This is a genomic window from Allorhizobium paknamense (genome assembly GCF_030815125.1).
In the GTDB taxonomy this organism is placed as follows: Bacteria; Pseudomonadota; Alphaproteobacteria; order Rhizobiales; family Rhizobiaceae; genus Allorhizobium; species Allorhizobium paknamense.
On sequence record NZ_JAUSWH010000008.1, the window covers coordinates 173,015 to 220,651 of the forward strand.

Consider the following 47,637-nt stretch of genomic DNA (forward strand, 5'->3'; position numbering starts at 1 on the left):
CCCGTTATTGAGGTCTCTCCATGGCTTTGCGCATTGCTGTTGGCGGTATTCATACCGAGTGTTCCACATCGTCGCCGGTGCTGATGCATGCGGAGGATTTTCGGGTATTGCGCGGACCTTATCTTCTGGCGGCGGACTATTTCAGCTTTCTGCCGGAAGGGCAGGGGATCGATCTGTTTGCGCTTCTACATGCTCGTGCCGTGCCCGGTGGGCCGGTGGCACGGGAAACCTATGAGACATTCAAGCAGGAGTTCCTGCAGCGGCTCTCCGAGGCCTTGCCGCTCGACGGCCTATATCTTGCCATGCATGGCGCCATGAAGGTGGACGGCATGGACGATGCCGAAGGGGACTGGATTGCCGCCGCCCGCACCCTGGTGGGGCCAGATTGTGTTGTGGCAGCAAGCTACGACCTGCATGGCAATGTCACCCAGAGGATTATTGACCAGCTCGATATCTTCGCGGCCTATCGCACGGCACCGCATATCGATGTGCGGGAAACCATGCAGCGTGCCTGGTCGATGCTGTTGAAATCGCTTGAGAGTGGCGTGCGCCCGGGAGTGGTTTGGGCCCCCATCCCGGTGCTGATGCCGGGGGAGCGGAGCTCCACCGAGGATGAGCCCGCCCGCTCGCTCTATGCCGCCCTGCCGCGCCATGACCAGCGCGCCGGCATCTGGGATGCGAATATCATGGTGGGCTATGTCTGGGCGGATGAGCCGCGTGCCACGGCCTGCGCAGTGGTCACGGCCACCAACCGTGATGAGGCAGCAAAAATTGCGGCGGAACTTGCCGAGGCCTATTGGCAGGCACGCGCTGATTTTCGCTTCGGCCCGGTCACTGGCCCTCTGGAGGATATGCTGGACCTGGCTGAGAAGGCCGAGACACGACCCGTCATTCTCGCAGATTCCGGCGACAACCCAACTGGCGGCGGGGTAGGTGACAGGGCGGACGTGCTGAAGGCCCTGCTTGCTCGTGGCTTCGAAGGGGCGGTGCTGGGCGGGATCACCGACAGACCTGCGATAGAGGCCTGCTTTGCCGCAGGTGAAGGCGCGGAACTCAAGGTGAAGATCGGCGGCTCCCTTGATCCGAAAAGCCCGTCTATCGAAGCCACCGCGAAGGTCGTGCGTTTGGATGATCCGGGTGCGGCGTCGGACCGGCAGGCAGTGATCGCAATCGGTGGTGTGACGGTCATTCTGGCGGCCAAACGCAGGCCTTATCATAATATTGCCGATTTCACCCGCCACGGCATTGATCCGAAAACTGTGCGCCTGCTTGTCGTAAAGTCCGGCTATCTGTCTCCTGAATTGCAGCCCATTGCCAATCCCAATCTGATGGCCTTGACCGATGGGGTGATCAATCAGGATATCGAAGCTCTGCCGAACACAAGGCGGCGCCAGCCGATCTATCCTTTCACCCGGGATTTTTCCTTTGAACCGCGTCCGTTTGCCTCTGCCCGCTGGGCGGAGAAGTAGGCAGGCCGAGACTGACGATCCCTCTTCTTCAGACAACTCCCTTCCGCGGTCTTCGGCGGCGGAAGGATGCAAAGCCCCAGATCATGCTGTCCACCCTTTCGCTCATCGTGCGCAATCCCGGCATTCGGGTGAGCGCCATTGCCATTTTTTTCTTCGGGCTTTCGGGCGCGACGACATCACCTTACATGTCGATTATTGGTATCCATGAGCTTGGGCTGACGGATGCGCATTATTCGCTGCTGATTTTTGCTGCGTCCTGCGTCAATGTTGCCGCCAGTATTTTCGTCGGTATCGCTGCCGATCGCATGGGGCATTTTCGCCGTCCGATGATTTTGCTCAGCCTTTTCGGCGTCATCGGTTACGGCATTATTTTCCTCTTGCCGCGCGCCGGTATTTTTGTCGCGGCGGCACTGGTGCTGCTGCCGGTTTACAATGCGCTCAACTCACTGATCTTTGCCAATGTCCGGGCGGCCTCGCAGGGCATGGCGGTGCGGGACCTGATTGCCGTGAACTCCGGAGTGCGGGCTGTGATTTCCGCATCCTGGGTGCTTGTGCCGGGCATGGTGGGATTTCTGCTGGCGGGCAGCCCCAGCATGTTGCCTGCCTTTTTACTGGCAAGCTTCGGGGGGCTGATCTGCTGCCTGTTGTTCACCTTTGCCTTGCCAAAGGCCACAACGCAACGGACGAATGAAGCGCATTATGCGCTGTGGGCCTCACTGAGCAAGATCCTGTCGGCTACGCTGCTTCTGCGGGTTTTCGCGGTGGCGCTGATCTCCGCCACCATGCAGATGAGCGGTATTGTGCTGCCGCTGGTCATGACCGGGCCTGCCCATGGTACGACCGGGGATGTGGGCATTGTTGTTGGCATGATCGCCTTTCTTGAAATTCCCTTCATCGTCTTCTGGGGCGTGGTCGAGCGGCGAAGCTCCAGCATTTTCACGCTCGGCATGGGCGCACTGTTTTACTGCCTGTACCTGCTGCTGCTTGGTTTTGCGCATGCACCAGAGCATGTCTATCTGTTGACATTGCTGGCCGGGCTCGGTGCTGCTGCGATCATCTCCGTGCCGATCACCTATCTGCAAAACCTGATTGCCGATCGCGCCGGACTTGGCAGCTCGCTGATTGCCGTGAATGTTTTTCTGAGCGGCGGGTTAAGCTCGCTGCTGTTTGCCTTGGGAACGGCGATCAGCGATTATTCCGGAACGGCGAGGCTTGGGGCGCTCTCGGGCCTATGCGGTATTGCGCTGTTGCTGTGGCTTGATGGGCGGCAGGCAGCCCTCCCATGGGTAAAGAGGATATAGGGCATGGGGACAAGGGCAGGAAACTCGATACTGGAAGTGTGCGTCGATAGCGCCGAGGGACTGCTCGCGGCCGTTCAAGGCGGGGCGGATCGCATTGAGCTTTGCGCCGCGCTCGATTGCGGTGGATTGACACCAACGGTGGGGCTGATGCGGCTTGCCGCAAGGCAGCCCGTACCCTGTTTTGCAATGATTAGACCAAGAGCGGGAGACTTCGTGTTTTCGGCTGCAGATAAGGACGTCATGCTCGCCGACATCGAAGCCGTGCGTCAGCTAGGCCTTGCAGGCGTGGTGCTTGGTGCCTTGCAGCCAGACCGACGGCTGGATGAGCCCTTGCTGCGCGATATGATGATCGCAGCGCAGGGCCTGGGTACGACACTGCATCGCGCGTTCGATCTTGTACCGGATCTGTCGGAAGCGTTGGAAACCGCAATGTTTTTAGGGTTCGGGCGGATTTTGACCTCCGGCGGCAGGCAAGCGGCACCGGAGGCATTAGACGTCTTTGCCACATTGCAGGATAGGGCTAAAAACAAGATCGCGTTGATGCCGGGCGGAGGGATGAGGCCAGAGCATGTGCCCGCTTTTCATGCTTTGGGCATCCGGCAGTTTCACGCCTCTTGCCGGAAAAAGCTTGCGATTGTTGACGAGCTTGTTCGGTCGGGATTTGCCGCGCAATCGGCGGGCGAAACCAGCGTTGAGACCGTCACTGCTTTCCGCCAGGCGCTTTCGGTCGCGGATAATATCTCAAATTCGCAGAGCGGGAACGTGACGCTTTAACTTATGGATGATGAAGATTCACCAGTGAGGATGTTGCTTTTGCTTTCCTGTTGGAAGGCTTTGTCAGCCTCATGATTTTCCGGTGTTTTCCTTGGGATTTGCAGCCTTTATTTGTCCTTCGGATAATCTTCAATCCTTGGGGGGTTATAGTTTTCACGTTTCTAATTTTTTAAGGCTCTGTCGTTTATAGTGGGTATAGCGGTGAAGTGAATCCAGCGTGCCGCAGGATTGACCGGCTAAGGTTCGTTTCAGGACGCAGGTTTCCGTCTCGCGGCCCCGGCTGTACCGAAGCACCGAGACCGGACAGGAACTTTGAGATCGGCTTAACCGAGCCGCATATGGGAGATAGCAGATGACGTCTTTTGTTGGTCAGGCAGATGCGCTGGAAATCATCGCCTTCCGTCTTCATAATCAGGAATTCTGCGTCAAGACGACTTCGATCCGCGAAATTCGCGGCTGGGCGCCGGTGACGCCCATTCCGCATGCCCCTTATGAAGTCATCGGCGTGATGAACCTGCGCGGCACCGTGATCCCGATCGTGGATCTGGCCGTGAAGCTTGGCATGGCCAGCACTGAAGCCAGCGAGCGCAGCGCCATCGTCGTCACCGATGTCAATGGCATGACCATTGGCCTCCTGGTAGATGGCGTTTCGGATATTCTCACCGTTCCGGGCGACCGTCTTCAGCCGCTGCCGCAGGCCACCGGTCCGAGCGCTGCATTTTCCGATGGCATCATTGCCCAGGGGCAAAGCATGATCTGCTTCCTTAATCTGGAGCGCATGTTCGGTGCCGATGACCCATCCGAATGGGGCATGGTTGCCTGATCCATTTCAGATAACGTGACTTGAAAACCTTCAGCGAACTTAGGTTTGCTGAGGGTTTACCTGTTATTTGATGCCCATCAGGATGGATCGACGGCCCGTGGTTTCCCCTGTTCATCAAGGGCAACCATGATGAAATGCGCATCCGTCACCTTCTGGCGTTCCTGCGAATATTGCCGCCGAACCCAGCATTCTACGTAGAGGGTGAGTGAGGTGCGGCCGACCTGCGTGACGCTGGTATAGACGCAAAGCGTATCTCCCACCTTGACCGGTCGCTTGAAGCTCACTTCCTTGACTGCGGCGGTGACGGTGCGGCCTTTCGCGCGCTCCGCCGAGCGTATGCCTGCGGCGGCATCCATTTGTGCGAGAACCCAGCCGCCGAAAATATCGCCTGCCGGGTTTGTATCTGCGGGCATGGCCAATGTGCGCAGTGTCAGTTCGCCCTGCGGCTCTTCCAGGTTCATTCCTCTTACCTCGTGCACGGTACAGCAGCACCTTATACCAAGGCTCGAAGATGCTAACGCATCCTCGCCTTGAAGAAATTTCGAATATCTCAACTGCATCAGAGGCTTGAGATATTCGAAAAGGGAATATGAAGAGTCATTTTCAATGACTCTTCATATTATATCTGCGGCATAATGCCTTCAATTGTTTCCGATTTAAGGAATTATGCCGCGAACGGCGATGTTCGGCGGTTTAAACAGTTTGGGCCTGGATTGAAAAGAAAAACGTGGAAAGGAGCCTTTCGGGATGGGGGGGTCAGTCTCGCTTCAAAAACGCATTCAGCCGGTCAAGATAGGCGTCGAAAATCACCACCATATCCGTGCTCTGCGGAAAGCGGAGCCACAGCATTTGCAACCCGTCCATCATCGCGATGATTTCGCTGGCGAGAGATTGCGGATCGGTATCGTCACGAATTTCCTTTTCATCGATAGCTTGATGAATGGAGTGAGCGAGGCGATCCCGCAAATCCAGCGTTCGTTTGTGGAACCAGGCCTTGGCGGGGTGGTTTTCCAGCAGGCTCTCGGCATTCATCAGCGAAAATGCCCTGATGGTCTCCGGGATTTCGACATTGCGCCGGTTGATTTCCTTGAGAGCGGCCAGAAAATCATCCCAATGGGGTATCGGGTCCGGGACCAAATGAACGGTCGCCTGATCGCGCTTGTCCAGAACGGCCAGCAACAGCTCCACCTTTGTCGGAAAATAATGTGTCAATCCGGCAACCGAGAGGCCGACCTCCTCGGCGATCATGGTGAAGGATGTTGCGTGAAAGCCGTTCTTGAGAAACAGCCTGACGGAGGCTTCAAGGATGGCTTCCCGCCGCTCACACCCGGCCAGTTTCTTTTTGCTGCGCGGGCGGGTATTCGGGGAGGGAGATTTTTCTAAAGGCATGCGGAATCCTGAAACAGCTTACGTCATCAAAAGTGATGGCGTAACGCTGAATGATTCCCGTAACAGGAACAATGCGCGTTTCCGCTATGAGCCGAAGAAAGTCTGCCTTACCTCATCGGATTACCGGGTTTTTCCTCTGCAACTGGTGAAAATCAGGAAGGGTTATGGTTACGGCGTGACCCAGCATCGATCCTGGAAGGACCGTGCCATAGCGTGAATGCTGCGCTCGATCCGCAACCCATCCTCAAAACCGATGATATGCGCCGACTGCCCCTGAACTGCAGACAGAAGTTCCCTGCATTCGATGACTTTGAGGTCGTTGAAGCCAAGGCCGTGACCCGGGGCCGGGATGAAACGGCCATAGGGCGCATGCTGCGGACCGGCAAGAATGGTGCGGAAGCCTGCAGTTTCAGCAGGACCTTCAGCTTGATAAAGCTGAAACTCGTTCATCCGCTCCTGATCATAGAGAATAGACCCCTTCGAGCCGTAGATCTGCAGGGCAATGCGACCCTTTCTGCCCCAGGCGCTGCGGTTTGCGGCGAGAAGTGCCGAAATATTGCCTTCCAGTCGCATCAGGACGTTGGCAATGTCATGATTTTCCACTGCCCGCTGCCCACCCTCCTTCAAGGGCCGATGCTCGTAAGGCTTCGCCATGTCGCACGTCACGGCGGTGACGTGGCCGAAGAGCGTGAAGAGCAGCGACAGCGGATGCACCGCAAAATCGTCCAGCGCCCCATAGCCGGAACTCGCCTCGCTTTTCCAATAGAAAGGCTGGGCGGGATTGGCCATGAAATCCTCATCCATCTCCACGCGAACATGGTTGACGGCGCCGATTGCCCCTTGATCCAGAAGCGCCTTGATCTGCCGGATCAGCGGGTTCTGGATATAGTTATAGCCCATCGCGGCAACCCGGCCGGAGGCCTGAGCGGCGGCCAGCATGGCTTCCGCTTGCTCAAGCCGCGGTGCCATCGGCTTTTCACACCAGACATGCTTGCCAGCTTGAAGGGCGGCAATGGCCATTTCAGGATGAAAGGCGTTCGGCGTGGTGATGGAGATGACGTTGATATCGGGATTGGACAGAAGGTCCCGCCAGTTGGCTGTATGACTGGCGAAGCCGAATTCCCGCGCCTTCTGCTTTGCCAGATCGTCATTGATCTCGGCCAGCGCCACCAGCGACGGCTTTTCGATATCGCCAAACACGCTTGCCACGTTGTTCCAGGCCAGGGCGTGGCATTTTCCCATATAGCCGGTGCCGATCAGGCCAACACCCAGCGGCTTGCCATCATGAGCGGATGTCATCAGTCATTCCTTGAATTAGAGGGCGATGTCCAGGTGGCACAAGCGTTAGAGCGCTTTTCGATCTGATTGAATCAGATCGGCGCTCTAACGTTTTATTTTTGAAGCACAATCTTATCGATCCTCGTTTCACTCCGGCCGGATTGTGCCCTAACGGGTCTTGCGCTTCTTCTGCCGATGAACGTCGACCACCACAGCCGCAACGATGATCACGCCTTTGACGATCTCCTGGTAATAGGCGTCCACCCTGAGGAAGGTGAAGCCGGAGGTCATCACGCCAAGGATAATAGTGCCGATGACCGTGCCGGTAATGCGTCCGGCGCCACCTGTCAGCGACGTGCCGCCGATAACGGCTGCGGCAATCGCGTCCAGTTCATAGCCGACCCCCATGCCGGACTGAGCCGTCTGGGCGCGGGCTGCCGTCACGATACCGGCGAGACCTGCCAGCAGGCCTGCAATGGCATAGACCTTGACGAGATGCGCCTCGATATTGATGCCGGAGACCCTCGCGGCCTGCATATTGGCGCCGATGGCATAGGTGAACTTGCCATAGCGGGTGTAACGCAAGGCAATGTGGAAGATGATGGCAACGGTCAGGAAAACCACGACAGGCCAGGCGCCCGAGCCGATAAAATTGAAGCTGTCCGTCAAGCCGGAGATCGGTTGACCCTTGGTGTACCATTTTGCCAGACCGCGCGCGGAGACATACATGCCGAGCGTTGCAATGAAGGGCGGAATTTTGGTGCGCGCGATCAACTGGCCGTTGATAAAGCCCGCCAGCAGACCGACGGCAAGCCCCACCAGCATCGGCACGATGAAAGGCAGGTCGGTCAGCGAGGGGTAAAGCGCCCGTGTCCAGGTGGAGCTTTGGGCGAAACTGGCGGCGATCATGGCCGTCATACCCACCACGGAGCCCGATGAGAGGTCGATGCCGCCGGTGATGATGACTTGCGTAACGCCCACCGAGATGATGCCGATGACCGAGACTTGCAGGATCATGATGGTCAGGCGCTGCTGGTTCATCAGGAAGCTCTGGCCCACGAAGATCCAGCCCAATGCCTCGTAAAGCAGCGCAATGCCGATCAGCACCAGCAGAATGCTGGCTTCAGGCGGCATGCGGCGCTTGCGGTTTCTTTCCGTCCGCAGCGGGGTTGCTGATGTTGCAACATCGTTATTCATCGAATCCTCCCTGTCATTCCTGCCCTGATCCGCTTGGTGTTTCATCACCGCGAGGCGAGGTCCATGACCTTGATTTGTGTGGCTTCCGCCCGATCGAGAAAGCCGGTGACGCGGCCCTCATGCATGACCATCACCCGGTCGCTCATGCCCAGTACCTCCGGCATTTCGGAGGAGATCATCAGCACGGCGACGCCGTTTCGCGCCATCTCGCAGACCAGCCGGTGAATTTCTGCCTTTGCACCGACATCGATACCGCGCGTCGGCTCGTCGAGAATGAGAATGCGGGGATTGGTCAGCATCCAGCGACCGATCAGTACCTTCTGCTGATTGCCGCCGGAAAGGTTTTCGATCCGCTCGGACAGGTTGGGCGTCTTCACCCGCAGTTTACGCGCCATTTCCTCGCAATCGGCAGCAACCTGCGCTTCCTGCACAAAGCCGGATTTGACATATTTGTCATGCAAGACAGCGATCTGCATGTTTTCCAGAATGTCGAGAATGAGCAGGCAGCCCGTATCCTTGCGGTCCTCTGTCAGGAAAGCCATGCGGTTGCGGATGGCTTTGCCGGGTGTGTCGATGACCACCGGTTTGCCATCGATCTCGATGGAGCCGGAGGTTGCGGGCGTGACGCCGAACAGGGTTTCCGCAACATTGGAGCGGCCAGACCCCACGAGACCGGCCAGTCCAAGAATTTCACCGGCGCGAAGGTCGAAGGATACATCGCGGAAAACGCCGTCCAGCGTGAGGTTTTTCACGGAGAGAACGACATCGCCGATGGGGACTTCTTCCTTCGGAAACATCTGGGTGATTTCGCGTCCGACCATCATGCGGATGATGTCGTCGCGGGTGACATCGGAGGAAGCATGGGTGCCGATATATTTGCCGTCGCGGAAGACGGAAAATTCATCGGCAATCTCGAACAACTCGTTCATCTTGTGGGTAATGTAGACGATGCCGATGCCCTGGGCGCGGAGATCGCGAATAATGCGGAAGAGATGCTCGACTTCCCGCTCCGTCAGTGCGGAGGTGGGCTCGTCCATGATCAGGACATCGGATTCGTAAGAGACGGCCTTGGCGATTTCCACCATCTGGCGGTTCGCGACGGACAGTTCCCCAACGGTCATATCGGGGTCGAGGGAAATATTCAGCCGGTCGAACAGGGCGCTGGTGCGCCGATACATCTCCGCATGGTCCACGAAGCCGAAACGGGTCAGCGGTTCGCGGCGAATCCAGATGTTTTCGGCAATGGTCATGTAGGACATCAGGTTCAGTTCCTGATGGATCATGGCAATGCCGTTTTCCAGCGCATCGAGGGGGGATTTCAGCTGTATATCCATGCCCTTGAGCTGCACGGTGCCGCTATCGGGCTGATAGATGCCGGCGAGGATTTTCATCAGGGTGGACTTGCCAGCACCGTTTTCACCCATCAGGGCATGAACGGTGCCGCGCTTCAGGCGGAAGGTAACGTCATCAAGAGCAACAACACCCGGAAATTCCTTGCGGACCCCTTCCGCCGTCAGCAAAAATTCGCTGTTGGGAACAGCGCCGCTCTTGCGGACAGCCGCCATCGTTGTCGGACTGACCATGTGTTCCTCCCGTTAGATAAGATCATCAGCCGGGACTCCACCTGTCCGGCTGTGTCATGGAGGGACGTTTCAGCCCCTCCATCTGCTCTCTTAGTTCTTGTTCTGGTACTTGCTCAGATTGGCAGGCGTGACCAGTTCGAACGGAATGTTGACATTGCGCTCGACCTTTTCGCCCTTGGCCAGCTTGACCGCTGCGTCCACTGCACCCTTGCCCTGGCCAACGGCGTTCTGGAAGACGGTGACATCGAGGTCGCCGGCCGACATGGAGGCCAGTGCATCCTGCGTGGCATCGACCCCGGCGACAACGACGGAATTCATCGGCTTGCCAGCGGCCTTGAGGGCCTGAATAGCGCCAATGGCCATTTCGTCATTATTGGAAATCACGGCATCGAACTGAAGACCGGCGGAAAGCCAGTTGGTCACAAGGTCGGCGCCCTGGGTGCGCGACCAGTTCGCCGTCTGCTCTTCAACGATTTTCAGGCCCGCGCAATCACCCTTGCCAGCCAGATCCTTCACAGCCTGGGTACGAACGCGAGCAGCCTGGTTCGACAGTTCGCCCATCATGATCACGGCATTGCCCTTGCCCTTCAGCAGGCGGCAAACTTCCTGGGTTTCAAGCGTTCCTGCCTGATGCTCGTCGGAGCCGACAAAAGCCTGCTTTTCTGGCAGCTGGTTGAGATTGGCAGGCTGACGGTTTACGAAAATCAGCGGCACACCTGCATCGGCGGCAATCTTCGACATGGCGGCCGTCGCATCGGTATCCACCGGGTTGACGATGATGGCATCCACACCAGCGGCCACGAAATTCTGGATCTGGCTCTGCTGCTTGGCAACGTCGTTCTGCGCGTCTTCGATCTGCAGGGAAACGCCCTTCAGGGTCTTCGAATAATCCTGCATGCCGTTGCGCAGGACCGTCAGGAAATTATCGTCGAACAGCGCCATGGAGACGCCAATCGTTTCCGCATGCGCTACGCCCGACAGCATGAGAGAAACGGCTGCGCCCAAAATAAGCTTTCTCATTGAATCCTCCTCGGCGGGTGTCCGGCGCACCCCCAGAAATGCTGGAACCGGCCGCTCCCCAGCCGGTGGCCACCCCCGCAACCCCGTGGACCTGAGTCGCGCGGAATAAAAGAACCGTATTGCTTCGGTGGCGGATAATTTATTCCATTTTCTGCTGCGGTCGTCAATGGGGATTCCCGAAATGCCAGAGGAAATGACCGCAAATTGATAGTTCTCAAGCAATGAAATGGAATGTTCATTCCATTTCTGGCTTTCAGCTTTGAGAATGGGGGAATGAGGCTGAAAAAAAAAGAGCACCGCGCGGGGGTGCGCGGTGCTTAAAAAAATCCCGATCTGCTAGGGGAACAGCGTCGGGTTGGCCACAGGAACGTGACAGGAGAGCGTTAGCGCCTGAGGGGAGGCGGAAGGCTTTCCAATCCCTGTATAAAGGACACTAGCGGGATTCCATTACTGCAATATTAAAATTACCTAATAAAGATTATTCTTTGCCGTATTTTTCCGCGGTTGCCCGTCTTTCAAGCAGATCGATTTGAATTTGCTGGAGTTCTGCCAGCCTTTCCCATTGCCGTGCCATCTGGTGATCGATCTTCTCGTGCAATTGGCGGATCTCCAGTTCGGCGCGCAGATTGACCATGTAATCGTTTTCCGCCCGCTGCCGGTCTTTTTCCTCCTGCCGCTTCTGGCTCATCATGATGATGGGAGCCTGAAGGGCTGCGACGCAGGACAGAACGAGATTGAGGAGGATAAAAGGGTAGGGATCGAAGGGCTGGGAAAAGAGGCCGATGGTGTTGATCACCATCCAGATGACGAGGATGGCGGTGAAGAGCAGAATAAAGCTCCAGGAGCCGCCGAAAGAGGCAACAGCGTCCGCGGCCTTGTCCCCGAAGGAAAGCCTGCGTTCTCCCTCCTGGCTTACCTGCTGAACGGTGGAGGCACCACTGCCAAGATCGGCGATGACCCGGCGGTCGAGGGCCGAAAGCTCGCCGCGTTCGTCTTCCAGCAGTTTTTCGACATGCCGGCGGCGCAGCGTGTTGAGGTCGTCCTCGCAGATAAAGCCGTTTTCCGGCAATTCGCCAAGATCCTCCTCCATCAATTGCAGGGTCGCCGGGCGCAGATGCTGCAGGGAATGAAGGCGCTTCAGCGGAAATTTTTTGTGGCACACACAACAGCTGTGGCTGTCGCTTGAGGGGGTGGTATGGCGGCCGCTCACGCAAGTCTCCCGGAAAAAACAAGAGACTTTTCCTTACCGGATTTATCAGAAAAAGGCAGCGTTTTCCGGTTGCCGCGGAGGAATGCTGCCAGCCGTTTCAGCAACAACTGGCAGCATGAATGAAAATGTGATCAGACGATGCCGCCGCTGCCACCCTTGACCTGCGGACGCTCACTGGCAACCTTTTGACGGTAGCCGCTGGCGCGATAGGCGGCAACGGGATCGATTGCACCGCCATTCAGCCGTCTGGCTTCGGCAAGGATCGGTTCGACATCGGTGCGATAGGCACGCTTGAGGGTTTCTGTTGCCATCAATGCGTCATTATCGGCCTGATAGCTGTCCAAGGCGCCGCGATCCACCAGAAGAGCCTGCGCATAGGCGCGGCGGATTTCGTTGGCGCTGGCCATCAGGCTTTCAATGGGATCGGTCACGTTGTGGCTCTGGTCGATCATATGGGCCGGGTGGAAGCCTTTTACGCCACGATGGTCTGCATCCACCAATTCGTTGAAGACGAGGAACAGGCGATAAGGATCGACGGAACCGGCGTCCAGGTCATCATCACCATACTTCGAATCGTTGAAATGGAAGCCGCCGAGCTTTCCAAACTGGATGAGCCGGGCCACGATCATTTCGATATTGGTGTTCGGGGCGTGATGGCCGAGGTCCACCAGGCAGTAGGCCTTCTCGCCCAGGGTCTGGGCGATGAGGTAATTGGTGCCCCAATCCTGTACGACGGTGGAATAGAAGGCCGGTTCATACATCTTGTGTTCGGAAAACAGCCGCCAATCCTCCGGCAGCGCCTTGTAGATATCGCGCATGGCATCGAGATAGCGTTCAAAGGCCCGGGTGAAATTGCTTTGGCCCGGAAAGTTGGAACCATCGCCGATCCAGACCGTCAGCGCCTTCGAGCCGATGGCGTTGCCGATCTCGATACATTCCAGATTATGCTCGACCGCCTGACGGCGCGTACCGGCATCGACATGCGAGAGCGAGCCATATTTATAGGAATGCGCCTGATCCGGCGCATCGGAAAATGTGTTGGAATTCATCGCATCGAAGCCAAGGCCCAGCGCCGCGCCCTTGGCCTTCAGCTCTTTCGGATCCGCCTTGTCCCACGGGATATGCAGCGACACCGTCGGAGTGGCGCGGGTTAATTGCTGGATCACGCTGCAATCTTCCAGCTTGTCGAAAATGTTGCGCGGCTCGCCGAGGCCCGGAAACCGCGCAAAGCGCGTACCGCCGGTGCCCACACCCCAGGAGGGGACGGCCACGAAAAACTCGGAGACCTTTCGGGTTATCCTATCGATATCAACGGATTGGCGCGAAAGCTTTGCGCCCAGCGCCTCGTAATCGCTTTTGAGCGCGGCTGCGCGCTTTTCATTGTCGGCGGCAATCACATCGCCGGAAATCAGAAGATCGGTCATTGGCTCCTCCCAAACAGATGATCCCTCTCCCGGTTGGTTCCGGGAGAGGGGAGGGCTGATTTATCGCGTAAAGCTCTGGGCGTTCCCGGCATCGACATTGATGATGTTGCCGGTGGATTTGGCCGAGGCGTCCGACGCGAGGAAGTAGATGGCTTCGGCAATATCCTCCGGCAGCACATTCAGCTTCAGCATCGAGCGCTTGCGGTAATGTTCCTCCAACTCGTCCACCTCGATCTTCGAGGAGGCTGCGCGCTGTTCACGCCACTCCCCATTCCAGATTTTCGAGCCGCGCAGCACGGCATCGGGATTGACGGTGTTGACGCGGATGCCCGCTTCCGCACCCTCCAGAGCAAGGCAACGCGCCAGATGAATTTCCGCCGCCTTGGCCGTGCAATAGGCGGACGCATTGGGAGACGAGGCAAGACCATTCTTGGAGGCGACAAAGACGATGTTGCCGCCGATGTTCTGACGGCGGAACAGCCGGAAGGCCTCGCGCGATACCAGGAAATAACCGGTGGCCAGAATGTTGATATTCTTGTCCCACATGGCAAGCGTCGTTTCTTCCACCGGGGCGGAGGACGCAATTCCGGCATTGGAAACGAGGATGTCCACCCCCCCGAATTCGATGGCAGCCTCGGCAAAAGCGGACAGGACGGCGTCTTCCTTCGTCACATCCAGAACGACGCTGCGCACGGCATCGCTGCTGAAACGTTTTGCAAAGTCCTGCTCGGTTGCAGCCAGCGCATTTTGATCGATATCTGCCAGAACCACGCATGCCCCTTCAGAGGCAAGACGCTCTGCCGTAGCCCGGCCTATGCCCCCGGCACCGCCGGTAATGAAGGCAACGCGTCCAGCCAGGCTTTTCGGCTTTGGCATGCGCTGCAACTTCGCTTCTTCCAGTAGCCAGTATTCGATGTCAAAGGCTTCCTGCTCGGGCAGGCCCTGATATTCGGACACCGTGGACGCGCCGCGCATCACATTGATGGCGTTGACGTAAAACTCACCGGCAATACGCGCCGTTGCCTTGTCCTTGGCAAAGGACAGCATGCCAATGCCGGGGATCAGGAAGATCACCGGGTTGGGATCACGCATTTTCGGCGAGTTGTCGTGGCGGCAGGTGTTGTAATAGCGGCTGTAATCGGCGCGGTAATCCTCGAGTGCTTTGTCCAGGCCGGCAATCACCGCCTCTACATCCGGCTTTGCCGGATCGAATTCCACGATCAGCGGCCGAATTTTGGTGCGCAGGAAGTGATCGGGGCAGGAGGTGCCAAGCGCCCCGAGCGGCTTGAGGTCCTTGGAGTTGACGAATTCCAGCACCGCATCCTGATCATCGAAATGACCAAGCTTGCGCTCCGCGTTGCCGATCCGGCCACGGATTTCCGGCATCAGCCTGGCGGCGATTGCGCGGCGTTCTGCCTGAGGCAGGCTTTGGGTTACGGCGCCACCGAAGATGGTCTTGCCTTCCGTTTCTCCGGCAAACCAGAGGATGGCCTTGTTGATGATGTCGAGCGTGAGTTCATAGCAGGCCCTGGCATCATTGGCCCAGGTAAAGAGGCCGTGACTTTCCAGTACCACACCCTTGGCCTGCGGATTGGCGCGGACGAAGGCTTCCAGATCGAGACCGAGCTGGAAACCGGGGCGGCGCCAGGGCAACCAGCCGATGTCGTCTCCGAAAATCCGCTGCGTCAGATCGCGCGAATTCTTCGATGCTGCGATGGCGATGATCGCATCGGGATGCATGTGATCGACATGCGTAAAGGGCACGAAGCCATGCAGCGGCGTGTCGATGGAGGCCGCGCGCGGATTGAGGTTGAAGGTGCAATGGGGCAGGAAGCCCACCATGCGGTCTTCATCGTGAACGCCTTGGTAAAGCCCCTTCAGAGCTTCCAGCTTGTCCTGATAGAGGGTTGCAAAGCCGTCGAGCTTGATGGTGCCGACATCGCCGCCGGAACCCTTGACCCAGAGAACCTTGACGGTCTCCCCCGTCAGCGGGTCCTTCTCCATCACCTTGGCAGAGGTGTTGCCGCCGCCGTAATTGGTGATGCGCTTGTCTGCGCCCAGCAGATTGGAACGGTAAAGCAGCTTGCCGGGCTCATCGAGCGTTGCGGCATAAGCGTCGTCCCAGCGGTTTTCGAGTAGGCGGGGCTGGCCCGTCATTGGCAATCCTCCCGATATGGTGTTGTGGCCGCACCCACAGGACACGGCGTTCCTTCCTGCAGTGGTATTGCGCAGGCAAACGTGTCGTGTCAATCAAAAACGATCATAAACATTCTTATTGCGCTGCAATATAATCTTTTTTGATCGATTGTGATTGACTACGTAAAAGCTTTCTGAATTAATTTCCGTCAGGAGGACCCCATGCACGAACGCGAACGCCATCGGATTATCTTGAGCGCGATCCAGGAGAAGCCTGTGATCACGGTGCAGGATATTGCCGAGTTGACGGAAGCTTCCGAGGCGACGATCCGGCGCGATATCGCGGCTTTGCATGTGCAGGGCAAGCTTCGCCGGGTGCGGGGCGGTGCGGAAGCGATTCATCCGCCACAGCTTGGCAATCTGGCGGCGCGGCCCTTTCGCGTTTCCGAATCGATCAATATCGATAAAAAGCGCGCAATTGCGCGCGCTGCGGTGGAATTATGTGAGGAGGGTGATTCGGTCATCCTCAATGGCGGCACCACGACCTTTCAGATGGTGCATTTCATGGCCGCGCGGCGGCTGCAGGTGATGACCAATTCCTTCGCCATTGCCGAACATCTTATCAAGAATTCGAAGTGCACGGTGAATGTGCCGGGCGGCGCGATCTATCGGGACCAGAGCCTGATTCTCTCGCCGTTCGAGAACGATGCGATCCGGAATTTTTATGGCAGACGCATGTTTATCGGCGCGCAGGGCATCAGCGCACTTGGCGTGATGGAGCCGGACGCGCTGGTCATTCAGAGCGAGCAGCGGTTGATGCGTCAGGCCGAGGAACTGATCGTCATGGTCGATTCTACAAAGTTTTCCCGGCGGTCCAGCATGATCCTGTGCCCGCTGGAAAATGTCTCCACCATCATTACCGATGATGGTGTGCCGGAGGAGGCCGCCGCCATGGTGGAGGCGGCCGGGGTGAAATTGCTGACGGTAAAGCCCATGGCGTCGTCGCAAAAGGAGGGCTCTTCTTCGGTCGCATGAACGGGTTGGGGCCCTTGCACAAGCGCTGACAAAAGCGCTCGCACGGGGATGCTCAAGCTTTGGCCGCTGGGGAGCAAGGTCAATCAAAAGGGAGGATGAACATGAAACTGACAAGACGTTTATTCGGAGCAGCCAGCATTGCCTTCGTGGCCACCACGGGCATGGCGAATGCGGCTGATGTCAAGATCGCGCTGGTGGTGAAATCGCTCGGCAACGGCTTTTTCGAGGCTGCCAACAAGGGCGCGGAAGAGGCCGCCAAGGACATCGGCGGCGTGAAGATCATTTATACCGGCCCGACTACGACGACGGCGGAGGGCCAGATCGAGGTCATCAACTCGCTGATCGCGCAGGGTGTGGACGCCATCGCCATTTCCGCCAACGATCCGGATGCCGTGGTGCCGGCGCTCAAGAAAGCCGCCCAGCGCGGTATCAAGGTCATCTCCTGGGATTCCGGCGTTGCACCGGCAGGCCGTATCCTGCATCTCAATCCTTCGTCCAACGAGTTGATCGGCAAGATGTGCCTCAAACTCGCCGCCGATCACCTGCCGGATGGCAAGGGTGATTTCGCTATTCTCTCGGCCACCACCACCTCGACCAACCAGAATATCTGGATCGAGGAGATGAAGAAGCAGCTCAAGGATTTCCCGGGCCTGAACCTCGTTACCACGGTTTACGGCGACGATCTGGCTGACAAGAGCTATCGCGAGGCCAATGGTCTGTTGACCTCGAAGCCGAACGTGAAGGTGATTGTGGCGCCGACCACGGTTGGCGTGCTGGCGGCGTCACAGGCCGTGAAGGATGCCGGCAAGATCGGCCAGGTCTACGTGACCGGGCTTGGCCTGCCCTCTGAAATGGCAGGCGCCATCAAGTCCGGCGCCACGAAGGAATTTGCAATCTGGAACCCCATCGATCTTGGCTATTCGGCCACCCAGATCGCCTATCACCTCGTCAAGGGGGATGCGACCGGCAAGCCGGGAACGGAAATTCCCGCAGGTCGCATGGGCTCCATCAAGATCGGCGCCAATGGTGAGGCCGCTATGGCCGATCCCTTCGTCTACGACGCCAAGAACATCGATCAGTTTTCAAAGATCTTCTGATCGGTCTTTCTGGAGCATTTCGTCCGGAAATGCTCCAGACCAAACGGATTTGTCGAAAATTCGAGGCCTGCGGATGCAGGCCCCGGATCCGTGCATTTGAAATCCAGGACATGATGATGAGCGCCCAACTCCAGACAAACGCGGCTTCCGCTCCGGCCCATGCAGGACCGGTGCTGGAAATGCGCGGCATTTCGCAGATCTTTCCCGGCGTGAAAGCGCTGGATGGGGTGGATATTGCGCTTTATCCGGGCGAAGTGACGGCGTTGATCGGTGAAAACGGCGCAGGAAAATCGACGCTCGTCAAAATCCTGACCGGCATTTACCGACCGAATGAAGGAGAAATCCGCATTGACGGTCAAGCGGTACAGTTTGCCAGCGCTCAGGATGCCATCGATGCCGGCGTTACGGCCATCCACCAGGAAACGGTGCTGTTCGATGAATTGACCGTGGCGGAAAACATCTTTCTCGGCCATGCCCCGCGCACGCGTCTCGGGCTGATCGACTGGCAGCGCATTCACGCGCGCGCCCGGGCGCTGCTGGAACAGTTGGAAAGCCACATCGATCCGTCGATCCGCTTGAAGGATCTCTCCATCGCCCAGCGGCATCTGGTGGCGATTGCGCGCGCGCTTTCGGTGGAAGCGCGCATCGTCATCATGGATGAGCCGACGGCGGCCCTGTCACGCAAGGAAATTGACGATCTGTTTCGCATCGTCAACGGCCTGAAGGCGCAGGGCAAGGCGATCCTTTTCATCAGCCATAAATTCGATGAGCTTTACGAGATTGCCGAAAATTACGCCGTCTTCCGGGATGGCCGCATGGTGGGGGCCGGAAAGCTGCAAACCACGCCGCAGGAGGAGATCGTGCGGCTGATGGTGGGGCGCGACGTGCATGACGTTTTTCCCAAGGCGAAGGCGCAGATTGGTGGGCCGGTGCTGTCGGTTCAGGGATATAGCCACCCCACCGAGTTTCGCGATATTTCCTTTGACCTGAAGAGGGGCGAAATTCTCGGCATTTACGGTCTGATCGGCGCCGGGCGCTCCGAACTGTGCCAGGCGCTGTTCGGTATTACGCGTCCGTCTTCCGGAACATTGTCGCTGGAGGGCAGGGCGCTTTCGATTGCCTCCTCCGCTGACGCGATTGCCGCCGGTATCGTTTATGTTCCGGAAGAGCGGGGCCGCCATGGGCTCGCGCTGCAAATGCCGATCTATCAGAACATGTCGCTTCCATCGCTCGGACAGACGTCGCGCAAGGGTTTCCTGCGGGTTGCGGAGGAATTCAGGCTGGCGCGGCATTATGCGGAACGGCTGGATTTGAGGGCTGCTGCCCTCTCCGTGCCGGTCGGCACGCTCTCCGGCGGCAATCAGCAGAAAGTAGTGATCGGCAAATGGCTGGCGACGAAGCCGAAGGTCATCATTCTCGATGAACCCACCAAGGGCATCGATATCGGCTCCAAGGCTGCCGTTCACGGCTTTATTTCCGAACTGGCGGCAGAGGGGCTTTCGATCCTGATGATCTCGTCCGAACTGCCGGAAATTCTCGGCATGTCAGACCGGGTAATGGTGATGCGCGAGGGCCTGATGGCAGGCCTTTACGACCGGGAAGGGCTGACGCCGGAAATGCTGGTGCGCGCTGCCACCGGCAATATGTGAGGTTCCAACATGAAAACCCTTTTGCGACATCGCGAAGCAGCGCTGGCCGTGATTATTGCCGCGCTGGTTCTGATCTTCGCCAGCCGGGCCGATGGTTTCGCCAGCCCAGGCAATCTTGGCAATATCTTCAATGATACCTCCATTCTGATCATTCTGGCGCTGGGCCAGATGGTGGTCATCCTCACCAAGTCGATCGATCTCTCGGTCGCGGCCAATCTGGCACTGACCGGCATGGCCGTTGCCATGCTGGATGCCACCTATCCAGGCCTGCCGCTGATTCTGCTGGTTCTGGCGGCGATCGTTATCGGGGCCGCCCTCGGGGCCTTGAATGGCTATCTTATCTGGTGGCTGGGCATGCCATCCATCGTGGTGACGCTGGGGACATTGACCATCTATCGCGGCATGGCCTTCGTGTTGTCCGGCGGTGCTTGGGTCAATGCGCATCAGATGACCGCTGATTTCCTCAATATGCCGCGTCAGGTGCTGTTGGGGCTACCTGTCTTGTCCTGGCTGGCAATCCTGGTGGTGGCGCTGGCCTGGCTGGTGATGCGTCGCACACCCTTCGGCCGTGCCGCTTATGCGGCGGGCGGCAATCCAACGGCGGCGGTCTATGCCGGGATCAATATCGGCCGCACCCAGTTTCTCGCCTTCGTGGTTTCCGGCACGCTGGCCGGTCTCTGCGGCTATCTCTGGGTTTCCCGTTATGCCGTGGCCTATGTGGATGTCGCCAATGGGTTTGAACTGGATACGGTTGCGGCTTGCGTAATCGGCGGCATTTCCATTGCTGGCGGCATTGGCAGCGTGGCGGGAACGGTGCTTGGGGCGCTGTTTCTGGGAGTTATCAAGAATGCCTTGCCGGTCATCGGCATCTCGCCGTTTGCGCAGATGGCCATTTCCGGTTTCGTGATCGTGCTGGCGGTGGTTTTCAATGCGCGGGCCGAACGGCGCAAGGGGCGGATCATCCTGCGTGACCGTTCAGCCGCGACGAGCAAGGAGGTGACGGCATGAGCGAGCTTTCTTTAAAAGACGGCGCTGGCCGTCGGCGCATTCCGGATCGTCTGGCAACGCCATGGCGACGCTTGCTCGGCAGTTGGGAATTGCTGCTGTTGGGCGTGGCGGTGCTGATCTTCATCGCCAATACACTGGCATCCCCCTACTTCCTCGATGCCTGGAACCTCTCCGACGCAACCTTCAACTTCACGGAAAAGGCAATGATTGCCTTTGCCATGACCCTGCTGGTGATTGCGGGCGAAATCGATCTCTCCGTCGCAGCCATTATTGCCCTTGCGTCCACCGCCATGGGGGCCGCAGCGCAGATGGGTGTCGATACGCCGGGGCTGGTGGGGATTGGAATCGGCGTCGGCCTGATCTGCGGTGCGATCAATGGCATCATGGTGGCAGGGCTGAAACTGCCCTCTATTGTCGTGACCATCGGCACGATGAGTCTGTTTCGCGGCATTTCCTATATTGTGCTGGGGGATCAGGCCTATGGCAAATATCCCGAGAGTTTCGGGTATTTCGGTCAGGGTTATGTGGCCTGGGTGTTTTCCTTCGAGCTTTTGCTGTTCGTGCTGATGGCTGTGGTGTTTGCGCTGCTCCTGCATGCCACGAATTTTGGCAGGCAGGTGTTCGTCATCGGCAATAACGCTTTCGCTGCACGCTTTTCCGGAATTCCGGTGGAGCGGGTGAAGTTCATTCTTTTCCTGCTGACCGGGTTGATGAGCGGCATAGCCAGCGTCTGCCTCACCTCGCGGCTCGGTTCTACCCGTCCATCGATTGCGCAGGGCTGGGAGTTGGAGGTGGTGACGATGGTCGTGCTGGGCGGCGTCGCAATCACCGGCGGGGCAGGGACCATCGGCGGCGTGGTGATTGCCGCCTTCGTCATGGGGCTCGTGACCTTCGGCCTTGGGTTGATGAACGTGCCTGGTATCGTGATGTCGATCTTTATCGGCCTGCTTTTGATCATCACCATCGCTCTGCCCATTCTGGTGCGGCGGCTGCGCAATCTTCGGAGTTGAGCCATGACGGAAACCGAAAAATACGCTTTCAAAATGCAGCTCAATCCCGGCATGGAGGCCGAATATCGCAAGCGGCATGATGAGATCTGGCCGGAACTGGTGCATCTTTTGCAAGAGGCGGGTGTCAGCGATTATTCGATCCATCTCGACCGGGAAACCAATACGCTGTTCGGCCTGCTGACGCGGCGTAAGGATCACCGCATGGCGGAACTGCCGCATCACCCGCTGATGAAACGCTGGTGGAACCACATGGCGGATATCATGGCGACCCATCCTGACAATTCGCCGATTGCCATCGACCTCGAGCCGGTCTTCTACATGTCATGAGCCAGTATCGTCAGATTGCGGTCATCGATATTGGCAAGACCAATGCCAAGGTCGTCGTGCTTTCCAGTGAGGACGGGCAGGAAATCGCGGCCCGGCGCACACCCAATCGGGTCTTGTCCGGGCCGCCCTATGGGCATTTCGATGCGAAGGGGCTCTGGGCTTTCATTCTGGAAAGCCTGCGGGACTTTGCAGTTCAGCCGGGGTATGAGGCGATTTCCATCACCACCCATGGCGCCAGTTGCGTGGTGCTGGATGGGGATGGTGAACTGGCGCTGCCAATCATCGACTACGAATATCTCTATCCGCCGGAGGTGGTTGCGGCTTACGAGACCATAAGGCCGGGCTTTGCAGAGAGTTTTTCACCCCGCCTGCCGGGGGGATTGAATGTCGGCGCGCAACTGCATTTTCAAAGGACGTGCTTTCCCGAGGCCTTTGCAAAGGTTCGCACTGTTCTGACCTATCCGCAATATTGGGCTTTTCGTCTGACGGGTGTTCTCGCCAATGAAGTGACCTCGCTTGGGTGCCATACCGATCTCTGGTGTCCTGAAGAGGGCGCGTTTTCGCCGCTCGTCGATGCGCTGGAGATGCGGGAGAAGATGGCGCCGATGCGATCGGCCTTTGACGTGCTTGGCCCCGTGAAGGACGATGTGCGGCAGGTGTTGCAACTGCCGGCACCGGTCCCTGTCTATTGCGGTATTCATGACAGCAATGCCTCGTTGCTGCCGCATCTTTTGAGGCGCAAGCCGCCCTTTTCGGTTCTTTCCACCGGGACGTGGATCATCAGCTTTGCAGTGGGCGGTCGGGCCGAAGGGCTTGATCCCGGGCGGGATACGCTTTGCAATGTCGATGCCTATGGACGTGCCGTGCCCTCTGCCCGCTATATGGGCGGACGGGAATTCGAACTGCTGACGGCGGGGGTGACGCCGCCTTCCGATGGTGAGATCGAAGCTGCCGTCTTCGCGGTGCTTGAGCGGGGAGTGATGATCCTGCCGAACGCCGGGGAGGGATGCGGGCCACTGCCGGGGCAGAGGCTGGAATGGGTTGGCAAACCGGTCAACGCCGCGGAACAGGTTGCGGCAGTCTCACTCTACAGTGCCATGATGACGAATGCATCCCTGGCTCTCATCGCTGATGCGGGTCCGGTGGTGGTGGAGGGGCCGTTTGCGAAAAATCACCTCTATCTCAGGGCGCTTGCAGCGCTGACCGGTCGTAAGGTGATCGTCGCGGAAGGCGGTACGCCAACGGGCACGGCCGAAGGCGCCGCTTTGCTGACGGGTATTGCTGCCCCTGCCATTCAGGAAAAAGTGATCGGCCCGGCGGGGCTGGATTTATCGCGCTATCACGCTCTCTTCCAGCAGCGCGTTGCGGCAAGGCAATAGACATCGCTTGGTTTTACGCCCTTGGCTTGCTACCACGGTTGTATTGGTGCGGACGTGATTTTCGATGACGCAGGCGCCCGTGCAAGGATGGAGCGATTTCATGAAGTTTGTAAGTTTTACCCGTTTGGGCAAGGCGGGTTTCGGTGCCTGGATCGATGGCGGCATCGTGGATCTGACTGGCCGGCTGGCTGCCGATTGCCTGACGCTGAAGCAGGCGCTGGTGGAAGACCTTCTGGAAATTGCCGCAGAATATGCAATAGATCGAAAGCCGGAACTGGCGCTTTCCGATGTCACGCTTCTGCCAGTCATTCCCGATCCCCAGAAAATTCTCTGCATTGGCGTGAACTATGTTGCGCACCGTGAGGAAACCAAGCGGCCGGAAGTGCAGTATCCTACGGTGTTCATCCGCTTTGCCGATAGTCAGATCGGCCACGGTGCGCCGCTTGTGAAGCCCGCCCGCTCCGAATGCCTCGATTTCGAGGCCGAACTGGCGGTGATCATTGGGCGGGGTGGCCGCAATATCAGCGAAGAGGATGCGATGTGGCATGTGGCGGGCTATGCCTGCTATAATGACGGTTCGGTTCGCGACTGGCAGCGCCACACTTCGCAATTTGCCCCGGGCAAGAATTTTCCGGCCACCGGCGCCTTCGGCCCGGCTTTGGTCACGGCGGATGAGATCGAGGATTATACGGCTCTTTCCATCACCGGACGGCTGAATGGCACCGTCGTGCAGCAGGCAGGTCTTTCCGATCTGATTTTCACGATCCCGCAATTGATCGCCTATCTGTCGGCCTTCACCAGCTTATCCGCGGGCGATGTCATTCTCACCGGCACGCCGGGCGGCGTGGGCGAGCGGCGCGACCCGCCGCTCTATCTCAAGGCTGGCGATGTATTTGAGGTGGATATTCCAGGTGTCGGGCGTCTGCTCAACCCGGTGATCGCCGAAGGCTGAAACGCGACTTAGAGCATTTCCAGGAAAAGTGGGAACCGGTCTTCCGCCCGGAAATGCGTAAAAACAAAGAGTTAGAGCATTTCAGTGTTTCCGTGAAACACTGAAATGCTCTAAAGACCCAGTGCATCCTTCAAGGCCAGACCTTCGCGCAGACGAAGGTCCAGGTCTGCTTCTATATGGTCGATATGATGCAGCATCAGCGCGCTGGCCGTTGCTGCATCGCGGTTGCGCAAGGCATCCAGAATGCCATGATGTTCGTTGTGGCCGCAGCTGGAAATGCCGGAGCCGCCGTAAAGGGCAATGACCAGCGATGAACGTGCGACCAACTCGTCCATGAATTTTTGCAGGATGGCATTGCCTGCCACTTTTGCCAGCAACAGGTGAAAGTCCCCAGATGCCTTGATTTCCGCACGCCTCGCCGCCGGGCCGCGCGCATTGAGGTGGCGTTCTTCATCCTCCAGGTGTTGCTGAAACAGGGTAAGATCCGGTTCCGTCAATCGCTCGACAGCGGAAAGGACAATTCCGGGCTCGATCATTCGCCGTGCCGCGAAGACCTGGCGAGCCTCTTCCGGCGTTGGATTGGATACAAAAGCACCCCTGTTTCGTTCCGTCTTTATCAGGCCTTCGAAGGCCAACATCTGGAGTGCACTGCGGACAACCGTGCGGCTGACGTCAAACAGTTCGCCGACTTCAGCCTCGGAAAGCTTGGTTCCCGGCGCAAGTCTTCGATCTATGATTGCATTTCTCAACGATTCGCGAACAGAAAAGGCGCGATCTTCGCTCAGATTATCCTGAAAAATCCATTTGTCCTGAAGGCTCATGATCACCGCCTCGTGCTTATGCCGTCCCTTGTACATGGAATGCGGCACAGTGGAAAGGGAGGTGTTTTGATAGGTCGGGTTAGGGATTGCATACGATTTAGTCATTGACTGGAAACAATCGCTGGAAAATTGCGCATTTGCGATGCGTTTGCCGACTTGCATTGGCGCGACTTTCAAAAGATCGATGATTAACAACAGTTTAAGCGGTCTTCTCGAGTTTGGCACGCCAGATGCATTCATTGGGGTGGGTGCATGAAAGGGACTGCTGAATGAGCAAAGCTGCCGCGATCGATATTGCCGGAGTTTCCAAAATCTACGGAAATACCACGGCGGTGCATGAGATCAGCCTGAAGATTCCGGCTGGCACCTATTGCTGCCTGCTTGGCCCTTCCGGCTGCGGCAAGACCTCAACGCTGCGCATGATTGCCGGTCATGAAACCATCTCCGCCGGGGACATTCTGCTCGGCAACACCAATATCACCGATCTGCCGCCCGCCCGGCGCGGCACGGCGATGATGTTTCAGTCCTACGCGCTGTTTCCCCATCTTGACCTGATCGACAATGTTGCTTTCAGCCTGAAGATGAAGGGCGTGGACAAGCAGGCGCGCCATGCCAAGGCGTTGGAGATGCTGCGGCTGATGCAGCTTGAGCCCTATGCCAACCGCCGTCCGGCGCAGCTTTCCGGCGGCCAGCAACAGCGTGTGGCTCTTGCGCGCGCGCTGATCACCGATCCGGAAGTGCTGCTCCTTGATGAGCCGCTTTCTGCTCTCGACCCCTTCCTGAAAATCCGCATGCGGGCGGAGTTGAAGAAGCTCCAGACCTCGCTGGGCATTACCTTCGTGCATGTGACTCACAGCCAGGAAGAGGCGATGGCACTGGCCGATCTGATCGTCATCATGAATGATGGCCGGATCGAACAGGCCGCCCCGCCGCGGACAGTTTTCCAGCGTCCCGCGACGGCGTTCGTCGCTCGCTTCATGGGCGATCATAATGTCATTTCCGGTCGCGTGACCGCAGTTGGCGAAGGCTCGGTCACGATTTCCGTCGCCGGTGGCGGTGATTTCACGGCCTCCGGCCAGGCTGAAATCGGAGCGCCCGTGGATATCGCGGTACGTACGGACCGGGTGCGGATCGGAGAAGGCGGCGTGCCCGGTCTCGGTTTCACCGGCTCGGTCACCAATGTCGAATATCGCGGCTCGACCGTGAAGCTGATGCTGAGCGGGGCGGGGGTCGAAGACTTCACCGCCATTCTTAGCGAAAGCGCCTATTTCGCCAACCCGGTCAAGGTTGGCGAGGCTGTGGTCCTGAACTGGGACCTGGCCGATGCCATTCTGCTCGGCGGCCCTGCCGCCGGATAATCATAACCAGAGGAGAACGATAATGACGGATACCAAACAGCAGAAGACGGGTGTGACGCGGCGCTCGCTGTTGAAGACGGGCGCAGCTGCCGCCGGTCTTGCAGCGGGTTCGGGCGCTCTCACCGGCTTCCCGACGATCTGGGCGCAGTCCAAGATCACCCTGCGTCAGTTCGGCACCGGTGTTTCCAACATCAATGCTATTGCCGAACAGTGCAAGAAGGACCTCGGCATTACGCTGGAAATGACGGCAACCGATTCCGACGCCGCTGCCCAGCGCGCGGTCACGCAGCCGAATTCCTATGATATCGCCGATATCGAATACTGGATCCTGAAAAAGGTTTACCCCACCGGCGTGATCCAGCCGATGGATGTGAAGAAGCTGAAATATTACGACAAGGTCGTGCCGCTGTTCAAAAACGGCAAGCTGAAGCCGGACAGTGTCATCGCACAGGGCACCGCACCGCATACGGTGGGCTATGTCGAGAAGGCTGGCGCCAAGACCTTCGCCAAGGGTGAGACCGAATGGTTCACCATGATGCCGACGATCTACAATGCCGATACGCTTGGCATTCGTCCCGACCTGGTGGGCCGCGAGATCACCACCTGGGCCGATATCATGGATCCGGCCTTCAAGGGCAAGACGTCGATCCTCAACATTCCCTCCATCGGCATCATGGATGCGGCCATGATCATGGAGGCCATGGGCCAGATCAAATATGCCGACAAGGGCAATATGACGAAGGCCGAGATCGACAAGACCATCGAATTCCTGATCAAGGCCAAGCAGGGCGGCCAGTTCCGCGCGTTCTGGAAGAGCTTTGATGAATCCGTCAACCTGATGGCCTCGGGCGAAGTGGTCATCCAGTCCATGTGGTCTCCGGCTGTTGCTGCCGTTCGCTCCAAGGGCATCGCCTGCAAATACCAGCCGCTGAAGGAAGGCTATCGCGCCTGGGGCGGCGGTCTCGGCCTTGCATCGCATCTCAAGGGTGCGCAGCTCGATGCCGCCTATGAATACATCAACTGGTACACCTCGGGCTGGGTGGGCGCTTACCTCAACCGTCAGGGCTATTACTCGGCCTGCATGGATACCGCCAAGAACTTCATGACGGCAGATGAGTGGGGCTACTGGATCGAGGGCAAGGCTGCCCAGGGCGATATCCTCTCGCCAGAAGGCAAGGTGATGGAAAAGGCCGGTGCCGTGCGTGACGGCGGTGCCTTCGAAGACCGCATGGGCAAGGTTGCCTGCTGGAACTCCGTCATGGACGAAGACCGCTACATGGTCCGTCGCTGGAACGAGTTCATCGCGGCCTGATGTCGATGAGGCTCTCCCCCGGCCAAGGGGGAGGGCCTTGCAATTCCCGAACGAGGACGAGGAGACTGAATGATGGCAACGGTGCGCTTTATCGGCGCTGGCGAGCCCCGCCAAGCACGGCATCTAAAGTTGCCGTCCTGGCTGCCGGCCTATCTCGAGGCGCTGCCGCTGACGCTCATTCTCGGGGGCTTCCTCGCCTTGCCGATCCTGATGATCGCCGTCGTCAGCTTCTGGGATTATGACTTTGCCCAGATGTATCCCGGTTTCGTGACCTTCAACTATACCGAAACGCTGGGCTCCTGGGTGACCTGGAAAACCTATCTGAATACGCTGAAATATGCCGCCATCGTCTGGGCGCTGACCCTGGTGATCGGTTTCTGGATTGCCTATTTCCTGGCCTTTCACATTCGCTCTGCTGCCATGCAGGGGCTGTTGTTTCTGGTCTGCACCGTGCCGTTTCTGACCTCGAATATCATTCGCATGATCTCGTGGATCCCGGTTCTGGGCCGCAATGGCATCGTCAATCAGGCGCTGGTTGGCTCCGGCATCCTTTCCGAGCCTGTGGAATGGCTGCTTTATTCCGATTTTGCCGTCATTCTCGCCATGGTGCATCTCTACACGCTGTTCATGGTCACGCCGATCTTCAACACGCTGATGCGTATCGATCGGTCTCTCGTTGAGGCAGCGCGTGATGCGGGCGCCTCCGGCTGGCAGATCCTCACCAATGTCATTCTGCCGCTGGCCAAGCCCGGCATGGCGATTGGCACCATTTTTGTCGTGACGCTGGTCATGGCGGATTTCTCGACGGTGCAGGTGATGTCCGGCGGTCAGAGCGCCTCCGTTGCGTTGATGATGAAGAACCAGATGTCACTGCTGCAATATCCGGCGGCGGCGGCCAATGCGGTGGTTCTGCTGGTGCTGGTCTTGCTGATGGTCGCGGGCATCATGCGCATTGTCGATATTCGCAAGGAGCTTTGAGATGGGGTCGGAAAAGCGTTCCCGCGAATTCTATGTTCTGGCGGCATTCTTCGGCCTGTTCGTGCTGTTTCTCTATGGGCCTTTGTCAGCGATCTTCATTCTCTCTTTCCAGGGGGAAAATGGTGGCCTGACCTTCCCTCTGAACGGGGTATCGCTGCACTGGTTTGCCAATCTGTTCGAAACGCAGGCCGTGGGCGATTTTGGCGGTTCTTTCCGCCGCTCGTTTTCGCTCGGCATTATGGTCATGGTGGTGACAGTGGTGGTTTCGCTGCTGGCGGGGCTTGCCTTTCGTCGGAAATTCGCTGGCGCCACGGCACTCTTCTATCTGTCCGTCGCCAGCCTTGTGGTGCCGTCCATCATCGTCTCGCTTGGTATTGGCGTTCTTTTCCAGCAGCTTGGGCTGGAACCTTCATGGTATAGTTCGGCCTTTGGTGCGCATCTGACCTGGACGCTGCCTTTCGGCGTTCTCATCATGTTTGCCGTCTTCAATCGCTTTTCTCCGGCTTACGAGGAGGCCGCGCGCGATCTCGGCGCCAGCGCTTGGCAGACCTTTCGCTATGTGCTGTTGCCGATGATCGCGCCGTCCCTGATCGGTGTCGGCCTGTTCGGCTTTTCGCTCTCCTATGACGAGTTTGCCCGCACGCTGATGACCGCAGGCACCTTCAACACGCTGCCTCTTGAGATCTACGGGATGACCACGAATGTGACGACCCCGGTGCTCTATGCGCTGGGCACTGTGACGACGCTGTTCTCTTTCCTGGTGATCCTGGCAACGCTGTTCATCATTCGCCGCATCAATGGCCAGCGGCGCGGGGCTTGATCTGTTCATGCGCATTCTTCTGATCAATCCCAACACCACCGAAAGCATGACCATGACGGCTGCGAAAGCAGCAAGGGAGGTTGCGGCGACGGGAACCGAGGTGCTGGCGAGGACATCCCGCATGGGGCCTGTGTCCATCGAGGGCTATTATGATGAGGCGCTGGCCGTGCCGGGTCTGCTGCAGGAACTGGCCGTGGGGCAGAAGGAGGGGGCTGAGGCGGCGATCATCGCGTGCTTCGACGATACGGGACTGGATGCGGCCCGGGCGCTGGCAACCATACCCGTCATCGGTATTTGCGAGGCTGCCGTGGCCACGGCCTGCTTCATCGCGCAAAGGTTCACGATCGTGACGACCATGAAGCGGTCGCGTCTGCCGCTGGAGCATCTGGTGCATCGCTATGGTGCAACGGGCCGGTGCAAGGTTCGCGCGGCGGATATTCCGGTTCTATCACTGGAGGATCCGGCTTCGAACGCGCGGGATCGCTTGCGTTCGGAAATCCGGCTTGCGCTTCAGGAAGACAAGGCCGAGGCGATCATCCTCGGCTGTGCGGGCATGGCCGATCTGACCCGAGAGCTGCGGCTGGAATTTGGCGTGCCGGTGATCGATGGTGTCGCGGCAGCGGTTAAACAGGCGGAAGCGCTCATCAGCCTTGGACTTTCGACAGCCAAAAGCAACGCTTACGCCTTGCCGGTCGAAAAGGAGTATGTCGGCCTTCTTTCAGCTTTTGCCCCCCAAGCCCTTCGGTAAACAGGATCGGCGGTTAAGCGAGGCGTTCAGCCGAGCAGGCATTGGTGCCGCGATAGGACACGGGGCCGGGGACATAGCTTCCTTCTCCCACCAGCAGGTTTGCCACTTCATGGCTGGCCATGGCCTTTGAGAAGAGATAGCCCTGCCCAATCTGGCAACCGAGCCGCCGCAGAATGGCGTGCTGTTCTTCCGTTTCGATGCCCTCGGCGGTAACCTCGTAGCCAAGGCGCGTGCACATCGACAGCAGGCTTTCCACGATGACGGAGGCGTTGCGGTCGCTCAGCAACCGTTCCGTGAAGCATTTGTCGATCTTGATGATATCGACCGGCACGGTCAGAAGATGGGTCAGCGACGCATAGCCTGTGCCAAAATCATCAAGCGCAACGCTGATGCCCGCCTGTCTCAGTTTTCGAACCTGATCGATCACATTCTGGTCGCGCTGGGTGAGATAGACTGTTTCGGTGATTTCCACCCCAACCTTATGGAATGGAATGGAGGCGCGATCCAGGATGGTTGTTATTCTATCTGGCAGCCTGCCATCGATGAAATCGGCAGCGGAGACATTGATGCTCAACCGGCCGAAATCCAGACCTCTGTCCATCCAGTTTCTGGCATCGCGGGTCACGGCATCCAGCATGCGCGCCGTTAGATCGCGTGCCACTTGCACGTCGCTGGTGGCATCCTGGAAATGCCCTGCGGACACCATGTCGCCATTGCGCAAACGCATGCGACAGAGCGCTTCGAAACCAATGACTTTCTGGTCCGACAACCGGATCAGAGGCTGATAATAGGCGTTGATCTGATCGTCCCGTAGCGCATCCGAAACCTGCTGGATGCTGCGGTAGCGGCGGGCGATGGCAGAGCCTGAACTCGGTCCATATTCAAGATAATGGCCCCGACAGCGTTCTTTCGCTTCGTAGAGCGCGAAATCGGCGTTCTGTCGGACGTCTTCGGCAATATCGCCGTTTCGAGCAACGGCGCCGCCGATAGTGCCTGCCGGGATGATGGTCTGACCCGCGCAGAAACAGGGCGTCTTGAAGCTGTCCAGCACATGGCCCGCGTAAAAGCCGAGATCGATACAGTCCTTGCCGGTGATAATCAGGGCAAACTCATCCCCGCCAAGGCGGAAGACTGTTTCCTGGTCACTCATGGCTTGAATTCGATGTGCGACGCTGCGGATGAGATCGTCGCCAGCCTTGTGGCCGAAAGTGTCATTGACCATTTTCAGGTTGTCGAGGTCGATCAGCAGCAGGCCCCATGGGTCGGTGTGCTCGGCCTTTTCCGCGATGACTTCATTGAACCGCGCACGGTTGGGAAGGCCCGTCAGGACATCGGTATAGGCAAGCTTCCGGCGTTCTTCATTGCGCAATTCGCGTTCCAGGCCTATCGCGCAGAGGTGGACGCATGCATCCACGATGGCCTGTTCGATTTCACTCGGTCCTCGCTTGGAGCGAAAATAGAAGGCGAAAGTGCCCAGCACCTTATCCTGGGACAATATGGGGGTGGACCAGCAAGCAAGATAGCCGAGCGGCAGCGCCAGCGATTTGAAGGGTGCCCAATAGGGATGCGTTTCAATATCCTGGACGAGCACAGGTTCGGCGCGAAACGCAGCGGTGCCGCAAGAGCCTACGCCATCGCCAATCTTCAAACCGTTGATGGCGCCGGAATAATGGGGAGGAATCGAGGGGCCAGCGAGATGCAGCAGCCGGTCTTCCTCATCGAGACGCAGGACCGAACACACGATATCCGGGATCATCTGCTCGACTGTCCGGCACAGGTAATCGACCGTTTCGCTCAAGGACTGCCCCTTGGCGATCATTTCCAGCACCGTGTTCTGCAGACGCATCAACATGTATCGACATCGCTCCTTGATGGAACACAAAATAACCCCCTGTTATTAAGGCCTTCTTACGAACTTTAGGAAAGTCTTTTCAAAAGCTCTATTTTTGAAGAGGCCTCAATAGCCTTCGACAGAAAGCTCTTTCCACGGCGAGAGAATTCGCGCCTGGCTTGCCGGTATGATCGGTGATGAATAAAAGTCTCATATGCGCACCTCGTGTAACAGGGGTGCCGAAACGCCAATCTGGGTTTTCGCAGTAGGAACACTCGGGACATGAATACGGACGAAAAGCGGATAAAACATCGGGCCAGGACACTGAAGGCTGGGCGGATCATTTATAATCATGGAAATTCCACCATGGATTGTACTGTTCGCAATCTTTCGGAAGGTGGCGCAAAGCTTGCGGCGGACAATCTGGGTGTGGTGCCTGACCGGTTCGAGCTGCAACTTGAGGGGCAACCTCTCCATCACTGCGAAGTTCGGTGGAGAAAACTGACCGAAATCGGTGTTCGTTTTCACGATGCAAGTTGATTGCACCATGTGCCTCGATTGGTCTTGCCGATGATCAATTTCGAGCAGGATGCCGTTTCAGTTGCCCGCGCGCTGATAGGCGCGAAGCTTTATGTTGGCGGTTGTGGCGGCAGGATCGTTGAAACTGAAGCCTATGAACCCGACGATCCGGCGTCCCATAGTTTCCGAGGTCCGAGCCCGCGAAATGCCGCGATGTTCGGTCCGGCAGGGCATGTTTATGTGTATCGCTCCTATGGCATCCACTGGTGCCTCAACATTGTGTGTCGACGGGGCAGTGCCGTGCTGATACGGGCCGTGGAGCCGATGCAAGGGCTGGAGATTATGAGGGCGCGGCGAGGGGTGGAGGCGGTAAGACAGCTTTGCTCCGGGCCAGGCAAGCTGGCGCAGGCCATGGGCGTTACAATTGCCTTGAATGGCTTGCCGCTGAATGAGGCGCCTTTTGCCTTTGACGCAGCGGAAGACGATGTGCCGGTGGTGGCAGGGCCGCGGATCGGTATCTCCAGGGCGATTGAACATCCGTGGCGGTTTGGCCTTCAAGGGTCCGCTTTCCTGAGCAGACCATTCCCCCGTGTTTGAAAGGAACCTTTGAAGGTGCCTGCGGTTGGCTGAGGATTGTCAGATCATGGACGTCGTCCATGCTTCGCAGTCTGACTCTAAAACCGCTTAAGGGAGATCAGCCATGAATACCGCCAATGCGCAGTTGGAAGGTCTTTATCTTGCCATCGCCGCAGTTAACCGGTTGCTGGTGAGGAAAGGTATCGTCTCTCGCGAAGAATTGCAGGATGCTTTGCAGGAGGCAGAGATGGCTGCCTTGAACAGTGGCAAGGATGACGGAATTTCCCATGCTCACGAACTGGCACTGGTGTTTCCCATTCGCTTGCTGATCAAGGCTCTCTCGGCGGAGCACACCGCGGATTTTCGGGAACTGGCAAGGCAAGTAGGGCGCGCGGATTGAGCAGGAAGCGAGCAGGGATATTTTCCCTCTCATATGAAAACACCGGGCAAAGCCCGGTGTCCTACTTTCAGAGCTTTTACGCATTTGCGGATGGAGAACCGCGACTGCCGCTTTTCCTGGAAATGCATCAGATCTGCGATCTAATGATTTTTTCTGAAGCATAATCTTACCGATCGTCGTTTCACTCCGGTCGGATTATGCTCTAATTGCTGCCATCGTTGGGTCGGTTCTTGCGTCCCTTATCCTCGACGGTGGATGCGGTCTTGGCATCCGGGGCCTGGCCGAATTTGGTGCCGCCGAGATGGCCGCCCGCGCTTGTATATTCGGCTTTGTCCGGCTTGATGTCAGATTTGGTCATGGCTCGGTTCCTTATTTGGATCTTGCATCATGGGTGTGGTGGCTATCTTTTTCGCCGCCTCCGCCGGAAACCCTGCTTGTGGCCTTGTTATCCGGAATAGCGGAAGGCTTGCGGAGATCGAGCGGGCTTTTGGCATTTTGTTCGGAAGAGCCCGGGCCACCCTGGCGGATGGTGGCTGGATGTTTGGATGAGGTTGACATGTGCCGTTCCTCCTATCGGTCCTGCTGATAGCCTTGATGTGTTGTATTGATCTTGCTGTTGCCCTGTTGGCCCTGCTTTTCGGGGTTGTAACCCTGCTTGCTGCTTGCCTCTCGGGCAGATGCGGGATGGGACTGGTCCCCGGGTCCTTTCTGGCTTTTGCTTTCGTTGGGCACGGGCGGCGGTCTTGTGGTCATGATGTCCTCCTGTGAACCTCACTGTGCTGTCGACCCAACAGGTCACGTCGGGGGAAGGTTCCCGGCGGCTTTGTTTTGTGATCGCGACAGCCGGGCGATTGCCCTTCGCATTTGCAGCGTTATCTTCAGCGCATGAGCGAGAGGATGAAATGGTTCTGCGTCTGGAAGAAGTGACCAAGAGTTATTCCACATCGGAAGGCCCGCTGCCCGTTTTGCGGGGCGTAAGCCTGGCGCTTGAGGCAGGCAGCAGCATGGCTTTGACAGGAGAATCCGGAAGCGGCAAAAGCACGCTGCTGCATCTCGCCGGGGGATTGGATTCGGCGGATGGCGGCAGGATCATCATTGGTGATCAGGATGCGTCGGCGCTGGATGACCGGGGGCGGGCGGCCTTGCGTCGCCATACCGTCGGGCTGATCTTTCAGCAGTTCAATCTCATTCCGTCGCTGGATGTGGCGGCCAATCTTGCCTTTCACGCGCGTCTTGCCGGGCGGCATGATCCCTATTGGGTACGGAGCCTTGCGGCACGGCTTGGGCTTGAGCCCGTTCTCAATCGGTTTCCCGAGCAGCTGTCCGGTGGCCAGCAGCAGCGTGTGGCCATTGGCCGGACGATTGCCGCCAGACCGAAGCTGGTGCTGGCCGATGAACCCACGGGCAATCTGGATGAAGCCACCGGTGAAACGGTCATGGATGTGCTTTTATCGCTGGTGCGGGAAAGCGGAGCGGCCTTGCTGATGGTCACCCATTCCCCACGTCTCGCCGAGCGGCTGGATCGGCGTGTGCATTTGCGTGGCGGACGGTTGGCCTGATGGTACGCGTTGTCTTTTCTGCGCTGCTGTCCCATTGGCGGGCCAAACCGCTGCAACTCGCCATGCTGATGATGGGGTTGTCGCTTGCCACCGCATTGTGGTCCGGCGTTCAGGCCATCAATACAGAGGCGCGTGCTTCCTATGCGAGAGCAGCCGCGCTGTTGGGTGGATCGCAACTTTCGGAACTGGTTTCCGTGGACGGGGCCGGGATCGATCAGCAAAGCTATGTTGCCCTGCGCCGGGCAGGCGTGCCGGTCTCTCCGGTTGTGGAGGGAGATTTGCGTTTCGGCACGCTGACGCTGCGGCTGATCGGCATCGATCCCCTGAGCCTGCCGGTGGAGGCGGCACCGGCCGTGATGACGGGTGGAAACGATATAGCTGCCTTTTTGCTGCCGCCCGGCCAGTTCCTGGTGTCGCAGCGCACGGCAGATCTGTTGAAGGCAGAAAAAACCCCGCCCTTGCGGATCGCGGAAAACGCCCCCTATGCCACGGCCTTCGCCGATATCGGCCTCGCCCAGCGCCTTCTTGGAAAGGAAGGGCGGATAGACAGGATGATCCTTGCTCCAAGTTCGCGGATGGATCAGGCAAAGCTTGATGCTATCTTCCCGGGATTGAGATTGAAACAGCCCGATAGCCAGGGCGACATTGCCCGCCTCACTGACAGTTTTCATCTCAACCTGACGGCTTTCGGTCTTCTATCGTTCATCGTTGGCTTGTTTATTGTCTACGCTACCATTCGTCTGGCCTTTGAACAGCGCCGAGGTGTCTTTCGCACGCTCCGCTCCCTTGGGCTATCCGCCCGGCTGCTGGTGGCGTTCCTGCTGGCGGAACTCTTGCTGCTGGCTCTGGTTGCCGGGCTGATCGGTGTTGTTCTCGGCTATGTCATCGCTTCCGTTCTGCTGCCGGATGTATCCGTGACATTGCGCGGTCTCTATGGCGCGGATGTGCCGGGTAGCCTTAGTTTTCGCCCGGGCTGGTGGGGCGCAGCGATCGGCATTGCCGTTTGTGGGACGTTTCTGTCTGCCGGGCAGAGCCTGTGGCAGGTTTTGCGCATGCCGTTGCTGGCCTCCGCCCAGCCGCGCGCCTGGGCAATGGCATCGCGTGCAGGCTGGCGCTGGCAGGCGCTTTCGGCACTTGCCCTGTTTGGGCTGACGGGCCTGCTGCTCCTCTTCGGCCAAGGCCTGATTGTCGGGTTTGCCACCCTCGGCAGTTTGCTTCTGGGGTCTGCACTGCTTTTGCCGGTCATTCTCAGGCCGCTTCTGGCGCTCTGCGAGCGCTGGGTTACAGGTCCAGTCAGCCAATGGTTCTTTGCCGATACACGCCAGCAATTGCCGGGATTGTCGCTGGCGTTGATGGCGCTGCTTCTGGCGCTGGCCGCCAATATCGGCGTTGGGACCATGGTCTCCAGCTTCCGTTTGACCTTCGTGGGATGGCTAGACCAGCGCCTTGTGGCGGAGCTTTATGTCACGGCGCGCAATGAGGAAGAGGCCGCCGTGCTGAGAGCCTGGCTGCCGCAGCATGTGGATGCCGTTCTGCCCATCTGGACGGCGGATGCCTCGGTGAACGGCAAGGCCGTTGCCATTCACGGCGTGGTGGATCATGCGACCTATCGTGACCACTGGCCGATCATTAGCGGAGAGCCCTCCCTGTGGGACCGCCTTGCAAAGGGGCAAGGCGTGCTGATTAACGAGCAGATGGCGAGGCGTGAAGCGCTTTCACCCGGCGATGGTCTTGACCTGCCCGGCCCCTGGCAAACCCGGGTTCTGGGTATTTATTCCGATTACGGCAATCCCCGCGAGGAGATCATGATTGCTCAGCCGGAACTTGAAAAGCGGTTCAAAGAGGTCTCGAAATTGCGGTATGGCCTTAGGCTTGCTCCGGAACGGGTTGAAGGCGTGCGCGATGAGATCATCACCCGCTTTGGCCTGCCAACCGGCAATGTTGTCGATCAGTCCTCGATCAAGCGGCGCTCGCTGGAGATTTTCGAGAAGACGTTCACCGTCACGGCCGCACTCAACGTGTTGACCCTCGGCGTAGCTGGGCTTGCGCTTTTTGCCAGTCTGGCGACGCTTTCCGGCATGCGTCTGACTCAGCTTGCGCCCGTCTGGGCGCTGGGGCTAACGCGGCGTAATCTGGTGTGGCTGGAGCTTTGGCGTACACTTGGTCTTGCGGCGTTGACCATGCTGCTTGCCCTTCCGGTCGGGCTTGGTCTGGCCTGGGTCCTGTTGGCTGTTGTCAATGTCGAGGCATTTGGGTGGCGGCTGCCGATCTATCTCTTTCCCATGGATTGGCTGCGGCTTGCCGCGTTGTCGCTTTTGGCGGCGCTGGTTGCTGTACTTGTTCCGCTTCGCTGGCTCAGCCGCCGCAAGCCGGCCGATCTTTTGAGAGTGTTCGCCAATGAGAGATAAGCCCTTGCTTCTGCTGATGCTGGCATGGCTGTTGATGCCAGTAGCCGTCGCCGCTCAGGGCTTTGCCGGGTTGGGAACGACAGCGGAAGGGTTCAGCGTGCCGAAGCCGGGCCATGCATTGTCCTTTCCTGCCGATCATGGGCCGCATCCCGATTTTCGCGTGGAATGGTGGTATGTGACCGCAAACCTGCAGGATCAGCAGGGTAACAGCTACGGTGTGCAATGGACCTTGTTTCGCTCCGCCCTGAAGCCGGGAGAGGCGGCGGGTTGGCAAAGCCCGCAGATCTGGATGGGACATGCAGCCTTGACCACGCCATCCCACCATTTCGTCGCCGAGCGATTTGCCCGGGGAGGCATTGGTCAGGCAGGCGCCATCGCTACGCCTTTTGCCGCCTGGATTGATAATTGGCGGTTCGCTGAAACACCATCGGGCGAGGGCTCTCTCATCGATATGCGATTGACAGCAGGAGGCGCGGATTTCTCCTACGATCTCGGCCTTCTGGCCAAGGGGCCGCTCGTGTTGCAGGGAGATCATGGCTATTCGGTCAAATCGGCCTCCGGGCAGGCCAGCTACTATTACTCTCAGCCGTTTTTCGAGGTGCAGGGCACGCTTAGTGTTGCGGGCCGGTCCGTAGCCGTCACGGGCAAGGCCTGGCTGGACCGGGAATGGTCTTCTCAGCCGCTTTCGGCGGATCAGACGGGGTGGGACTGGTTTTCCCTGCATTTAAACGATGGCGCCAAGCTTATGGCGTTCCGGCTGCGAGACGGAGGGGATGGTTTCATTTCAGGAACATGGATAGAGCCCGATGGCAAAACGCGTGCGCTTTCCCGTGATGCTCTTCGGTTGACGCCGCTTGAGGAGGCGGAGGTTGCCGGACGCCGCATTCCAGTGAAATGGCGGGTTGAATTTCCTGAAAAAGGGATCAATCTGGTCACGGAGCCGCTGAATCCACAAAGCTGGATGTCCACACGCTTTCCTTATTGGGAGGGGCCGATCCGCCTTTCCGGCAGCCATGGCGGTGTGGGTTATCTTGAGATGACAGGCTATTGAAACATGCATCTGGCATGAGGTTTGCGTTTATCGGGCTGCGGTGAAAGGCTGGGTTATGCGGCTAGTGGTTTGATTGTGACATTTGCACCCCCGTGCAGCACCCTCGAGAGCAAATGTCACAATCATGAAAACCACTAGCAACCTCATGATTCTAGTGGGATTTTCGAATTGACATTTGATCCTCGAGATCCCCGCAAATGGGTATCAAATGTCAAATTCATTCCACTCGTCTTTATCGCTTGGCGATGGAATTTGTGCAGCCGACGTCACTGAATGATGATAAAAGAGGCTGCAACCCGAAGGGAGTAAGTCGTGGCGAGCTATTCGATCATGCTGGGGCGCGAGCGTCATGTGTTTGACGATTTAAAGAGCCTGATGGCGTCTGCCTCTCCCGAAAAATCCGGCGATCAACTGGCCGGGATTGCGGCATCGAGCAATGAGCGCAGGGTGGCCGCCCGCTATCTGCTGGCCGATGTGCCGCTGAAGGCGTTTCTTCAGGAAGCACTGATCCCCTATGAAGAGGATGAGGTGACGCGGCTGATCATCGATACGCATGATGCCGTGGCCTTTCAGCCCGTTTCGCATATGACGGTGGGGCAGTTTCGCGATTTTCTTCTTTCCTACGAGGCAACGACCGAGGTGCTGACCGCGCTTGCGCCGGGGCTGACGCCGGAAATGGTGGCAGCGGTCTCGAAACTCATGCGCAATCACGATCTGATCACCGTGGCCGCCAAATGCAGTGTCATCACCGGGTTTCGCTCGACCATCGGGCTCAAGGGCCGTTTATCCAGCCGTCTGCAGCCCAATCATCCCACCGATGATCCAGAGGGAGTGGCCGGATCGACGCTGGATGGTCTGCTCTTTGGGGTTGGCGATGCGGTTATCGGGATCAACCCCGCGAGTGATAATCTCGATGCCTGCATGCGGCTGATGGAGCTCTTCGACCGATTGCGCCAGCGCTTCGATATTCCGACCCAATCCTGCGTGCTGACCCATGTGACCACCTCCATCCAGGCGATCGAAGCAGGTGCGCCACTTGACCTGGTCTTCCAATCCGTCGCCGGGTCAGAGGCGGCCAACAAGGGGTTCGGTGTCGATCTTGCCTTGCTCCGCGAAGGGCGAGAGGCGGCACTGTCGCTGAACCGTGGGACTGTTGGGCGCAATGTGATGTATCTGGAAACCGGGCAGGGCAGCGCGCTTTCCGCCGAAGGCCATCACGGCGTCGACGAGCAGACGCTGGAGGCGCGCGCCTATGCCGTGGCGCGGGCGGTGGATCCTTTGCTGGTCAATACGGTCGTAGGCTTTATCGGTCCTGAATATCTCTATGATTCCAAGCAGATCATCCGTGCGGGGCTGGAGGATCATTTTTGCGGCAAGCTCCTGGGCGTGCCGATGGGCGTCGATGTGTGCTACACCAACCACGCCGAGGCTGATCAGGACGATATGGATAATCTCATGGTCCTGCTGACGGTGGCAGGGGTGAATTTCCTGATTGCCGTGCCGGGCGCCGATGACGTGATGCTGAATTATCAGAGCCTGTCCTATCACGACATTGTCGGGTTGCGGCATCAGTTCGAGCGTCCGCCTGCGCCTGAATTCGAGGCCTGGCTGAAGCGCATGGGGCTGATCGATAAATCGGGCCGTCTTGCCCCCTTGTCTCCTTCGAGTGGCCTTTCCCGTAATCTCCTTTCCTACAAGGCTTCAGCATGAGCGAACCTGTTGATCTCGATCCCTTCGCCCGCTTTCGGCAGGTCACCCGGGCGCGTATCGGTCTTGGACGGGCGGGCGATGCTTTGCCGCTGTCAGCCGTTCTGGAGTTCCAACTGGCCCATGCGCGCGCCCGCGATGCCGTACATGGGGCGGTGGATTTCGAAAGCCTCGCGGCTGAGCTCGCCCCGGCGAAATCTCTCGTGGTGCCGTCACAGGCGCCGGATCGGGCCACATATCTGCGCCGCCCCGACCTTGGCAGGCGACCTGATCCCAGTGCGCTGCCCTCGGGGCTGGGGCCGTTCGACATCGTTTTCATTATTGCGGATGGATTATCGGCTGCGGCAGTGCAGCGGCATGCGGCGGCTGTCTATCAGGCGGCCCTGCGTCGATTGGGGGGATTCTCGATTGCTCCCGTTATTCTCGGTCGGCAGGCACGCGTGGCATTCGGCGATGAAGTTGCGGAAGCGCTCGGTGCTCGTGTTGCCATTGTCCTCGTCGGGGAACGGCCGGGACTGAGTGTTCCCGATAGCCTCGGTGTCTACATCACCTTCGATCCGAAGCGGGGGCGCCGGGACAGTGAACGCAACTGCATTTCCAACATTCACGATGACGGCTTGCCGCATGAAGTGGCCGCCGACAAGATTGCGTGGCTGGTGAGAGAGGCTCTCCGGCTGGGTCTTTCCGGCGTTGGCCTGAAGGAAAATGCCGAAGGTGAAAAATTATTGGGACAGCAAAGCGAATGATGAAGCGGAATAGCCCATCGTCATAAGGATGAGATTTTTCCGAGATACGGCTGTGGGCTGTCTCTTTTAAATTATCCGTAAACGATGCGGGCCTCTGTTAATTTTTCAGAAGCGCGTATATCTTTCTCCGAGAGAATCAGCAGATATCGATTCCGGCGTTCTGCCCAAAGGGGGGAGCGGTGTGGATAGGGAGAATGATGTAATGGCAACCGCGTCCGGACAGGTTACGCAGGATCAGCAGGCTTTGCGGCCTGCCGACGAGACCATTGCAGAAGATGCCCAGGCTCTTTCGGCGCAGTTGAAGGCCATGCGTGAAAGGCTTTTTCCGCCAGCCTCCCAGAAGACGTTGCGCAGTTTCACCTCCGGTGAGGCCGCAAGGCTGGTCGGCGTGTCCGATGGCTATCTCCGTCAGCTTTCGCTGGCGGGCGAGGGGCCGCAGCCAGTGGTGGGAGCGGCCGGCCGGCGCTATTATTCGCTCGCCGATATCGATGCCCTCCGTCATTATCTCGCCGAACAGGCACTGGCTAAAGGCAACATCTCCAAGGCGCGAACCTATGTCAAATGGCGCGACCAGAGCCTTGGCGAACATCTGCAAGTGATTTCAGTCACCAACTTCAAGGGTGGCTCTGGCAAGACGACCTCCGCGGTTCATCTTGCACAATATCTGGCGATGACAGGTCACCGGGTTCTGGCGGTCGATCTCGATCCTCAAGCCTCGCTCTCTGCTCTGTTCGGCTATCAGCCGGAACTTGATCTGGTGGGCAATGACACGATTTACGGAGCGATCCGTTATGATGAGGAGGCCCGTCCGCTTAGCCAGATCATTCGCAAGACCTATTTCCACAATCTCGATCTGGTTCCTGGCAACCTCGAACTTCAGGAATTCGAGCATGTGACGCCGAGGGCGCTGGCCGAGCGGAAAAGTGGGGACGCCCACAGCCTGTTCTTTACGCGGGTTCAGGCTGCCTTGCAGAGCGTTGCCGATGATTATGATGTCGTCGTGATCGATTGCCCGCCGCAACTTGGCTATCTCACGCTTTCGGCCCTGTGTGCATCCACCTCGGTGATCGTGACCGTACATCCGCAAATGCTGGATGTGGCGTCGATGAGCCAGTTCCTCTTCATGACCTCGGATCTTCTCGGGGTCGTGCGGGAAGCTGGCGGCACGTTGAACTTCGATTTTCTGCGATACCTGATCACCCGTTTCGAGCCGAATGATGGTCCGCAGGCGCAGATCGTTGGCTTTCTGCGGTCACTGTTCGGGGAGCGGGTTCTGACATCGCCAATGGTCAAATCCACCGCCATTTCGGACGCCGGTCTGACGAAGCAGACGCTTTATGAGGTCGGTCGCGAGAATTTCAGTCGCGGGACCTATGACCGCGCGATTGAATCCCTTGAAGCGGTGAACTCGGAAATCGAGCAACTGGTTCATTCAGCCTGGGGGCGGAAAGAATGATCGGAAAAAATCGCAAGAACGAATTGCGTGCGCTGTTTTCAGATCCTGCTCCGGCTCCGGCAGCGCCGTCCGTTGACGCCAGGCAGACGGATGCCCAGCCGTCGGCACCGGCTTCTGATGTGCCGGTTGCGCAGCCGCCTCGCTCTGCATCTGGCGCAATCAAGGCGATGGGATTGACCCTGTCGTCGATCACCCGGGAGGCCGAGGAGGCGCGCGTGTTGCGCCAGGCGCTTGAGGAGGGTGAACGCGTGGTCTCGTTGGAGACCGACCGTATCGACGGATCGTTCATTTCGGACCGGTTGAGCGATCAGGAGCGGGATGATCCGGACTTTCTGACTCTAGTGGATAGCATTCGCGAGAGCGGGCAACAGGTTCCGATCCTCGTGCGGCGCCATCCAGGCGATGCCGAACGGTATCAGGTCGCCTATGGCCATCGCCGTCTTAACGCTGCCAAGCGGTTGGGGATTGCGGTCAAGGCTCTCATTCGTCCTTTAAGTGACGATGAACTGGTTCTTGCCCAGGGCAAGGAAAATGCCGAGCGGCGAAATCTGACATTCATTGAGCGTGCTTTGTTTGCGAAAGCGCTGAGTGACCGGGGATTTGACCGCAAGGTGATCGGTGATGCGCTGTCGGTTCAAAAAAGCGAATTGTCGCGGTTGATCCAGGTTGCAGAAAGCGTTCCAGACCGCTTTGCCAGGGCTGTGGGACCTGCCCCGAAGGCCGGGCGCGAGCGCTGGATGGCGCTTGGCCAGCTGCTGGCCAGCGAGCAGGGACAGGAAAAGGCAGCCGACGTGATTGCCTCCGACCTGTTCCGGGGGGCGGCAACAGATGAGCGTTTCCAGATGCTTTTTGAGCGTCTTTCGCAAAAGAAAGCGGTTGAGAAAAGCGAGGGAGACGATATTCGCGGCCCCGATGGAAAGGTGTTCGCGCGGTTTGGGCGCCAAGGCCGGCGGATCAGGATCGAATTTCTTGCCGAAGCCGATCCGGGCTTTGTCGAACATTTCGCAGATCGTATGGCTGCGGCCTACAGGGAGTTTTTGCAGGAGAGCAAGTCGCGCTGACGCGAGGACGATTTGGTGAGACGCCGTTGTCTGAAGCGTATCGGGTAAAATGGCGGAATGTCTTTGCTCTGCTGATAGGCTGAAGGACAGAGGATGGCGCGTGGATGTGAGGCGTGCGGACCTATCTTCCCGGGATCGGAATGGATTTAAGGGAGAATGCCGCAGGCTCAGAGCGAAGCGACATCGTTGCCTCGGTTCGATGGGGAGACTGTGCCGGAGGCACTCAAAGGAGTTCCGGTGCGCGCTGCGGCATAAACCAGCCGTGTCGTGGCATCGGCAATTTGGCTTTAGGCGCTGTTCACCTGCCTTGCAAAGGTGGTGTGCAGCATAATCAAAGGGAAGGTAGCGGAGACAGAAAAAAGGCCCCAAAACGTCGCCATTTCGGAAGCCCTCTTCTATGTAGCAATAAGAGAGAATCACTTCCGGCTTTAAAAGTCAAGCACTGTCTGCCGTTCTGCGGCAGCGGACGACTTTTTGCGATCACAAGATTGACCTGAGGCAATACCGGTTTCTTCCATGCGCGGCGTAAGCGTGTCTTGCATGGGCTCTACTGCATAATTCCTTAAACCGGAAACGGTTTAAGGTGAAAATTATGCAGCAGATTTAAAGTCTTACGGCGTCCTTAGTGCGTTTGATAAAACGCACGGCGCTGTAAAGCATGTCGCGCAAAAGTGTTCAGCGGTTTTGGGATAACGACATGCGTTAAAACAAGAAGTTAAAGCCCGTTGCATCAGGCTGATAAGCCGCAACGTGCTTTAGGGACTGGCTTTTTCCTCATGAATTCTGCGTTTACGTGAAGAAGCGTAGGTGCGGAAGATGAACAGCTTATTTTGGGGCGGCTCTTTGCGTGTCCCTGGAACGTCGTACCGGAAATGGTGAAACAGTTTTCGGATGAATTCGACGGTCGCGAAAAACTGGAGCTTGTAGGGTACTCCAGGGCAAATGTGGTCGTGCGAGAGCTGCAAGTGCTTTTGCGGTCATGGCCTGTGCGGGTAGGAACGCTGTGTTGTCTGCCTGGACGAAACATTTTCCGCGCTGTTTGGGTCTTTGTCTTTTCGCAGAAGGTTGCTGGCAGGGTTCGTCAGTTCGGTTGTGGAAGCGGTTTTCGCCGAAACTCCCTTCCCGTGCTGCCGGAACTCGTTTGGGCGAGCGATCTCCCCCTTGCTGGCTTGGTGATTACAGGCGGCGTCAGGATCCTTTGTCTCCCCAGAACGGGGAAGAAAAATGGAAAGACTGGCAACAACACCGTTCGGAGGCGGACGGGTTTCTGCGCGTGTCCTGGCCCGTCAGGCCTATCTGAATGAGCGGCAGGAACGGTTACGTGAAGGCGAGGGCGGTAACGCCTCAGGCCGTGCGGATAAATGGCAGTTGCTCAGGGCGCTGACCGAGGCTCGGGTCCATTTCGGCCTGGGAGATCGGACGATATGCTTGCTTGAAGCCATGGTCAGCTTCTTCACGGAGCGGGAGTTGGACGGTAGTCAGCCTATCATTGTTTTTCCCTCTAATAACGAATTGTCTCTGCGTGCTCGCGGAATGGCGCCCGCAACCATTCGCCGTCATATCGCCGCCTTGGTTCAGGCAGGGATGATATTTCGCCGCGATAGCGCGAACGGAAAGCGTTATTGCCGAAAGGATGATCGTGGTCAGGTCGAGGATGCATTCGGCTTCGATCTCGCTCCCCTGGCTTTACGCGCGGATGAAATTTACGCTGCCGCAGAAGAGGTGAGGGTGCAAGCCCGTGCGAGCCGCGCAGCCCGTGCAGAAATAACCATTCTGAACCGTGACATCAGCAAGATTATCGAGCTTGCTCTTGATGAGGGCAGGCCCGGCAAGTGGATGGATTTCTCCTTGGAGCAACGCAGTGTCAATGGCCAGGCAAAGACTGACAGGTCGGCCGAAGCATTGCAGAGATTGGTTGAAGAATTGCGGTTGCTGCGTCAAGCGGTGGAGAATGCATATCTGGCGCAAATGTCAGACGAAGAATTGAGCGCCAATGACGCTCATAATGAGCGTCACTATCAAAATTCAAAAACAGATCAGACATTTGAATCCAGCGGCAATGAAAAAAATAATGCCGGGCAGCCGATCGTCTCTTCCCGCAAACTGGCGGTAAGCCTGAGCATGGTGAAAAAGCTGTGCCCTCAAATCGCAGATTATGCGAGCCAGGGCATCGGAACTTGGACGGATTTCATTTCGGCCGCAGATGTCGTGAGGGCCGTGCTGGGAATTTCACCGGATGCCTGGTTGAAGGCGAAGGCGGCGATGGGAGAACAGGCGGCAGCGATTACAATTGCCGCCATGCTGGAAAAGGCTGAATCCATCCGATCAGCAGGCGGATATCTGCGGAGTCTGACTGAAAAAGCAGCGAAGAACCAATTCAGCATTTATCCGATGCTGCAAGCGCTGGATAAATCCAAGGCTTCCCCAAGGCCCAAGCCCAATTAGAGCATTGTTCCGGGAGAAGTGGAAACCAGTTTTCCTAGAGCATGTTATGCGAAAGTGTGCAGCGGTTTTTGCGATAACCACATGCGTTAAAACAAAAACCTGAACCCCGTTGCAGAGGGCGATAAGCCGAAAAATGCTTTAGGAACGCGTAAAATACTCTCGATTTTGAGAGGTTCCGCTTTGATACCCGAGAATGGTGATTGTCGAGCACCGGGGCTTGAGTGGACAAATGCAGGACGGGCTGCGTATTGCTGTGCCCAACTGACCTGAGGCCGAATGACTGTTAGGCAGTCATGGCTACGGCATCGACAGCCTATCGCTTGGGAACCAGCCGCATAAGGCTGCCGGGATTGCCGTCCTCAATTAGCCAGAGTGCGCCATCCCTTGCGATAGCAACATCTCGAATACGGGCACTCATATCCCAGCGATCAGCTTCATCCGGCTGACCAGCTTTATCAAAGCTGATGCGAACCAAAGATCTGACTTTGAGGCCGCCGACGAAAGCGGAGCCTTGCCATTGGGGAAAGAGGTCACCGCTATAGAAGGCAAGCCCGGCTGGAGCGATGACCGGTGTCCAGTAAACGAGGGGAGCGCGGAACTCCGGGCGTGTGACGTGCCGTGGAATGGGAGTGCCATTGTAATTGTCGCCATTGGATACCACTGGCCAGCCATAATTCACGCCTGGCTCGATCAGATTGAATTCGTCGCCACCACGTGGTCCCATTTCGTTCAGCCAGAGTTTTCCGTCCGGTGCAAAGGCAAGGCCATAGGGATTTCGGTGACCTGTTGTCCAGGTCTGGGCGCGAACGCCGCCTTCGCTCGCCTGCGGATTGTCTGGGGGGGTGGTGCCGTCCAGGCGCAATCGCAAAACTTTGCCACGGGCTTGATCGGGATCCTGCGCGCTGTCAGGCTGCATGCGGTCCCCTACGGTCAAAAACAGATGTTGTCCCGCCGGATCAAAGGCAATGATGCCGCCGGGTTGTCCGCCACCTCCAGACGGCGTTTGCCGCCACAGTACGGTAATATCATTAAGATGCGGCTTATCAGCTTGCAGCAAGAGTGTGGCACGGGCCAGAACCAGGCTGCCGCCCTTGTTATCCGGCGCGACATAAGTAAAGAACACCTGGTTGCTTTTACTGAAATCTGGCGAAACAGCGACGTCCAGCAAGCCATTTTGCCCTTTGGCGGCGACCTCGGGTATGCCGCTAACCTCTGTTTTGTGGCCATCTTGGCTCACGAGAAAAAGATGTCCGGGCTTTTCGGTCACCAGCAATCGGCTATCTGGCAAAAATGTCAAAGCCCAAGGGGTGTTGAAGGAGGCAATGTCCTGAACGAGAAACGGGCGGTCCTGGCTTTCCTTCCGTTCTCCGGCATTGATGCTTTCTGCAGAAGTTGAGCCAGCCGCTGAGATCAGGGTCAACAACATTGCCGGCAATGCGAATGCGCGATGGATCGGCATGATTTCCTCCCATTAAGCCGGTTGCGGCTTATCAGCTCTCTGCAACGTGCTTTACGTTCTTGGTTTAACGCATGTCGTGATCGCAAAACCGCTGCACACTTTTGCGCGACAGGCCTTAGGTCTTTTCGAGCGTCCTTGCACTAAGATAGGGATGGATTTCAAAGAGGAATGTCCCAACGGATAAACTTCCTGTTATGTCTGAACCATAACAGATGGAACGCTCCATGTGTGAGTTCATGCTGAAGCGCGACTTGCGGGCAGGGCGAAGCTACCCGGTACGCCTTAATTGTGCGAGCAGCTTCTTGCGGAAGACTTCTGCCG

Annotated in this window: 44 protein-coding genes (1 of these 44 running past the window's edge); 29 read left to right on the plus strand and 15 right to left on the minus strand. The window is 57.9% G+C overall.

Annotated features, from left to right (window positions below; translation table 11 throughout):
* The 5 genes from QO005_RS13910 to QO005_RS13930 all read left to right on the plus strand — a co-directional run.
* Positions 1-11, plus strand: the end of a protein-coding gene (locus QO005_RS13910; RefSeq protein WP_307158648.1) for a beta-N-acetylhexosaminidase. 1,906 nt of this gene lie to the left of the window's left edge; only the last 11 of its 1,917 coding nucleotides appear in the window; the start codon falls outside the window, past its left edge; its stop codon occupies positions 9-11.
* A gap of 15 nt (positions 12-26) precedes the next feature.
* On the plus strand, positions 27-1,469 hold the full coding sequence (locus QO005_RS13915) for a M81 family metallopeptidase (protein WP_307158694.1): 1,443 nt from the start codon (positions 27-29) through the stop codon (positions 1,467-1,469).
* A gap of 83 nt (positions 1,470-1,552) precedes the next feature.
* Positions 1,553-2,770, plus strand: coding sequence for an MFS transporter (locus QO005_RS13920; RefSeq protein WP_307158649.1), 1,218 nt, complete (start codon positions 1,553-1,555; stop codon positions 2,768-2,770).
* A gap of 3 nt (positions 2,771-2,773) precedes the next feature.
* Entirely contained in the window at positions 2,774-3,544 is a 771-nt protein-coding gene (locus QO005_RS13925) for a copper homeostasis protein CutC (protein ID WP_307158650.1), read from the plus strand.
* A 352-nt stretch (positions 3,545-3,896) separates the two neighbouring features.
* Complete coding sequence (locus QO005_RS13930; protein ID WP_307158651.1) at positions 3,897-4,367, plus strand: chemotaxis protein CheW; 471 nt, start codon at positions 3,897-3,899, stop codon at positions 4,365-4,367.
* 77 nt (positions 4,368-4,444) lie between these two features.
* Here the strand turns inward: QO005_RS13930 and QO005_RS13935 are convergent, their stop codons facing one another.
* From QO005_RS13935 to QO005_RS13975, 9 genes are all read right to left on the minus strand, one after another.
* Positions 4,445-4,828, minus strand: a complete 384-nt coding sequence (locus QO005_RS13935) for an acyl-CoA thioesterase (protein WP_307158652.1) — start codon at positions 4,826-4,828, stop codon at positions 4,445-4,447.
* Positions 4,829-5,123: 295 nt separating this feature from the next.
* The gene (locus QO005_RS13940) at positions 5,124-5,756 is read right to left on the minus strand and encodes a TetR/AcrR family transcriptional regulator (protein WP_307158653.1); all 633 of its coding nucleotides are present in this window, start codon (positions 5,754-5,756) and stop codon (positions 5,124-5,126) included.
* A gap of 168 nt (positions 5,757-5,924) precedes the next feature.
* The gene (locus tag QO005_RS13945) at positions 5,925-7,055 is read right to left on the minus strand and encodes a Gfo/Idh/MocA family protein (protein ID WP_307158654.1); all 1,131 of its coding nucleotides are present in this window, start codon (positions 7,053-7,055) and stop codon (positions 5,925-5,927) included.
* A gap of 147 nt (positions 7,056-7,202) precedes the next feature.
* Positions 7,203-8,231, minus strand: a complete 1,029-nt coding sequence (locus tag QO005_RS13950) for an ABC transporter permease (RefSeq protein WP_307158655.1) — start codon at positions 8,229-8,231, stop codon at positions 7,203-7,205.
* Between the two features lie 44 nt (positions 8,232-8,275).
* Positions 8,276-9,814, minus strand: coding sequence for a sugar ABC transporter ATP-binding protein (locus tag QO005_RS13955; RefSeq protein ID WP_307158656.1), 1,539 nt, complete (start codon positions 9,812-9,814; stop codon positions 8,276-8,278).
* Positions 9,815-9,904: 90 nt separating this feature from the next.
* A complete protein-coding gene (locus tag QO005_RS13960) occupies positions 9,905-10,834 on the minus strand; it encodes a sugar ABC transporter substrate-binding protein (protein ID WP_307158657.1) in 930 nt (309 codons plus the stop codon).
* A gap of 478 nt (positions 10,835-11,312) precedes the next feature.
* Positions 11,313-12,044, minus strand: coding sequence for a DUF1003 domain-containing protein (locus QO005_RS13965; RefSeq protein WP_307158658.1), 732 nt, complete (start codon positions 12,042-12,044; stop codon positions 11,313-11,315).
* Between the two features lie 131 nt (positions 12,045-12,175).
* Positions 12,176-13,468, minus strand: a complete 1,293-nt coding sequence (gene rhaI / locus QO005_RS13970) for an L-rhamnose catabolism isomerase (protein WP_307158659.1) — start codon at positions 13,466-13,468, stop codon at positions 12,176-12,178.
* Between the two features lie 60 nt (positions 13,469-13,528).
* Positions 13,529-15,625 (minus strand): bifunctional rhamnulose-1-phosphate aldolase/short-chain dehydrogenase, encoded by a 2,097-nt coding sequence (locus QO005_RS13975; RefSeq protein ID WP_307158660.1) that lies wholly within the window; start codon positions 15,623-15,625, stop codon positions 13,529-13,531.
* A 201-nt stretch (positions 15,626-15,826) separates the two neighbouring features.
* Here QO005_RS13975 and QO005_RS13980 point away from each other — a divergent pair, with 201 nt between their 5' ends.
* The 8 genes from QO005_RS13980 to QO005_RS14015 all read left to right on the plus strand — a co-directional run bounded on the left by QO005_RS13980 (position 15,827) and on the right by QO005_RS14015 (position 24,061).
* The gene (locus QO005_RS13980; RefSeq protein ID WP_307158661.1) at positions 15,827-16,639 is read left to right on the plus strand and encodes a DeoR/GlpR family DNA-binding transcription regulator; all 813 of its coding nucleotides are present in this window, start codon (positions 15,827-15,829) and stop codon (positions 16,637-16,639) included.
* Positions 16,640-16,800: 161 nt separating this feature from the next.
* Positions 16,801-17,736, plus strand: coding sequence for a rhamnose ABC transporter substrate-binding protein (gene rhaS / locus QO005_RS13985; protein ID WP_370878074.1), 936 nt, complete (start codon positions 16,801-16,803; stop codon positions 17,734-17,736).
* 113 nt (positions 17,737-17,849) lie between these two features.
* Positions 17,850-19,385: a sugar ABC transporter ATP-binding protein gene (locus tag QO005_RS13990; protein ID WP_370878075.1), complete on the plus strand. Its 1,536-nt coding sequence runs from the start codon at positions 17,850-17,852 to the stop codon at positions 19,383-19,385.
* A 9-nt stretch (positions 19,386-19,394) separates the two neighbouring features.
* Complete coding sequence (locus tag QO005_RS13995; RefSeq protein WP_307158664.1) at positions 19,395-20,393, plus strand: ABC transporter permease; 999 nt, start codon at positions 19,395-19,397, stop codon at positions 20,391-20,393.
* Entirely contained in the window at positions 20,390-21,403 is a 1,014-nt protein-coding gene (locus QO005_RS14000) for an ABC transporter permease (RefSeq protein ID WP_307158665.1), read from the plus strand. The genes QO005_RS13995 and QO005_RS14000 overlap by 4 nt, the downstream gene beginning before the upstream one ends.
* 3 nt (positions 21,404-21,406) lie before the next feature.
* Positions 21,407-21,730, plus strand: coding sequence for an L-rhamnose mutarotase (gene rhaM, locus QO005_RS14005; protein WP_307158666.1), 324 nt, complete (start codon positions 21,407-21,409; stop codon positions 21,728-21,730).
* A complete protein-coding gene (locus tag QO005_RS14010; protein ID WP_307158667.1) occupies positions 21,727-23,109 on the plus strand; it encodes an FGGY-family carbohydrate kinase in 1,383 nt (460 codons plus the stop codon). Before rhaM ends, QO005_RS14010 begins: the two co-directional genes overlap by 4 nt.
* 100 nt (positions 23,110-23,209) lie before the next feature.
* Positions 23,210-24,061: a fumarylacetoacetate hydrolase family protein gene (locus QO005_RS14015; protein ID WP_307158668.1), complete on the plus strand. Its 852-nt coding sequence runs from the start codon at positions 23,210-23,212 to the stop codon at positions 24,059-24,061.
* Between the two features lie 110 nt (positions 24,062-24,171).
* On the opposite strand, the gene QO005_RS14020 is transcribed toward QO005_RS14015, so the two are convergent.
* Positions 24,172-24,882, minus strand: coding sequence for a GntR family transcriptional regulator (locus QO005_RS14020; RefSeq protein ID WP_307158695.1), 711 nt, complete (start codon positions 24,880-24,882; stop codon positions 24,172-24,174).
* Between the two features lie 269 nt (positions 24,883-25,151).
* Between QO005_RS14020 and QO005_RS24225 the strand changes: the two genes are divergently transcribed.
* The 5 genes from QO005_RS24225 to QO005_RS14050 all read left to right on the plus strand — a co-directional run bounded on the left by QO005_RS24225 (position 25,152) and on the right by QO005_RS14050 (position 30,098).
* Complete coding sequence (locus tag QO005_RS24225; RefSeq protein WP_370878069.1) at positions 25,152-26,240, plus strand: ABC transporter ATP-binding protein; 1,089 nt, start codon at positions 25,152-25,154, stop codon at positions 26,238-26,240.
* Positions 26,241-26,259: 19 nt separating this feature from the next.
* On the plus strand, positions 26,260-27,552 hold the full coding sequence (locus QO005_RS14035) for an ABC transporter substrate-binding protein (protein WP_307158697.1): 1,293 nt from the start codon (positions 26,260-26,262) through the stop codon (positions 27,550-27,552).
* A gap of 72 nt (positions 27,553-27,624) precedes the next feature.
* Positions 27,625-28,530: an ABC transporter permease gene (locus tag QO005_RS14040; RefSeq protein WP_307158698.1), complete on the plus strand. Its 906-nt coding sequence runs from the start codon at positions 27,625-27,627 to the stop codon at positions 28,528-28,530.
* A 1-nt stretch (position 28,531) separates the two neighbouring features.
* The gene (locus QO005_RS14045; protein WP_307158669.1) at positions 28,532-29,350 is read left to right on the plus strand and encodes an ABC transporter permease; all 819 of its coding nucleotides are present in this window, start codon (positions 28,532-28,534) and stop codon (positions 29,348-29,350) included.
* Between the two features lie 7 nt (positions 29,351-29,357).
* Complete coding sequence (locus tag QO005_RS14050) at positions 29,358-30,098, plus strand: aspartate/glutamate racemase family protein (RefSeq protein ID WP_307158670.1); 741 nt, start codon at positions 29,358-29,360, stop codon at positions 30,096-30,098.
* Between the two features lie 13 nt (positions 30,099-30,111).
* Here QO005_RS14050 and QO005_RS14055 read toward each other — a convergent pair whose 3' ends face one another.
* The gene (locus tag QO005_RS14055) at positions 30,112-31,950 is read right to left on the minus strand and encodes a bifunctional diguanylate cyclase/phosphodiesterase (protein ID WP_307158671.1); all 1,839 of its coding nucleotides are present in this window, start codon (positions 31,948-31,950) and stop codon (positions 30,112-30,114) included.
* A gap of 261 nt (positions 31,951-32,211) precedes the next feature.
* Here QO005_RS14055 and QO005_RS14060 point away from each other — a divergent pair, with 261 nt between their 5' ends.
* The 3 genes from QO005_RS14060 (at position 32,212) to QO005_RS14070 (ending at position 33,424) form a co-directional block, all read left to right on the plus strand.
* Positions 32,212-32,469 carry a PilZ domain-containing protein gene (locus QO005_RS14060; RefSeq protein WP_307158672.1) on the plus strand — a complete coding sequence of 86 codons (258 nt, stop codon included), beginning with the start codon at positions 32,212-32,214 and terminating at the stop codon, positions 32,467-32,469.
* A 30-nt stretch (positions 32,470-32,499) separates the two neighbouring features.
* Positions 32,500-33,045, plus strand: coding sequence for a DNA-3-methyladenine glycosylase (locus QO005_RS14065; protein WP_307158673.1), 546 nt, complete (start codon positions 32,500-32,502; stop codon positions 33,043-33,045).
* Positions 33,046-33,148: 103 nt separating this feature from the next.
* Positions 33,149-33,424 (plus strand): hypothetical protein, encoded by a 276-nt coding sequence (locus tag QO005_RS14070; RefSeq protein ID WP_307158674.1) that lies wholly within the window; start codon positions 33,149-33,151, stop codon positions 33,422-33,424.
* Between the two features lie 202 nt (positions 33,425-33,626).
* Here the strand turns inward: QO005_RS14070 and QO005_RS14075 are convergent, their stop codons facing one another.
* From QO005_RS14075 to QO005_RS14085, 3 genes are read right to left on the minus strand one after another with little or no spacing between them, the layout of a single operon-like run.
* A complete protein-coding gene (locus QO005_RS14075) occupies positions 33,627-33,782 on the minus strand; it encodes a hypothetical protein (protein WP_307158675.1) in 156 nt (51 codons plus the stop codon).
* Positions 33,783-33,793: 11 nt separating this feature from the next.
* Positions 33,794-33,982: a hypothetical protein gene (locus QO005_RS14080; protein WP_307158676.1), complete on the minus strand. Its 189-nt coding sequence runs from the start codon at positions 33,980-33,982 to the stop codon at positions 33,794-33,796.
* A gap of 12 nt (positions 33,983-33,994) precedes the next feature.
* On the minus strand, positions 33,995-34,177 hold the full coding sequence (locus QO005_RS14085; protein WP_307158677.1) for a hypothetical protein: 183 nt from the start codon (positions 34,175-34,177) through the stop codon (positions 33,995-33,997).
* A 149-nt stretch (positions 34,178-34,326) separates the two neighbouring features.
* Here QO005_RS14085 and QO005_RS14090 point away from each other — a divergent pair, with 149 nt between their 5' ends.
* From QO005_RS14090 to repC, 8 genes are all read left to right on the plus strand, one after another.
* Complete coding sequence (locus QO005_RS14090) at positions 34,327-34,983, plus strand: ABC transporter ATP-binding protein (RefSeq protein WP_307158678.1); 657 nt, start codon at positions 34,327-34,329, stop codon at positions 34,981-34,983.
* Positions 34,983-37,391, plus strand: a complete 2,409-nt coding sequence (locus QO005_RS14095; protein ID WP_307158679.1) for an FtsX-like permease family protein — start codon at positions 34,983-34,985, stop codon at positions 37,389-37,391. The genes QO005_RS14090 and QO005_RS14095 overlap by 1 nt, the downstream gene beginning before the upstream one ends.
* A gap of 16 nt (positions 37,392-37,407) precedes the next feature.
* Positions 37,408-38,442, plus strand: a complete 1,035-nt coding sequence (locus tag QO005_RS14100) for a lipocalin-like domain-containing protein (RefSeq protein ID WP_307158699.1) — start codon at positions 37,408-37,410, stop codon at positions 38,440-38,442.
* Between the two features lie 330 nt (positions 38,443-38,772).
* On the plus strand, positions 38,773-40,152 hold the full coding sequence (locus QO005_RS14105; protein WP_307158700.1) for an ethanolamine ammonia-lyase subunit EutB: 1,380 nt from the start codon (positions 38,773-38,775) through the stop codon (positions 40,150-40,152).
* Positions 40,149-40,895, plus strand: coding sequence for an ethanolamine ammonia-lyase subunit EutC (gene eutC / locus QO005_RS14110; RefSeq protein WP_307158680.1), 747 nt, complete (start codon positions 40,149-40,151; stop codon positions 40,893-40,895). The genes QO005_RS14105 and eutC overlap by 4 nt, the downstream gene beginning before the upstream one ends.
* 202 nt (positions 40,896-41,097) lie before the next feature.
* Positions 41,098-42,351: a plasmid partitioning protein RepA gene (gene repA, locus QO005_RS14115; RefSeq protein ID WP_307158681.1), complete on the plus strand. Its 1,254-nt coding sequence runs from the start codon at positions 41,098-41,100 to the stop codon at positions 42,349-42,351.
* On the plus strand, positions 42,348-43,412 hold the full coding sequence (gene repB, locus QO005_RS14120) for a plasmid partitioning protein RepB (protein WP_307158682.1): 1,065 nt from the start codon (positions 42,348-42,350) through the stop codon (positions 43,410-43,412). The genes repA and repB overlap by 4 nt, the downstream gene beginning before the upstream one ends.
* 1,224 nt (positions 43,413-44,636) lie before the next feature.
* Positions 44,637-45,857 (plus strand): plasmid replication protein RepC, encoded by a 1,221-nt coding sequence (repC, locus tag QO005_RS14125; RefSeq protein ID WP_307158683.1) that lies wholly within the window; start codon positions 44,637-44,639, stop codon positions 45,855-45,857.
* Between the two features lie 313 nt (positions 45,858-46,170).
* On the opposite strand, the gene QO005_RS14130 is transcribed toward repC, so the two are convergent.
* Positions 46,171-47,316, minus strand: coding sequence for a PQQ-dependent sugar dehydrogenase (locus QO005_RS14130; RefSeq protein WP_370878070.1), 1,146 nt, complete (start codon positions 47,314-47,316; stop codon positions 46,171-46,173).
* Between the last annotated feature and the right edge of the window lie 321 nt (positions 47,317-47,637).

What these genes read in the sequence shown, in the direction of transcription:
- QO005_RS13920 (WP_307158649.1), top strand. Translation starts at nt 1,553, where the DNA reads ATGCTGTCCACCCTTTCGCTCATCGTGCGCAATCCCGGCATTCGGGTG.
- QO005_RS13925 (WP_307158650.1), top strand. Translation starts at nt 2,774, where the DNA reads ATGGGGACAAGGGCAGGAAACTCGATACTGGAAGTGTGCGTCGATAGC.
- QO005_RS13930 (WP_307158651.1), top strand. Translation starts at nt 3,897, where the DNA reads ATGACGTCTTTTGTTGGTCAGGCAGATGCGCTGGAAATCATCGCCTTC.
- QO005_RS13935 (WP_307158652.1), bottom strand. Translation starts at nt 4,828, where the DNA reads ATGAACCTGGAAGAGCCGCAGGGCGAACTGACACTGCGCACATTGGCC.
- QO005_RS13940 (WP_307158653.1), bottom strand. Translation starts at nt 5,756, where the DNA reads ATGCCTTTAGAAAAATCTCCCTCCCCGAATACCCGCCCGCGCAGCAAA.
- QO005_RS13945 (WP_307158654.1), bottom strand. Translation starts at nt 7,055, where the DNA reads ATGACATCCGCTCATGATGGCAAGCCGCTGGGTGTTGGCCTGATCGGC.
- QO005_RS13950 (WP_307158655.1), bottom strand. Translation starts at nt 8,231, where the DNA reads ATGAATAACGATGTTGCAACATCAGCAACCCCGCTGCGGACGGAAAGA.
- QO005_RS13955 (WP_307158656.1), bottom strand. Translation starts at nt 9,814, where the DNA reads ATGGTCAGTCCGACAACGATGGCGGCTGTCCGCAAGAGCGGCGCTGTT.
- QO005_RS13960 (WP_307158657.1), bottom strand. Translation starts at nt 10,834, where the DNA reads ATGAGAAAGCTTATTTTGGGCGCAGCCGTTTCTCTCATGCTGTCGGGC.
- rhaI (WP_307158659.1), bottom strand. Translation starts at nt 13,468, where the DNA reads ATGACCGATCTTCTGATTTCCGGCGATGTGATTGCCGCCGACAATGAA.
- QO005_RS13975 (WP_307158660.1), bottom strand. Translation starts at nt 15,625, where the DNA reads ATGACGGGCCAGCCCCGCCTACTCGAAAACCGCTGGGACGACGCTTAT.
- QO005_RS13980 (WP_307158661.1), top strand. Translation starts at nt 15,827, where the DNA reads ATGCACGAACGCGAACGCCATCGGATTATCTTGAGCGCGATCCAGGAG.
- rhaS (WP_370878074.1), top strand. Translation starts at nt 16,801, where the DNA reads ATGGCGAATGCGGCTGATGTCAAGATCGCGCTGGTGGTGAAATCGCTC.
- QO005_RS13990 (WP_370878075.1), top strand. Translation starts at nt 17,850, where the DNA reads ATGATGAGCGCCCAACTCCAGACAAACGCGGCTTCCGCTCCGGCCCAT.
- QO005_RS13995 (WP_307158664.1), top strand. Translation starts at nt 19,395, where the DNA reads ATGAAAACCCTTTTGCGACATCGCGAAGCAGCGCTGGCCGTGATTATT.
- QO005_RS14000 (WP_307158665.1), top strand. Translation starts at nt 20,390, where the DNA reads ATGAGCGAGCTTTCTTTAAAAGACGGCGCTGGCCGTCGGCGCATTCCG.
- rhaM (WP_307158666.1), top strand. Translation starts at nt 21,407, where the DNA reads ATGACGGAAACCGAAAAATACGCTTTCAAAATGCAGCTCAATCCCGGC.
- QO005_RS14010 (WP_307158667.1), top strand. Translation starts at nt 21,727, where the DNA reads ATGAGCCAGTATCGTCAGATTGCGGTCATCGATATTGGCAAGACCAAT.
- QO005_RS14015 (WP_307158668.1), top strand. Translation starts at nt 23,210, where the DNA reads ATGAAGTTTGTAAGTTTTACCCGTTTGGGCAAGGCGGGTTTCGGTGCC.
- QO005_RS14020 (WP_307158695.1), bottom strand. Translation starts at nt 24,882, where the DNA reads ATGAGCCTTCAGGACAAATGGATTTTTCAGGATAATCTGAGCGAAGAT.
- QO005_RS24225 (WP_370878069.1), top strand. Translation starts at nt 25,152, where the DNA reads ATGAGCAAAGCTGCCGCGATCGATATTGCCGGAGTTTCCAAAATCTAC.
- QO005_RS14040 (WP_307158698.1), top strand. Translation starts at nt 27,625, where the DNA reads ATGGCAACGGTGCGCTTTATCGGCGCTGGCGAGCCCCGCCAAGCACGG.
- QO005_RS14045 (WP_307158669.1), top strand. Translation starts at nt 28,532, where the DNA reads ATGGGGTCGGAAAAGCGTTCCCGCGAATTCTATGTTCTGGCGGCATTC.
- QO005_RS14050 (WP_307158670.1), top strand. Translation starts at nt 29,358, where the DNA reads ATGCGCATTCTTCTGATCAATCCCAACACCACCGAAAGCATGACCATG.
- QO005_RS14055 (WP_307158671.1), bottom strand. Translation starts at nt 31,950, where the DNA reads ATGTTGATGCGTCTGCAGAACACGGTGCTGGAAATGATCGCCAAGGGG.
- QO005_RS14060 (WP_307158672.1), top strand. Translation starts at nt 32,212, where the DNA reads ATGAATACGGACGAAAAGCGGATAAAACATCGGGCCAGGACACTGAAG.
- QO005_RS14065 (WP_307158673.1), top strand. Translation starts at nt 32,500, where the DNA reads ATGATCAATTTCGAGCAGGATGCCGTTTCAGTTGCCCGCGCGCTGATA.
- QO005_RS14070 (WP_307158674.1), top strand. Translation starts at nt 33,149, where the DNA reads ATGAATACCGCCAATGCGCAGTTGGAAGGTCTTTATCTTGCCATCGCC.
- QO005_RS14075 (WP_307158675.1), bottom strand. Translation starts at nt 33,782, where the DNA reads ATGACCAAATCTGACATCAAGCCGGACAAAGCCGAATATACAAGCGCG.
- QO005_RS14080 (WP_307158676.1), bottom strand. Translation starts at nt 33,982, where the DNA reads ATGTCAACCTCATCCAAACATCCAGCCACCATCCGCCAGGGTGGCCCG.
- QO005_RS14085 (WP_307158677.1), bottom strand. Translation starts at nt 34,177, where the DNA reads ATGACCACAAGACCGCCGCCCGTGCCCAACGAAAGCAAAAGCCAGAAA.
- QO005_RS14090 (WP_307158678.1), top strand. Translation starts at nt 34,327, where the DNA reads ATGGTTCTGCGTCTGGAAGAAGTGACCAAGAGTTATTCCACATCGGAA.
- QO005_RS14095 (WP_307158679.1), top strand. Translation starts at nt 34,983, where the DNA reads ATGGTACGCGTTGTCTTTTCTGCGCTGCTGTCCCATTGGCGGGCCAAA.
- QO005_RS14100 (WP_307158699.1), top strand. Translation starts at nt 37,408, where the DNA reads ATGCTGGCATGGCTGTTGATGCCAGTAGCCGTCGCCGCTCAGGGCTTT.
- QO005_RS14105 (WP_307158700.1), top strand. Translation starts at nt 38,773, where the DNA reads ATGCTGGGGCGCGAGCGTCATGTGTTTGACGATTTAAAGAGCCTGATG.
- eutC (WP_307158680.1), top strand. Translation starts at nt 40,149, where the DNA reads ATGAGCGAACCTGTTGATCTCGATCCCTTCGCCCGCTTTCGGCAGGTC.
- repA (WP_307158681.1), top strand. Translation starts at nt 41,098, where the DNA reads ATGGCAACCGCGTCCGGACAGGTTACGCAGGATCAGCAGGCTTTGCGG.
- repB (WP_307158682.1), top strand. Translation starts at nt 42,348, where the DNA reads ATGATCGGAAAAAATCGCAAGAACGAATTGCGTGCGCTGTTTTCAGAT.
- repC (WP_307158683.1), top strand. Translation starts at nt 44,637, where the DNA reads ATGGAAAGACTGGCAACAACACCGTTCGGAGGCGGACGGGTTTCTGCG.
- QO005_RS14130 (WP_370878070.1), bottom strand. Translation starts at nt 47,316, where the DNA reads ATGCCGATCCATCGCGCATTCGCATTGCCGGCAATGTTGTTGACCCTG.